The organism is Brevibacillus sp. RS1.1, assembly GCF_013284365.1.
Classification (GTDB): Bacteria; Bacillota; Bacilli; order Brevibacillales; family Brevibacillaceae; genus Brevibacillus; species Brevibacillus brevis_D.
Window position 1 is genome coordinate 865,073 of sequence record NZ_JABSVA010000002.1, and the last position, 57,525, is coordinate 922,597.

58 protein-coding genes and 1 riboswitch (2 of these 59 only partly in view) are annotated in these 57,525 nt (G+C 49.8%); of the genes, 12 read left to right on the top strand and 46 right to left on the bottom strand.

The features are described from left to right. The 6 genes from HP570_RS09555 to HP570_RS09580 all read right to left on the bottom strand — a co-directional run. Positions 1 to 2,175: the 5' portion of a late control protein gene (locus HP570_RS09555; protein ID WP_173625569.1), read on the bottom strand. It extends 972 nt beyond the left edge of the window; only the first 2,175 of its 3,147 coding nucleotides appear in the window; it begins with the start codon at positions 2,173 to 2,175; its stop codon lies beyond the left edge, outside the window. A 37-nt stretch (positions 2,176 to 2,212) separates the two neighbouring features. Further along, on the bottom strand, positions 2,213 to 2,587 hold the full coding sequence (locus HP570_RS09560; protein WP_173625570.1) for a DUF4280 domain-containing protein: 375 nt from the start codon (positions 2,585 to 2,587) through the stop codon (positions 2,213 to 2,215). A gap of 208 nt (positions 2,588 to 2,795) precedes the next feature. After that, entirely contained in the window at positions 2,796 to 3,725 is a 930-nt protein-coding gene (locus HP570_RS09565; protein ID WP_016741793.1) for a S66 peptidase family protein, read from the bottom strand. A gap of 50 nt (positions 3,726 to 3,775) precedes the next feature. Beyond that, positions 3,776 to 5,143: a sigma-54 interaction domain-containing protein gene (locus HP570_RS09570; protein WP_173625571.1), complete on the bottom strand. Its 1,368-nt coding sequence runs from the start codon at positions 5,141 to 5,143 to the stop codon at positions 3,776 to 3,778. After that, on the bottom strand, positions 5,130 to 5,891 hold the full coding sequence (locus HP570_RS09575; protein WP_173625572.1) for a response regulator: 762 nt from the start codon (positions 5,889 to 5,891) through the stop codon (positions 5,130 to 5,132). Before HP570_RS09575 ends, HP570_RS09570 begins: the two co-directional genes overlap by 14 nt. Beyond that, positions 5,878 to 7,449 (bottom strand): ATP-binding protein, encoded by a 1,572-nt coding sequence (locus HP570_RS09580; RefSeq protein ID WP_173625716.1) that lies wholly within the window; start codon positions 7,447 to 7,449, stop codon positions 5,878 to 5,880. The genes HP570_RS09575 and HP570_RS09580 overlap by 14 nt, the downstream gene beginning before the upstream one ends. A gap of 102 nt (positions 7,450 to 7,551) precedes the next feature. Between HP570_RS09580 and HP570_RS09585 the strand changes: the two genes are divergently transcribed. After that, complete coding sequence (locus HP570_RS09585) at positions 7,552 to 8,601, top strand: DctP family TRAP transporter solute-binding subunit (RefSeq protein ID WP_173625573.1); 1,050 nt, start codon at positions 7,552 to 7,554, stop codon at positions 8,599 to 8,601. A 5-nt stretch (positions 8,602 to 8,606) separates the two neighbouring features. Here HP570_RS09585 and HP570_RS09590 read toward each other — a convergent pair whose 3' ends face one another. The 3 genes from HP570_RS09590 to HP570_RS09600 form a co-directional block, all read right to left on the bottom strand. Continuing rightward, positions 8,607 to 10,061, bottom strand: coding sequence for a HAMP domain-containing sensor histidine kinase (locus tag HP570_RS09590; RefSeq protein ID WP_173625574.1), 1,455 nt, complete (start codon positions 10,059 to 10,061; stop codon positions 8,607 to 8,609). Beyond that, entirely contained in the window at positions 10,027 to 10,716 is a 690-nt protein-coding gene (locus HP570_RS09595; protein WP_012684996.1) for a response regulator transcription factor, read from the bottom strand. Before HP570_RS09595 ends, HP570_RS09590 begins: the two co-directional genes overlap by 35 nt. Before the next feature lie 212 nt (positions 10,717 to 10,928). Further along, the gene (locus HP570_RS09600) at positions 10,929 to 11,675 is read right to left on the bottom strand and encodes a stalk domain-containing protein (protein WP_012684994.1); all 747 of its coding nucleotides are present in this window, start codon (positions 11,673 to 11,675) and stop codon (positions 10,929 to 10,931) included. Between the two features lie 249 nt (positions 11,676 to 11,924). Between HP570_RS09600 and HP570_RS09605 the strand changes: the two genes are divergently transcribed. Next, complete coding sequence (locus HP570_RS09605) at positions 11,925 to 13,217, top strand: dicarboxylate/amino acid:cation symporter (RefSeq protein ID WP_173625575.1); 1,293 nt, start codon at positions 11,925 to 11,927, stop codon at positions 13,215 to 13,217. Positions 13,218 to 13,265: 48 nt separating this feature from the next. On the opposite strand, the gene HP570_RS09610 is transcribed toward HP570_RS09605, so the two are convergent. Next, the gene (locus tag HP570_RS09610; RefSeq protein ID WP_012684992.1) at positions 13,266 to 13,520 is read right to left on the bottom strand and encodes a hypothetical protein; all 255 of its coding nucleotides are present in this window, start codon (positions 13,518 to 13,520) and stop codon (positions 13,266 to 13,268) included. Positions 13,521 to 13,846: 326 nt separating this feature from the next. Between HP570_RS09610 and HP570_RS09615 the strand changes: the two genes are divergently transcribed. Beyond that, the gene (locus HP570_RS09615; protein ID WP_012684991.1) at positions 13,847 to 14,344 is read left to right on the top strand and encodes a cation:proton antiporter regulatory subunit; all 498 of its coding nucleotides are present in this window, start codon (positions 13,847 to 13,849) and stop codon (positions 14,342 to 14,344) included. A gap of 2 nt (positions 14,345 to 14,346) precedes the next feature. Further along, on the top strand, positions 14,347 to 15,579 hold the full coding sequence (locus tag HP570_RS09620) for a cation:proton antiporter (RefSeq protein WP_012684990.1): 1,233 nt from the start codon (positions 14,347 to 14,349) through the stop codon (positions 15,577 to 15,579). Positions 15,580 to 15,628: 49 nt separating this feature from the next. Here HP570_RS09620 and HP570_RS09625 read toward each other — a convergent pair whose 3' ends face one another. Both HP570_RS09625 and HP570_RS09630 read right to left on the bottom strand, forming a co-directional pair. Beyond that, complete coding sequence (locus HP570_RS09625; protein WP_173625576.1) at positions 15,629 to 16,189, bottom strand: peroxiredoxin family protein; 561 nt, start codon at positions 16,187 to 16,189, stop codon at positions 15,629 to 15,631. Next, positions 16,173 to 16,868 carry a hypothetical protein gene (locus HP570_RS09630; RefSeq protein WP_173625577.1) on the bottom strand — a complete coding sequence of 232 codons (696 nt, stop codon included), beginning with the start codon at positions 16,866 to 16,868 and terminating at the stop codon, positions 16,173 to 16,175. The genes HP570_RS09625 and HP570_RS09630 overlap by 17 nt, the downstream gene beginning before the upstream one ends. A gap of 90 nt (positions 16,869 to 16,958) precedes the next feature. On the opposite strand from HP570_RS09630, the gene HP570_RS09635 reads away from it, so the two are divergent. Next, entirely contained in the window at positions 16,959 to 17,738 is a 780-nt protein-coding gene (locus HP570_RS09635) for a GNAT family N-acetyltransferase (protein WP_173625578.1), read from the top strand. Positions 17,739 to 17,796: 58 nt separating this feature from the next. Here HP570_RS09635 and HP570_RS09640 read toward each other — a convergent pair whose 3' ends face one another. Genes HP570_RS09640 through HP570_RS09740 form a run of 21 tightly spaced genes read right to left on the bottom strand, consistent with a single transcriptional unit; the run spans position 17,797 to position 37,035 of the window. Then, the gene (locus tag HP570_RS09640) at positions 17,797 to 18,432 is read right to left on the bottom strand and encodes a precorrin-2 dehydrogenase/sirohydrochlorin ferrochelatase family protein (RefSeq protein WP_173625579.1); all 636 of its coding nucleotides are present in this window, start codon (positions 18,430 to 18,432) and stop codon (positions 17,797 to 17,799) included. Positions 18,433 to 18,455: 23 nt separating this feature from the next. Then, on the bottom strand, positions 18,456 to 19,241 hold the full coding sequence (gene cobA, locus HP570_RS09645; protein ID WP_016741777.1) for a uroporphyrinogen-III C-methyltransferase: 786 nt from the start codon (positions 19,239 to 19,241) through the stop codon (positions 18,456 to 18,458). Beyond that, entirely contained in the window at positions 19,238 to 20,278 is a 1,041-nt protein-coding gene (cobT, locus tag HP570_RS09650) for a nicotinate-nucleotide--dimethylbenzimidazole phosphoribosyltransferase (protein ID WP_173625580.1), read from the bottom strand. Before cobT ends, cobA begins: the two co-directional genes overlap by 4 nt. Further along, positions 20,253 to 21,794, bottom strand: coding sequence for a cobyric acid synthase (locus HP570_RS09655; RefSeq protein ID WP_173625581.1), 1,542 nt, complete (start codon positions 21,792 to 21,794; stop codon positions 20,253 to 20,255). The genes cobT and HP570_RS09655 overlap by 26 nt, the downstream gene beginning before the upstream one ends. Continuing rightward, positions 21,787 to 23,163, bottom strand: coding sequence for a cobyrinic acid a,c-diamide synthase CobB (locus HP570_RS09660; protein WP_173625582.1), 1,377 nt, complete (start codon positions 23,161 to 23,163; stop codon positions 21,787 to 21,789). Before HP570_RS09660 ends, HP570_RS09655 begins: the two co-directional genes overlap by 8 nt. Then, a complete protein-coding gene (locus HP570_RS09665; protein ID WP_173625583.1) occupies positions 23,160 to 24,305 on the bottom strand; it encodes a cobalt-precorrin 5A hydrolase in 1,146 nt (381 codons plus the stop codon). The genes HP570_RS09660 and HP570_RS09665 overlap by 4 nt, the downstream gene beginning before the upstream one ends. Beyond that, positions 24,305 to 25,084, bottom strand: coding sequence for a precorrin-4 C(11)-methyltransferase (cobM, locus tag HP570_RS09670; RefSeq protein WP_087344448.1), 780 nt, complete (start codon positions 25,082 to 25,084; stop codon positions 24,305 to 24,307). The genes HP570_RS09665 and cobM overlap by 1 nt, the downstream gene beginning before the upstream one ends. Further along, a complete protein-coding gene (gene cobI, locus HP570_RS09675; RefSeq protein ID WP_016741771.1) occupies positions 25,084 to 25,794 on the bottom strand; it encodes a precorrin-2 C(20)-methyltransferase in 711 nt (236 codons plus the stop codon). The genes cobM and cobI overlap by 1 nt, the downstream gene beginning before the upstream one ends. Beyond that, positions 25,791 to 27,020, bottom strand: coding sequence for a precorrin-6y C5,15-methyltransferase (decarboxylating) subunit CbiE (gene cbiE / locus HP570_RS09680; protein ID WP_173625584.1), 1,230 nt, complete (start codon positions 27,018 to 27,020; stop codon positions 25,791 to 25,793). The genes cobI and cbiE overlap by 4 nt, the downstream gene beginning before the upstream one ends. Then, positions 26,983 to 28,119 (bottom strand): cobalt-precorrin-5B (C(1))-methyltransferase, encoded by a 1,137-nt coding sequence (locus tag HP570_RS09685; RefSeq protein WP_173625717.1) that lies wholly within the window; start codon positions 28,117 to 28,119, stop codon positions 26,983 to 26,985. Before HP570_RS09685 ends, cbiE begins: the two co-directional genes overlap by 38 nt. Before the next feature lie 4 nt (positions 28,120 to 28,123). Beyond that, positions 28,124 to 28,774, bottom strand: a complete 651-nt coding sequence (locus HP570_RS09690; RefSeq protein ID WP_173625585.1) for a precorrin-8X methylmutase — start codon at positions 28,772 to 28,774, stop codon at positions 28,124 to 28,126. A 2-nt stretch (positions 28,775 to 28,776) separates the two neighbouring features. Continuing rightward, positions 28,777 to 29,550, bottom strand: a complete 774-nt coding sequence (gene cobK / locus HP570_RS09695; protein WP_012684975.1) for a precorrin-6A reductase — start codon at positions 29,548 to 29,550, stop codon at positions 28,777 to 28,779. A 12-nt stretch (positions 29,551 to 29,562) separates the two neighbouring features. Then, positions 29,563 to 30,501, bottom strand: coding sequence for a sirohydrochlorin chelatase (locus HP570_RS09700; RefSeq protein WP_173625586.1), 939 nt, complete (start codon positions 30,499 to 30,501; stop codon positions 29,563 to 29,565). A gap of 35 nt (positions 30,502 to 30,536) precedes the next feature. Next, positions 30,537 to 32,294 (bottom strand): precorrin-3B C(17)-methyltransferase, encoded by a 1,758-nt coding sequence (gene cobJ, locus HP570_RS09705; RefSeq protein WP_173625587.1) that lies wholly within the window; start codon positions 32,292 to 32,294, stop codon positions 30,537 to 30,539. A 27-nt stretch (positions 32,295 to 32,321) separates the two neighbouring features. Further along, on the bottom strand, positions 32,322 to 33,272 hold the full coding sequence (cbiB, locus tag HP570_RS09710; RefSeq protein WP_173625588.1) for an adenosylcobinamide-phosphate synthase CbiB: 951 nt from the start codon (positions 33,270 to 33,272) through the stop codon (positions 32,322 to 32,324). Then, on the bottom strand, positions 33,269 to 33,901 hold the full coding sequence (locus HP570_RS09715; RefSeq protein WP_173625589.1) for a histidine phosphatase family protein: 633 nt from the start codon (positions 33,899 to 33,901) through the stop codon (positions 33,269 to 33,271). Before HP570_RS09715 ends, cbiB begins: the two co-directional genes overlap by 4 nt. Next, positions 33,898 to 34,638: an adenosylcobinamide-GDP ribazoletransferase gene (cobS, locus tag HP570_RS09720; RefSeq protein WP_173625590.1), complete on the bottom strand. Its 741-nt coding sequence runs from the start codon at positions 34,636 to 34,638 to the stop codon at positions 33,898 to 33,900. Before cobS ends, HP570_RS09715 begins: the two co-directional genes overlap by 4 nt. Then, positions 34,635 to 35,174: a bifunctional adenosylcobinamide kinase/adenosylcobinamide-phosphate guanylyltransferase gene (gene cobU, locus HP570_RS09725; RefSeq protein ID WP_173625591.1), complete on the bottom strand. Its 540-nt coding sequence runs from the start codon at positions 35,172 to 35,174 to the stop codon at positions 34,635 to 34,637. Before cobU ends, cobS begins: the two co-directional genes overlap by 4 nt. Further along, positions 35,171 to 36,286, bottom strand: a complete 1,116-nt coding sequence (gene cobD, locus HP570_RS09730) for a threonine-phosphate decarboxylase CobD (RefSeq protein WP_173625592.1) — start codon at positions 36,284 to 36,286, stop codon at positions 35,171 to 35,173. The genes cobU and cobD overlap by 4 nt, the downstream gene beginning before the upstream one ends. Continuing rightward, positions 36,283 to 36,831 (bottom strand): cob(I)yrinic acid a,c-diamide adenosyltransferase, encoded by a 549-nt coding sequence (gene cobO / locus HP570_RS09735; protein ID WP_173606148.1) that lies wholly within the window; start codon positions 36,829 to 36,831, stop codon positions 36,283 to 36,285. The genes cobD and cobO overlap by 4 nt, the downstream gene beginning before the upstream one ends. A gap of 27 nt (positions 36,832 to 36,858) precedes the next feature. Then, on the bottom strand, positions 36,859 to 37,035 hold the full coding sequence (locus tag HP570_RS09740; protein ID WP_254495155.1) for a hypothetical protein: 177 nt from the start codon (positions 37,033 to 37,035) through the stop codon (positions 36,859 to 36,861). A 35-nt stretch (positions 37,036 to 37,070) separates the two neighbouring features. Then, positions 37,071 to 37,286: riboswitch (cobalamin riboswitch) on the bottom strand. A gap of 183 nt (positions 37,287 to 37,469) precedes the next feature. Here HP570_RS09740 and HP570_RS09745 point away from each other — a divergent pair. Beyond that, positions 37,470 to 38,162, top strand: coding sequence for a M15 family metallopeptidase (locus tag HP570_RS09745; RefSeq protein ID WP_173625594.1), 693 nt, complete (start codon positions 37,470 to 37,472; stop codon positions 38,160 to 38,162). Between the two features lie 100 nt (positions 38,163 to 38,262). Here HP570_RS09745 and HP570_RS09750 read toward each other — a convergent pair whose 3' ends face one another. From HP570_RS09750 to HP570_RS09775, 6 genes are all read right to left on the bottom strand, one after another. Further along, complete coding sequence (locus HP570_RS09750; protein ID WP_173625595.1) at positions 38,263 to 39,681, bottom strand: LeuA family protein; 1,419 nt, start codon at positions 39,679 to 39,681, stop codon at positions 38,263 to 38,265. A gap of 25 nt (positions 39,682 to 39,706) precedes the next feature. Continuing rightward, positions 39,707 to 40,798: an alpha/beta hydrolase gene (locus tag HP570_RS09755; protein WP_173625596.1), complete on the bottom strand. Its 1,092-nt coding sequence runs from the start codon at positions 40,796 to 40,798 to the stop codon at positions 39,707 to 39,709. A gap of 36 nt (positions 40,799 to 40,834) precedes the next feature. Continuing rightward, positions 40,835 to 41,284, bottom strand: a complete 450-nt coding sequence (locus HP570_RS09760) for a DUF441 domain-containing protein (RefSeq protein ID WP_173625597.1) — start codon at positions 41,282 to 41,284, stop codon at positions 40,835 to 40,837. A gap of 8 nt (positions 41,285 to 41,292) precedes the next feature. After that, positions 41,293 to 42,153, bottom strand: coding sequence for a HesA/MoeB/ThiF family protein (locus HP570_RS09765; protein ID WP_173606142.1), 861 nt, complete (start codon positions 42,151 to 42,153; stop codon positions 41,293 to 41,295). Positions 42,154 to 42,183: 30 nt separating this feature from the next. Then, positions 42,184 to 43,032 (bottom strand): HesA/MoeB/ThiF family protein, encoded by an 849-nt coding sequence (locus HP570_RS09770; protein ID WP_173625598.1) that lies wholly within the window; start codon positions 43,030 to 43,032, stop codon positions 42,184 to 42,186. Positions 43,033 to 43,246: 214 nt separating this feature from the next. Next, a complete protein-coding gene (locus tag HP570_RS09775) occupies positions 43,247 to 45,334 on the bottom strand; it encodes a TerD family protein (protein ID WP_173625599.1) in 2,088 nt (695 codons plus the stop codon). 255 nt (positions 45,335 to 45,589) lie between these two features. Here HP570_RS09775 and HP570_RS09780 point away from each other — a divergent pair, with 255 nt between their 5' ends. Next, entirely contained in the window at positions 45,590 to 46,474 is an 885-nt protein-coding gene (locus HP570_RS09780; protein WP_173625600.1) for a hypothetical protein, read from the top strand. A gap of 75 nt (positions 46,475 to 46,549) precedes the next feature. Further along, positions 46,550 to 47,080 (top strand): peroxiredoxin, encoded by a 531-nt coding sequence (locus tag HP570_RS09785; RefSeq protein WP_012684957.1) that lies wholly within the window; start codon positions 46,550 to 46,552, stop codon positions 47,078 to 47,080. A gap of 182 nt (positions 47,081 to 47,262) precedes the next feature. Here the strand turns inward: HP570_RS09785 and HP570_RS09790 are convergent, their stop codons facing one another. Continuing rightward, positions 47,263 to 48,837, bottom strand: a complete 1,575-nt coding sequence (locus HP570_RS09790) for an FMN-binding glutamate synthase family protein (protein WP_173625601.1) — start codon at positions 48,835 to 48,837, stop codon at positions 47,263 to 47,265. A gap of 73 nt (positions 48,838 to 48,910) precedes the next feature. Further along, a complete protein-coding gene (locus tag HP570_RS09795) occupies positions 48,911 to 49,222 on the bottom strand; it encodes a hypothetical protein (RefSeq protein WP_173625602.1) in 312 nt (103 codons plus the stop codon). A gap of 369 nt (positions 49,223 to 49,591) precedes the next feature. On the opposite strand from HP570_RS09795, the gene HP570_RS09800 reads away from it, so the two are divergent. From HP570_RS09800 to HP570_RS09815, 4 genes are read left to right on the top strand one after another with little or no spacing between them, the layout of a single operon-like run. Next, a complete protein-coding gene (locus tag HP570_RS09800; protein ID WP_173625603.1) occupies positions 49,592 to 50,884 on the top strand; it encodes a right-handed parallel beta-helix repeat-containing protein in 1,293 nt (430 codons plus the stop codon). After that, positions 50,881 to 51,462, top strand: a complete 582-nt coding sequence (locus HP570_RS09805) for a nitrous oxide reductase accessory protein NosL (RefSeq protein WP_173625604.1) — start codon at positions 50,881 to 50,883, stop codon at positions 51,460 to 51,462. The genes HP570_RS09800 and HP570_RS09805 overlap by 4 nt, the downstream gene beginning before the upstream one ends. 17 nt (positions 51,463 to 51,479) lie before the next feature. Continuing rightward, positions 51,480 to 52,286, top strand: a complete 807-nt coding sequence (locus HP570_RS09810; protein WP_173625605.1) for an ABC transporter permease — start codon at positions 51,480 to 51,482, stop codon at positions 52,284 to 52,286. 4 nt (positions 52,287 to 52,290) lie between these two features. Then, positions 52,291 to 53,016 (top strand): ABC transporter ATP-binding protein, encoded by a 726-nt coding sequence (locus HP570_RS09815; RefSeq protein ID WP_173606137.1) that lies wholly within the window; start codon positions 52,291 to 52,293, stop codon positions 53,014 to 53,016. A gap of 53 nt (positions 53,017 to 53,069) precedes the next feature. Here the strand turns inward: HP570_RS09815 and HP570_RS09820 are convergent, their stop codons facing one another. The 5 genes from HP570_RS09820 to HP570_RS09840 form a co-directional block, all read right to left on the bottom strand. Then, entirely contained in the window at positions 53,070 to 53,987 is a 918-nt protein-coding gene (locus tag HP570_RS09820) for a response regulator (RefSeq protein ID WP_173606136.1), read from the bottom strand. Between the two features lie 3 nt (positions 53,988 to 53,990). Then, positions 53,991 to 55,259: a sensor histidine kinase gene (locus tag HP570_RS09825; RefSeq protein WP_173625718.1), complete on the bottom strand. Its 1,269-nt coding sequence runs from the start codon at positions 55,257 to 55,259 to the stop codon at positions 53,991 to 53,993. A gap of 76 nt (positions 55,260 to 55,335) precedes the next feature. After that, complete coding sequence (locus tag HP570_RS09830; RefSeq protein ID WP_012684947.1) at positions 55,336 to 55,986, bottom strand: amino acid ABC transporter permease; 651 nt, start codon at positions 55,984 to 55,986, stop codon at positions 55,336 to 55,338. 15 nt (positions 55,987 to 56,001) lie between these two features. Next, positions 56,002 to 56,655: an amino acid ABC transporter permease gene (locus HP570_RS09835; RefSeq protein WP_012684946.1), complete on the bottom strand. Its 654-nt coding sequence runs from the start codon at positions 56,653 to 56,655 to the stop codon at positions 56,002 to 56,004. Between the two features lie 96 nt (positions 56,656 to 56,751). Next, positions 56,752 to 57,525 carry the 3' portion of a transporter substrate-binding domain-containing protein gene (locus HP570_RS09840; RefSeq protein ID WP_012684945.1) on the bottom strand. Its footprint extends 78 nt past the window's final position, so the window shows 774 of its 852 coding nt (coding positions 79–852); its start codon lies off the right edge, out of view; it ends in the stop codon at positions 56,752 to 56,754.

A 57,525-nucleotide genomic window follows, 5' to 3' on the forward strand; every position in this document is an offset into this window, starting at 1 on the left:
AGCCGCCGTCTTTAGCTTTCCATCCTTAAGAATGACGTGCATTAGTTCATCGATACTGGAATTAGGCAGAAGGACACCTTTCCCATTTCCCTCATGGTCACCAGACTTTTTCTTAACATCCGGCCCATCCAGCTTATCGGCCGTTTTCACCGTCCGCATGACGGCTGTACCTGTTCCGGCACTAAGAAAGTTTGCCGCTACCTCTGCTACCACCATGTCTTTCTTAAACGCATTCTGGCCCTTCGCATAGCTTTGTTCTTCTGATCTGGTCCACAGACCGCCGTTAAACAAGTTTTCTTGTTTGTATTGCTCTTCCTTCGCAAATGGATCGATATAGTCGTCGTAAAGCCCTTGTCCCAGCTTCCCCAAATCTGAAAAGATTTCTTCCGGTCCCTTCTTGCCCGTAACCGTATCTCCCACATAATTGAGCGTATCGTTTACGCCTTTCTCGATACCTTTCACAATGCCATTGCGTTCCCTCAGTGTGCCAACTTCTTCGCCGCTTACAAATTCATATAAATCTTGCGTGTTCTCTTCTCCCGCAAGTCCTGTCAGCAGCATGTCTCCGGCATCTACTGCCGTATTCCACAAACCTAACAAGGTATCTCCAAAGGCATCTATCTTCCCTTTCGCCTCAGCTACTTGGTTGTTGAAGGCTCTGCGGGCCATTACGGCAGCCAAACCGTTTTCCTGAACGTCCTTTTCAAACGCACTAAATAGCTGCTTATACTCCGTTCGCTTAGACGCCTCCAGCTTAATCTCCTCACTGCTGGATTTGTTTTCCTCCAACAGCTCTATCGTATCCGACGCCGTTTTCACGTTCAAGCTCTCAGTCCCGGACAAAGACACCGCTGCCCCTTTCAAGGTCAGGGCACCACTCGCACTGATATTCACATTCGAGGTACTTTTCAGACTGATGCCAACATCCTTGTTCATTGAGATGTAGAGCATCCCTTCCTGGGCCGTCATCGTCAGCTCTTTATCCCCGAGCGTAAACTCTTTCCCCTGCGGATTTCCAAACGTTTTCACACCGGGGTCCTGCATTTGCCGCTCCTGCTTCTCGGCAGCGGCTCCTTTGGGCGCATGGCGCACGGAGTTCATGACCATGCCGTCGTCTTCATCGGCGCTCGGGAAGTACAGCTTTACCTTTGAGCCGAGCTCGGGCATGAGGTACAAAATTTGGTTGCCTTCCGCTGCATACGGGAACCACTGGGCCTTGCTTGGCTCTTGTTTTTTGTCCATGTTCAGGTGGAGCTTGACCTGGTTGCGACCGATTTGAATCACTTTTCCGTCGATCGCCGCACCGATGATGGCCTTGTTGTACAGCTTCGTTTGCTTGACGGCTTCAGGCACGGCGCAGACGTAGCTCCACCTCAGGAGTCCCTGCTCCAGCTTCCCAGTCACTTTTGTAATGACAAACGTTTGCCCTTCCCGCCGCACCTCATCTCCGATTTGCAACAGGTCGTCGTAATCGAAGGCGTACGTCGTGTACTGGTACTCGCTGACGGACGAGGAGCCGTTTGCGGCTTTTTTCATGTACGGCGCGATGGCCCGATTGACCTCGTATGGCGATTCTTCTTCCAGCTTGATTTGCTTGCGTCCCTCGGGCATGCCGATCCACAAGCGTACCTTATGCGCACTCAAATCTGGGACGAGGACGGCTCCGACATGGGACGCGATTCGTTTTAAAAAGGTCCAGTCTGTCTCCTCGTACTGCATGATGTATTTGCCCTGCTGGCGGTCGTCGAAGGCTTGATCGATGACATCTCCACCTTGATAGATGGACATGATTTCGTCTACGACATCCCGGTACAACCGATTCACCTGTTGAAACGAACGTGTTTTCACGCTCAGATCCAACGCATATGTATGCGACACGGCCTTTATCGTGACGTAGTGAATATCTCGTACGACCTTGATCTCCACATGATCCAGCCGCCCCATGAAAATCGGCTGCTTTTCCCCGCCTTCCACCTTGTACAGCTCGATGGGATCGTGGGTGCCAGCACGATTGATGATCTCGTCCTCTTTGTCTTCCGGGACAATTCCTGTGATTGTGAGCTTGGCATGCGTGCCTGTTTGATGGACGAACTCTAACTGATCTAGCCGGATCGGTCCATATGGCCAGACGACTTTTATATCCTGATAGGTCATGACGCCACTTGTACGCTGCATGTTCTCTCCCCTCCTTCTCTAGCAAGCGCGATAAGCGTCAATCCTGACCGTCTTTTTCAATCGTGATGATGCCTGAACGATTGCAAACGAGCTGTGACCTGCTCAGCAAGGCATGCTCGTTGTCGATGAGCACATCGTGTTTTCCATCTGTCCATTTCGAGAACGTCTGTGGTACACACACATCTCCTCCTAGCGCTTTACAAAACCCAAAGCATCCGATATTCACGCCGGGGACGTGATCGGCGACATTCATGACAGGCTTGTTAAGGCTGTAAACGCCATGGCACCAAGGTAAATTCAAAATGCCGGGGTCGGTTCCCTGACTACACTTGAGGGTCGCTCCCCGCACGACATATGAGTACTCGGGGCTGAACAACCCCATTGTAAGTGCTTGAAGTAACGCTAGCATCATTAGACCTATCTCCCCTTCCAAAAAAATCCTCCGCAAGCAACTTCCATATTCCGTCTTATTTTTACATTCCATCTAATAATCGGGATATATTGGAAAATATTTTATGGGTCAAACGTCCTGTTTCCTTATTTTTCTAAGTAACCCAAAAAGGCTCCCTCCAACGCTACAAGAGTTGGGGGAAGCCTTCTTGAATTCAAACCTATTCACACTATATGGTTACGCTCTCCTCGATCACCAGCTCACCGTTTGTCGCATCGAGACTGGCCTCTACGCCCAGAGGGAGCGCGATGTTGCACGCGCCATGTCCGATCTGAATGTTCCAGATGGTTGGCTTTCCGTACGGTACGACGATATTTTGAAACACATCCCAGACAGAGAAGCCTTCGCGCTTTTTCGGCTCACAATCGGTCCATGTCCCGATGACGACGCCCGCACAATCATCAAACAAGCCACCCTGGGCAAGCTGTGTCAGCATGCGGTCAATCCGGTACGGCTCTTCGTCGATATCCTCCAGGAACAACAGCTTGCCTCTCGTATCGAGCTGGTAAGGCGTGCCCATCAACGCGGAGACGAGGGCGAGATTCCCGCCGACTACGGGTCCAGCTGCCTGACCTTCGACGAGACAAACGATTTCTTCCCCCGGCGGATTCATGATTGCTCCCAATGGCTCGGGGCGAGTCATGGCGCGCAGCAAATATTGCTTGGACCAGTCATCCAGTCCATGCGCGATGTCTGAGGTAGCCATCGGTCCGTGAAGGGTAGCCAGATTCGCACGCTGTCCGAAAACGGTATGCAACGCCGTAATGTCACTGTAGCCGATAAACAGCTTCGGGTTTTGAGCGATGAGGTCATAATCGAGCAAGGGTAGCATTTGCGGGGAACCGTAACCACCGCGCATGCACATGATCCCGTCCACTTCCTCGTCCACGAACATGGCATTCAGCTCCGCCGCCCGTTGCTCAGGAGTTCCCGCCAAATACCCACCGTACGATTCTCGGCATGTATCCGATATTTTCACCTTGTATCCCAGACCTTGCAGCTCTGCCATTGCTTTGTTCAGCACTTCTTCTGTAGCAGGGCTAGAGGTTGCCACTACTCCGATTGTATCTCCCGCTCGCAATGCTTTCCCTTTGTTCATCTGTCCAGTCTCCTCCTCCGGGGTTCTCTCCCCATTATCGTACATCTGTGTCAACTGGTGCATAACCATTTTCGCAGCTTGCGACTGGCAGACGGCTGGCTGATTCCGAGCGCTTCCGCTACCTTTGTCGTCGTTTTATGCTGCTCATACGCCCGTTGCACAAGCTGGCGCTCCACCTCGTCCATTGCTTCCTGCATCGCCATCACACGATCGACCTTGATCCCTTTGTGCTCTCTGTACTCTTGGTTATGTATGTAACGCGGAATTTGCGCGGGCGTAATGAGGACATCGTGAGACGTGACGACGAGCCGTTCCACTACATTTTCCAACTCCCGCACATTGCCAGGCCAATCGTATTCACTGAGGATGCGATAGCAAGTATCTGCGAGCTGTCTCTCCAAGCAGTACTTTTGCGAAAAGACATTAAGAAAATAATGGACGAGCACGGGTATTTCTTCCAGCCGTTCGCGCAGCGGCGGAATTTCCAATGGGACGACGTGAATGCGATAGTACAAATCCTCGCGAAACTTGCCTTCCTTGACCATTTGCCGCAGGTTTTTATTCGTAGCCGTGATCAGCTTTACATCTACTTTTCGCGAGACAGAGCTGCCTACAGGCGTAATCGTTTTTTCTTGCAGCACATTCAACAACTTTACTTGCAAGGAGAGTGACATCTCCCCGATCTCGTCCAAAAACAGCGTGCCTCCGTTTGCCTTCTCAATCAAACCTGCCTTGCCATCCTTGAATGCTCCTGTAAAAGCACCCTTTTCATAGCCAAACAGCTCTGACTCCAGCAATGTCTCGGGAATGGCTCCGCAGTTGATGTGCACGAATGGCTTGTCCACTCTCGGACTGCACTCGTGGATGTATTTTGCCAGCACGCCTTTTCCGACACCTGATTCTCCTAGCAGGATCATGGATGATTCTACCTGCGACAGTTTTTTGGCCAACATGGCGACCTGCTCCATGGACTGGCTGCGGTAGATCAAGCTAGTCTCTCCTTTTCGTCTGTTGTTCTCCTTGGTCATTTCACTTTGCAAGACCGTTCCGACGTACTTGACTTCATTTAATTCCTGCTGCAGTTGCTCCTGGCTCGTTATATCAATGAAAGTATGAACCACTCCGCTAAAATTCCCGTCCTGATCCCAAATCGGTGTGCCTTCCACAAAAAGCTTTTGATTTTTGCGGGTGGTTTGAATCGTGTGTACCTTTTTCTTGTCGCGAATGACCCGCATCGTGATCGTTGGCGCAAAATAGCCGAGGTGATAAAACTCCTCGATCGGTTTGCCTATCATCTCCCTGGGATCGATTCCGAAAAATTCCTCATATCGTCCTGAGCCATACAAGGTTCTGCCTTCTGCGTCTGTTACGTGCACAATATCAAACAGCGAACCTAATAACGATTCATAATCGACCATGGCGCTCTCTACCCCCCATGCCCCCCGCATCTTGTGGAGTGACACGTACATAGCGATTCGTCGGTCTGCCTACCCCACCATAACTGACATCCATTCTGACACTCCCGCTCTTCTCTAGATAGTCCAAATAGCGTCTGGCCGTCACTCTCGCGATCCCAACGCGTTCGGCCACATCATCTGCCGAGAGCGGCTGACTCTCTTTCTCGATCTGACGCATGATTTGCTCCATAGTGACAGCGTGCAGTCCCTTCGGCAGCATTGCCCTGGCTGGAGTGGTATCGGCTTGTTCCTTTTCCCGGCTTTTGCGGAATAACAGCTGGTCGACCTCATCCTGGGATGCGGTTCCCTCCCACTCAATCCGTCGGCGAAACTCTCGATAGTTTTCCAATGATTGCTTGATCCGTTCAAACTGAAACGGCTTGATTATATAGTCCATTGCCCCATTGCGCAGCATGGACTGGATCGTGGTTTTGTCCTTGGCAGCGGTTACGACGATGACGTCTACTGCATGTTTGGCGGCGCGCAGCTCCATCAGCGCCTTCACCCCGTCCTGGATCGGCATAAAAATATCAATGATCACCAAGTCAGGAGTGAGCTCTTTCACTAGCTTGAGTCCATCTGCCCCGTTGGCTGCAATTCCGACCACGACAAAGCCCGGGACGCGCTCAATGAACTGCTTGTTGATTTCCTGTACCATCGGATCGTCTTCCATAATCAGTACGCGAATGTGATCGTTACCCTTCTCCATGACTGTCCACCTCCCCCATCGGAAACGTTATGAGAAAGCTGGCCCCTTCTCCGCGTGCCGAATGGCAAACCAGCTCGCCTCCCCCTTTATTGACCAACTGATGCACCAGATGTAGACCAAGTCCACGGTGCGCACGCTCTTTCGTAGAAAATCCCCGTTCCAGCATATGTCGGCGCGTCTCTTCGTCCATGCCGATTCCATTGTCCTCCACCAAAATGGAGCAAATCTCTTCGTCTTGTTCGATACTGATCATGATCTCCTTCTCGTCACGTTCGATGCGCTCCAGTGAATCAAAGGCATTCTCGATCAGATTTCCCAATATGAGCACGAAATTATGATGATCCATGTACGGCGGAAAACGTTCCAGATGACTCCTGCGATCAATGACAACACGGATGCCCAGCTCTCTTCCGCGACTTACTTTGCCGATCAAAAGCCCAGATAAGTTCTCATCCATGATCCTTGTTGTTAAAAAGGAGGTGAGCTCCTCCTGCTGCTCGTTGACCTCGAACAAATACGTGAGTGCCTTTTCATGCTGATGGAGCTGAAGCAAGCCTGCGATGGTATGCAAATGATTCATGTGCTCGTGATTTTGTACCCGCAGTGCACCGACGAATTCTTTTACACCTGTCAGCTCCTCCGCCATTCTCGCCACTTCTGTTCTGTCCTGAAAAATCGCAATGGCGCCGACGATCTTTTCCTCGACTTTGATCAGAAAACGGTTGGACCAGAGCAATGTATTGCCGACGTGAATTTCCGTGTTGGTAAAATTCTGGCGAAGCTCCAACACTTCTGGTAATCTGGTGTCGTGCAGGACAGACCGTATGTGCTTGCCCAGCACTTCTCCTTCTATGCCAAAAATTTGCTTCGCCCTGTCGTTAAAGATTGTGATTCGCTCCCGATTATCGATAGCGATTACTCCCTCATGCATGGCATGGAAGGTTGCGGTTCTCTCTACCAGGATTCGCGCGATTTCGTCTGGCTCCAAGTCGAGCATCTGCTTTTTCATGTGACGGGCCAACTGATAGGAGCCCCACACCCCGAACAATAAGGAGAGGAAAAAGGTCAGCGCGATATTGTTTCGCTCGCTGTACAAGATCCCCCAGACATCAGGCATGACACGTCCGACCACGACAACACCCACCTGCTGATGCTGGTCATCCATGATTGGCACGTAGGCCCGCAGAGCCGTTCCCATCTCTCCTATGACTTTTTGAAAATAGGAGTGCTCCGCATAGGCCTCATCAACCGCAGGGTCCATAAACACCGTACCAATCCGCTCATCTAATGGGTCTGAATAACGAACACGCTCCTTATTCAGTACGACGATATACGTCACATCATTGACGACGCGCAGGTTGTTGGCTGTCGGTTGGATCACCTTCCACCCGTCTGGTTCCTGTATGCTTTTTTGTACATTTGGAATCGTCGCAACCGTGCGCGCTGTGGTCATCAGCCGTTGTCCCAGTTGGGTTTCCGTAATCCGAATAATCCCTCCGGCCATGATCAAGTTTCCGATGATCAAGGAAAAAAGAACGATTCCGACGGAGAGTAGCATAATCTTCCATTTAATTGTTAATCGTTCGAGCAGGTTCGTTCTTTCCTTTCCATTGGGTTTGTAACTCACTCACATTCATTCAACATAAGCAGGTGTTTAATAATGAAATCATTGGTAACCAGTACATTCATAGTCTTACTTGGACTTGTGAGCGCTGTCATTATCGGCTTCGGTCCAGATCTCCTGATGGACAACAGAGGATACGACGAAGAACAAGTAGGGCTGTCCAATCAAATTATCATCAAGTTCAGCCACGTGATCGCGGAAAACACACCGAAGGGTCTGACTATCGAACGTTTTTCCCAGCTCGTGAAGGAAAAGACAAACGGACGTGTAGAGGTGCAAGTCTTTCCCAACAGTATCCTTCACACAGAGAAAACCGAAATGACTGCTTTGCAAAACGGCGAAATCCAGATGATCGCCCCTGCATTCTCCTATGTGTCGAACACCATTCCCGAGTGGGCTGTCCTTGATCTGCCTTATCTGTTTCGATCGCAAGAGGACGTCGAAACTGTATTCAATGGGGAAATCGGCCAAATACTATTCGATAAGCTTGAAGATTCCGACATGAAAGGGCTGGCCTTCTGGGGAAGCGGCTTTAAGCAAGTAACAGCCAACCGCCCATTAATTATGCCTTCCGATTTTGTCGGCCAACGTTTGCGCATCATTCCAGGCAACGTGATCGAAGCTCAGTTTCGCACGCTCCACGCAATCCCTGTAGGCTCTTCCTTCAATGAATTATACAGCATGCTGGCTGCCGGAAAAGTAGACGGCGAAGAAAATACGATCTCCAATGTGTACACCAAACGGCTTTACCACGTTCAAAAGCACATGACGATCAGCAATCACAGTTATTTGGGCTACGCCGTCGTGATTAATAAAACGTTTTGGAACAATCTCCCCGCCGATATTCAGCAGGCGATATCAGAAGCGATGCAGGAAGCGACAGCTTACAATAATCAATTGGCTGTTTCGATGAATGACAAACAACTACGCTTGCTCCAAGAAAATGGGGGGATGAACATCCACGTACAGACAGCAGAAGAACGTGCGGCCTGGATCGAAGCATTGCAGCCAGTCTACGATCAATTCGCCCCGAGTATCGGAGAACCCTTGATGCAGAAAATCAGAGAGCTCCACCAACGCCGGTGAAGCTCTCAAGCAATCTCCTCGCTCTGCTCCTTGCGCATGGGCAAAATGAGCGTAAATACAGATCCCTCTGACGTGCTATTTGCAAGGAGGAGATCTCCACCAAGCGCCTTCGCCATCATGCGAGAATAGGACAGCCCCAAACCGAGTCCACGTACTTTGTCTTTTTTATTGCTTCCCCGGAAAAAGCGCTCAAACACAAGAGGCTGTTCCTTTGCGGGTATTCCTGGTCCATCGTCTTTGACGTCGATTCGTAAATCGGTGTCCGTTTCGTAGAGAGTGAGCGCTATGCTTCCCTTCCCACCAACAGCCTGTTTCGCGTTGTTCAAAAGGTTAATCAGGATTTGCTGGACACGCCCCGGATCGACATAGATCATCGTCTGCTTGTCCAGAACCCCAACGGTAAACGTAACGTGACCGAGGTCGTTAACAATCTGCCATTGTGAGGCGATCTCGCGGACCAGCTTGTTCACGTTTTGCTCTTCCTGACAAACGGTGATCGCTCCTACGGCAAATGAATTGAAGTCTAGCAAATCCTCTACCATTTTTTGCAGACGCTTGGTCTCCTTCAAGCAGATTTCCAAGAACTCCTTCTGCTCCTCACCGGAAACCACCTCGTCGTTAATTGCCTGGATCAATCCGCTAATCGACGTAACGGGGGTTTTCAACTCGTGTGTCACCCCAGCCAAAAGCTCTGTTCGCATGCTTTCCAACTGCCGAAGACGGTCGGCCATTTCTGCAAACGTATGAACCAGCTCGTGAATTTCCTTTTCCTTGATCGTTTTATTGAGCAAGACGTCGTAGTTTCCTTCTACGATCTGTCGTGCGGACATTACCACATTTTGAATCGGTTCAGACAGCTTCCGCGCATGAAAATAAATAACCGCCCAGCCAAGCACCCCCAAACTCCCCAGCATGATGACCAAATATTGGATTTCTTCTTTCCCTACCTTGATATCCGTTTCTGGAAAAAGCAAGATCACCTCGCCAATGATTCGGTCATTGAACTCCAAATTCTTCCTGATTACATACAGGGTCTCCCCTGACGGATGCCTCACTTTATCCCGCATATCTGCCTGCTTCAACAGCTCAGGTGCTGCCTGCTGCAAAGGAGGCGGAAGCTTGGTTGGACGACTGTATACGACCTTTCCTTTTACATCTTCAATGAACAAAATCAGGTTGCGATCCACACCCATAAACTTGCGCCGATTATCCAATACCTGATGAAGTTTTTCCCCCACCAAAATATTTCCAACATCATCGACGACTCGATCAGCTACTTCCTCCGCAAACAGTCGCGTGACCTCGATCTGCTTTTCAATCGCAGCGTACTTGATCCAATAGGCAGAAACAGCCCCAATGATGATTAATCCGATCACGAGGGTGAGTAGATAGCGTGTGGTCCAATAGCGCAGCAGCGATACGGGCTCATTGTTTTTTATAAACACAGAATTGATACCCAACCCCTCTTTGCGTCTTGATCTCGCCTTCCTGAACTGGCCAATTCTCCAGCGTCTTTCTGACCCGCTTGATCGCCAGGTCTACAGCACGGTCACTCCCACCATAGTCCATTCCCCATACTTGTTCGATCAATTGCTCCCGGGTAAAGGTCTGATTCGGATTTTGTGCCAGAAAAAGCAGCAAGGACAAATCGCGCGGGTGAAACGTCAGTTCGAGACCGTGCAGCGTCACGTGGTGGGACTGAAAGTTTATTTTTAAGCTTCCAAATAGTCGGGTTTCCTGATCTTTCACCAAAATAACGGAGCGGCGCAGCACCGCATTGACCCGTGCAACTACTTCATCCGCGACAAACGGCTTCGTTATGTAGTCATCTGCCCCTTGATTCAGTCCTTTGAGCTTTTGGTCTGTTTGACCGAGCGCCGTCATGATAATGACCGGACAGGAGCTCTTTTCGCGAATGTACTGGAGAATCTCCCAGCCGTTGCGCTCAGGGAGCATGACATCCAACAGAACCAGATCCGGCTTTTTTTCGTCAAAAAGCTCCATCGCCTCGAGTCCGTCGTTCGCTGACCAGACCTCATACCCTGCCTTTTGCAAGTAAGCCTTTATCACGCGCGCTATCACCAGTTCATCTTCTACCAATAATATGCTTTTCATATCTTCCCTACCTGATTTACAGACATATGATCATTCCTATTCGAGAATTCTCGCATGGTCTCTCTAATCGTCTACGTACTTCTATTCTATCAGTTTACAACCTTGTATTTAAATTTGGCTTTGATGTTTTTGGAAAATAGGAAAAAAGCCTTGCATCCTGTAAAAAGGAGCAAAGCTTTTTTTGTGAGGAACGTCCTCACTTTCCGTTAATTTTACACGTCAAAGTTGATGTCTTGATCGCTAGCATCGCCTTCGAACTCATAAATCGTATCGTCGGAGTCGCTGTCGATGATTTCACCTTTAATGTCGGCATCTTCGAAATCCTTGTCGTCCCAGATATCTTTGATAATATCTTCAACGAGAGCCTCTACATCGCCATCGTCATCCAGGTCATCGAATTCATCTTTGTATTTATCCAGATTGATCTCGATTTCTACATCGATATCATCCTCATCGCCCTTCAGGGAGATACTCCATTTGAGGTCTTTGTAGTCATCGTAATCAGAGTTCAGATCATCTTCCAGATCATCCAAGGCATCCTGAATATCATCATTTTTTTTGTTATTGTTGTTTTTCTTGCCGTTTTTCAAATCAGAGATCTCTTTGTTCAGGCTATCGATGGTGTTTTGCAGGCTTCTGATTTGAGCATCACGTGCAGCCAACTCGTTTGCGTGTTGGGAGTTAGGCAAGTCTTTTACCGTAATGGTGTACTTCGCGCCATCCCATGCTACATCCTTGCTGAATACGCCAGCCATCATGCGAAGTGGAATGTACGTGGTTCCGTTTACGATGAATGGTTCGATTGTTGTTGGAACAGCCGCACCGTTATAAATAACTTTAATGTTGTTGTACTTAGCTTGCAGATTCTTCGTTCCAGTCGCCGCTTGAGAGCTCGTCGGAATAAGTGTGGTAGTCAGAATCAACGCTGAGGCAATCGCCAGATATTGCTTCTTGAACATAGAAAATCCTCCATTCTCCCGGTTGTCTATTTCTTTCGTGTCACTATGTACCTCTCTTACTTTACCTATCGTTCGTGTCGAGAGTATGTCAATCATTGATTTTTTCCTTTCCAATTTGAGGGGATTTCTATGACCAAAATGACCAAAACAACCAATATGACCGCATCATTTTCAATTTTCCACACCATCTATACAATGCAAAAGAGAGGGAATAAAGCGCTTTCAATTCTTGGAGGAGGAATGGATTCGATGCGGATCAACTTTAAAAATCTGACCGTACAGGTCGTTATTGCCATCATTCTCGGTATCGTAGTTGGTCATTTTGCACCCAAATTCGGCGCAGAGCTGAAAGTGTTGGCCGATATTTTTGTCAAACTGATCAAAATGGTCATTCCACCGATTGTCTTCTTCACCGTAGTGAATGGAATCGCCAGTATGGGAGACATGAAAAAGGTCGGAAAGATCGGCGGCAAGGCGCTACTCTATTTTGAAATCGTTACCACAATCGCATTGGCGATCGGACTGTTGGTTGTCAACTTGATCAAGCCTGGAGCAGGCTTTGACAAAACAGGACTGACTAGTGGGGACGTCTCCAAGTATACGGAGGCTGCTGCTCAGAGTAACAACGGTTTTATTGATTTTATTACGGGGATTATCCCGGAAAACGTCGTCGGGGCTATGGCAAAAGGCGAGCTGTTACCCATTCTGTTCTTCGCTGTCCTGTTTGGTCTCTCACTCGCTGCCATGGGGCAAGCGTCCCAGCCTGTCATCAAGCTGTTTGACAAGCTGACACACGGATTTTTTGGTGTCGTTAACATGATCATGAAGGTTTCTCCAATCGCTGCATTTGGGGCGATGGCGTACACGATTGGCAAATTCGGCATCGGGTCGCTGACCAGACTGGGCCTTTTGATGACGGCAGTCTATATCACGATGTTTTTGTTCATTATTCTCGTATTGGGCGGGATCGCGCGCTACTACAAATTCAGCATCTTCTCGTTTATCAAATACATTCGGGAGGAAATCCTGCTCGTGCTCGGGACATCCTCCTCAGAATCCGCTCTTCCAAGAATGATGGACCGGCTGGAGAAGTACGGCTGCTCCAAATCCGTTGTCGGTCTGGTCGTACCGACAGGCTACTCGTTTAATCTGGATGGCACCTCCATCTATTTATCTATGGCTGCCATTTTTATCGCCCAGGCATATGGCATCGAGCTCAGCTTTTGGGAACAGATCACTCTTTTAGGAATCCTGATGATTACGTCAAAAGGGGCTGCCGGTGTCACTGGTTCTGGTTTCATTACACTCGCCGCTACCTTGGCAGCCTTCCCTGTCATTCCGGTCGAAGGCATTGCCCTCCTGCTCGGCGTTGATCGATTCATGTCAGAAGCTCGTGCCATCACGAATCTGATCGGGAATGGCGTAGCTGCCGTGGTTATAGCCAAGCATGAAAATGAGTTCCATCCGGGACGTGTCCAGCAAACAGATGAAACAACCATCGAGTCGGACAAGGAGTCAGAAGCAAAACCGATCATGGCCTAGTCCCTATAAAAAAGAGGTTCTCCGATTGAGAGAGAACCTCTTTTTGCTTTAGTCATTCGGCCATGTTTTGCGAAGCTCAACCTCAAATTGGCGCAGGTGATTAATTCGCTTCTGAGCTGCCTGATACTCCTCCTGCCAGCCGTCTTTCTCGCGCTCTCTGATCAGCTCCGCCTTTTTCTCCAGCTCCCTTACCTCATTGCGCAATGCGATCACGATGTCCAATAGCTCATCCATCTCCATGGATCGCATGTCTTGAATAAAGACCCATTCCGCTTCTGTTAATCGATACTGTTTGTTCGCCATGTTTTATCATCCTTAAAATAACCTCTATCGAAGTCCACTCATAGAGGAGCGACTGCGTTTTAGAGGATAGTTAATATTCGTGCTCATTTATAAGTGTGTCATTTTTAAATAAAAATGTTTCATTTTAAAGAAAAACGATGTCATTTCGTGTATAATAGTTGTTGTAGGTATGAATGTCGACAATAATCCGCACAACAGGGGGGATTATTACTAAAATATCATCGGGATGGATATAATTCCAAATAATTATTGACGACTTGTTGCTCACTGGGAAAAAGAGCAGCTATCTATGCCAATACAGTGTTTTGCGTGAAGGAGGATCATACATGTTCTCTATTAGAGAATCCGATTTGCCAGGAATCGGCAGGAAGTACCAGGTCGAGACCAGAAGTGGCGACAAGCTGGTTATCGTCATTCACGATGACGGCCGTCGGGAAATGTATCACTTTGACCGTGATGATATAGACGAAACGCTCTCCATGGTTACCCTTGACGATGATGAGGCGAGACAAATTGCTGCCATCGTAGGCGGCTTGACGTACAAACCATCTGCACTGGAAACAGTCGAGGTTGCGTTAGACAAACTCATGATCGAATGGTACAAGATTGAATCGAACGCTCCTGCCATTGGCAAGACGATTGGGGAACTCAACATTCGTCAAGAAACAGGCGCTACGATCATCGCCGTTATCGAAAAAGACCATAATCAAACGATTAATCCCGGCCCCGAGTATGTCCTTTGTACAGGATCTACTTTGGTCGTTGCAGGTGAACGGAAGCAGGTGAAGGCTCTCAAGACTATTCTCAGCAACGGAGGTGAGTGATATTGGAGCACATCGTTTTTGAAGTCGGTCTTGCCCTCGCACTCATAGCAATCGCGGGGTTCCTCTCCATGAAGTTAAAATTCTCCATCGTACCCTTCTACATTCTCGTCGGGATGATCGTGGGTCCACACGCTCCCGACATCGGTTTGTTTGATCTCCGCTTTATTTCAAGCGCCCCGCTCATCGAATTTATGGGCAGACTCGGCGTACTCTTCCTGTTGTTTTACCTCGGACTTGAATTTTCAGTAGGCCGCCTGATCAAGGCTGGTCGATCTATTGCCGTTGGCGGTACCATTTACATTGTCATCAACTTTACCCTCGGCCTCTTGTTTGGTTGGGCCGCTGGATTTCCACTTAAAGAAGTTTTGATTATCGCAGGTATTACCACTATTTCCTCCAGTGCCATTGTGGCAAAAGTACTGGTGGATCTCAAACGTACAGCAAATCGCGAAACAGAGATGATCTTGGGGATCATCATGTTCGAAGACATATTCTTGGCCGTCTATATCTCAATCGTGTCCGGCTTGGTGTTAAGCGGTGCAACTTCTCTTGCTGGCGTACTCTCATCCGCATTGATTGCACTCGGTTACATGCTCCTCCTCATTATCGTAGGCCGCAAGCTCGTTCCTTTCCTGAATCGGGCACTGAACATCAAATCAAACGAAGTGTTTATGATTACAGTGTTTGCCGCTTTGTTTCTGATTGCGGGTTTTTCCGAAACGATCCATGTTGCCGAAGCCATCGGAGCATTACTCGTGGGTCTCGTCTTGGCAGAAACACAACACATGAAGCGCATCGAGCACCTCATCCTGCCGTTTCGTGACTTCTTCGGGGCCATGTTCTTCTTCAGCTTCGGTTTGACAATTGATCCATTGTCATTAGGTGGAGCCGTATGGTTGTCCATTGGTGCAGTTGCCCTTACCCTTTTCGGTAACGTTGTCGCCGGACTTTTGGCTGGGCGAAGTGCCGGGTTGCCTCCGAAGGCTTCTACGAATATTGGACTGACCATCGTATCTCGCGGTGAGTTCTCCATCATCATGGCTAATCTCGGAAAAGCGGGCGCACTCATGGAAATTTTGCAACCATTTGCGGCTCTTTACGTTTTGATACTCGCCATTTTAGGTCCTTTGCTGACCAAGGAATCCAAGCATATTTACAAGCTGCTCAATGCTGTGTTTCGTCTGGATCGAAAGACACCCGTCAAAGAACCAGCAAACAAAGCAGACGCTGGATAATCAGAGAGACATGACTACCGACAGCAAAAATGCCTGCTGTCGGTTTTTTCTATTGGATCACAGACAGCATGTTCTCCATGATTTCTTCACTCATCGGGCCGATGTATTTATTCTGGACCACGCCGTTCGAATCAATGATGTAGCTGGTCGGAATCGAAATGGCTTTGGACACATTCGCTACTTTTTTATCGGGATCGAGCAAGATCGGGAAGCTGATGCCGTACAATTTCACGAAATCCGCCACTACTTCCGGGCTCGTCTCCGTATCGGTCAGATTGACCCCGAGAATCACTACACCTTTTTCCTTGTTCTCCTCGTAGTAACGCTGCATGTCCGGCATTTCTGCGCGGCAAGGAGGACACCACGTCGCCCACAGATTGAGAATGACTTTTTTCCCACGAAAATCGGACAGCTTGACCGTACCGCCACCTATTTGCTGCAATTCAAAATCCGGAGCGATATTTCCTTTTTCCATTCCAATCTGCCCGTTGCCTTGCTCGCCAGATGAAGCGCTGGGCTCCTGCTTGTTCAAGATTTCCGTATCGAAAATGCCCCATCCCAAAAGCCCCAAGAGTACGACAATCGCCCAAACATTATGATGCTTCTTCATCGGTCGCTCCCCCTATCGGCTTCACTCGTCTGGACAAAAAGAGCAGCAAGAGAGCGAATGCATAGTACATGAGCTGAGCGCTGGAAAGTCCTGCAAACACAGCTTCTCGATTCGGAACAAAAAAGTGCACATAGACTTGGCTAATGGCAAACCACATTACGGGTGCAAGCCAAGCCGCCAGATGAATGAGTCCTTCCTTTGCCCGATGCAGCCACCAAAGAAAGCAGGCGCATATGGCGAACTGCTGTACGTGATACCACATGCTGCTCTGTTCGAAGACGACCGTGAGCAGCTGGTAAACGCCCGTTGCAGCAAGAAAACCTGTCGCCATTGCCAAGGCGACCAAATGAACAGGAATCGCTTTTTTTCGTACTGTTTTGGTGAGGAAGACGACAACTACCACGACAGCCAACATGGTTCCGTTTTCTCCCCCAGAAAAATAAAGAATGGATGAGGGGTTCTCCAGCGCTTTGGAAAAATCAAACAGGATGTAGCTGAATTTCCAAATGAGAAATGCCAGCACCAGTGTATGACTCAACAGCTCAATCACCGCTGACTTCCATTCCCTACTATGTGTAAGCTGAGCGGATATAGCCACAAAGCCGAGCGAAAGCGAAACAACGACCGCCAGCATGCTCATTTTCAACAAAAAGGGGCCTATTTGAAAAGCATCCGACATTTTCGTTTCCTCCTTTAGGAAAATGGCTTACTCTAGGGAAGACAAGTATTCAAACAACTATCACCATATCAGGAAATGGGGAATAAAGGAATGCTCACGAATATTTTTACTTTGCAGGAGCGCTATGCCCTTGCTTATTCTACGCGAACCGAGCATCCACAAGTGCGCGTATACCGGGATGAATCGGTCCCGGACATGTATAGCCATAATTATACAGAAGTCATGTCGGTGCCCACGCAGGACTGGCTACAAGCTTACATCGAGCAAGAGCTTCAGCGTGCCAAAGAGCAGCAGCTCGGCCACTTGAAGCTGGAATTGCACCCGTCGCTACCTTTTTCAGAAGAGTTCGTGTCTTTTGCGAACCAGCTTGGGTTTGAAGTGAATACGATGCTGTACATGCTCGCTCCGCTGGAGGTTGCCGATAAACTGGCGCCGAATCCACAATGCTCCGTTTTACGAGGAGATTCAACTGACGTCATGGAAGCAGGCATACGCTGCCTTACTGCTTATGATTCGGTTATGATCAATCCTGATTTTGCTGTCCGTAAAGCGAACCGGAAAAGAGCGGTCTATGAAACCGGTGAGATCATCCCGTATGTGTGCTTTGTCGATCAGGAGCCCGTCGGCGCATGTGAATGGCATCTTTACAAGGAGCTCGTTCGCATGGAGGAATTTTTTATACTGGATGCCTGGCAGCGCAGGGGACTCGGTACGGAAATCATTCGGGTCATGATGCAGGACGCCAAAAAGCTCGGCGCTACCCATATGTACTTGACCACCTATGCAGATGATACGCCACAGGAAATGTACAGAAAGCTCGGCTTTCAAGAGGTCGGGAGGCATTTGGAAATGATGTGGCGAAAAAACTAGAAAAAAGCTCCCACCAAGTCGCTTACTTAGTGGGAGCTATCCAATTTTTGGCGTTAATCTACTCTTTTGTCATGGTAAGCAGCGCTTCTGCCTCCCGATCTCTTCGGTCGGTTTCGCCATTTTTGGTCCATTGTAAAAAGCGGTCGTCCAAAAGCTCTGCCAAGATTGCTCGTTTGTCCGCTTCGCTCACAGACAGCGAGAGTATTTGTCTTCTCATGCTGCCGAGAAAAAGCGTGTAGTCCTCGTATTCCGGTCCCACCCACTCTTCAAGCTGGCGGCGCATTTTCTTTGCCAGTCCCGGGTTATTTCCACCTGTAGAGATCGCAATCTGCAAGTCTCCACGTGCAACGACAGATGGAACGGTAAAGGAACAGAGGTCTGGGCGATCAACGATATTGATCCACTGATGCGGACGATACGCTTCGTATACCGCCAGATTGACCGCGGGATCACTCGTCGCTGCGAGGATGAGCACTGCCTCTTCGACGTCCTGTGGGGTAAAGGGGCGCAGTGCTACCGTCAGCTTTTTGGCGTGTGCCCATTCAAGAATAGTTGCCGTACAGGAGGGACTCACAACGGTGACATCCGCACCAGCAGCAAGCAGACTGCCGATTTTCCGCTCGGCTACCTGCCCGCCACCGACCACCAAGCAACGCTTGTTTTGTAGATTGACCATCATGGCATAGTGCGTCACCAGCGTTCCCTCCCCTCGGTTTCCTATTGTTGCACGTGCTCGATTCCAAGCGTAGCTTCAAACCAGTTGATTTTCTCACGCATCTTCACGACTTCACCGACCAGAATGATAGCTGGATTCGTGATGTGACTGTTTTGGGCCAAACGTTCCTCAATATCAGCCAAGGTACCCGTTACTACTGCTTGCTGCGGGAGTGTTCCCCACGAGATGACGGCTACTGGCGTATGTGGATCGCGTCCGTGCTTGATTAATTGGGTGCGGATCAACGGCAGGTTGGCGACTCCCATGTAAAAAGCAACCGTGTCGATGCCATTCGCGAGAGCACTCCATTTTTCTACTGCCAGCTCCGGTTTGTCTTCACGCAAATGTCCCGTCACGACAGCAAATGACGAGCCGTGATCGCGGTGTGTCACCGGAATACCTGCATACGCCGAGGCTGCAATTCCAGCCGTTACTCCCGGGACGATTTCAAAGGCAATTCCTCGCTCAGCCAAAAGCTGCGCTTCTTCTCCGGCACGACCAAACACACAAGGATCGCCGCCTTTTAGCCGTACAACGACTTTTCCTTCCAGCGCTTTTTCCGCTAACAGCTCGTTAATCGATTCTTGTCTCATCGTATGATGATCCGGCAGCTTGCCGCAGTAGATGCGTTCTGCCGTCTGTGGCGCGTACTCCAGCAAAGCTGGATTTGCCAGACGATCATACACAACCACCTCTGCCTTTTGCAGGCATTCCATTCCTTTTACGGTAATTAGCTTTGGATCGCCAGGGCCAGCTCCTACGAGATAGACTTTCCCCGCGCCGCTCATCGGTCACTTACTCCTGCTGATGCAAATGTCGCCATCTCACGAACCATCCGTGTCGCTGCTTCCACGATTGGAAACGCCAATGTTGCTCCGCTTCCTTCGCCCAGTCGCAATTTCAGGCTGAGTAGTGGCTCCTTGCCTAATTCTTGCAGGACAAAATCATGCCCTGGCTCCTCAGAACGGTGACCCGCGATCAAGTAATCTGCAACGAGTGGCTCCAATCGAACAGCAAGCAAAGCCGCTACCGTAGCGATAAAGCCGTCCAGCAGCACAGGGACACGGCGAGAGGCTGCTCCCATGATCGCTCCTGCCATTGCTCCGATTTCCAGTCCGCCGACTTTTGCCAAAACGTCCAACGGATTGGTTGCATCCGGGCGATGCAAGGCAAGTGCTTCGCGAACAACTGTCTTTTTACGCTGCCAGCCTGCGTCATCCAGCCCTGTTCCACGTCCGACGATTTGCTCAGGATCAGCTCCGGTTAAGGCTGACAGGATCGCACTGCTGGCTGTCGTGTTGCCAATGCCCACTTCACCGACAATCAGGACTTTGGCACCTTCCCCGATCATCGCTTCTGCCATCTCGAGGCCAACTGCAATGGAGCGCTGCGCTTCGTCTGCCGTCATCGCAGCTTCTTTCAGCATATTGCCCGAGCCTGCTCTGATTTTCTTATGATAAACACCTGGTGCTTCGATCTCGACCGCTACACCGACATCTACGATTTTTTGAATGGCTCCGATTTGTCTGGCGAAGACGTTGACTCCAGCTCCACCCTGAACCATATTCAGCACCATTTGCGCTGTCACTTCCTGCGGATAGGCAGAGACACCTTCCCGTGCCACACCGTGATCGGCCGCAAAAACAAGCACGCCCGGAGGTGTTACAACAGGCATTGTCTCACCTGTCATCCCAGCCAGTTCAATAGCCAATTGCTCCAGGCGACCAAGGCTGCCAAGCGGTTTGGTCAACTGATCCACATGCTGTCTCGTTTGCTCACTTGCTTCCTGATTTCGTGGCTCAATCGCCGGATAAATGACTGACATTATACTGCACCTCTTTTTCTTGAAAAACCTTCATGTACTCTTCGATCGTATCCAACTTCACATGGCGACGTACAGTATCCGCCAACAGATCGTACCCCTGCTCTCGTAGAGCGACAAAAGAGGGGCGATCCGTAATGGGTGAGAGTCCTTTTTGCTCACGGATGGCATTCAGCAACAGTGTGCGGAAGTGGTCATTGTGGAACAGGCCATGGAAATACGTGCCGATCAACTGCCGCTCCTCCTGACAATAGCCCTCCGTACGCCCCTCCATCTGGATAAAAGGAAAATCGTTGCCCGAATAAGTCGATTGCCCCATGTGAATTTCGTAGCCTTCCACCGTCAGCTTTTCCTTCGCAAATACTGCTTCTCCACGTGACAAAACAGTCGTTTTCTTCTGCTCCATCGTCGTAATCATCGGGATAAGACCCAGCCCATCAAGCTGCTGCAATGGAGACTCGACCCCAGTAGGATCATGAATGGCTTCTCCCAGCATTTGATAACCGCCGCACAAACCGACGATATACGTCTTCCCTTTATGATGAAGGTCTTTGACTGCCGCGGCAAGACCTGTCTCTCGTAAGAATTGCAAATCCTCGAGTGTATTCTTGCTGCCCGGCAAGACAATCAGGTCAGGTTCACCCAGCTCTTCCAAACGTGTCACAAAGCGCATCCGGCAATCCGGCTCTACAAAAAACGGGTCCACGTCGGTAAAGTTGGAAATTCGCGGATAGCGCAAAACCGCAATGTCAATCTCCCGCGGTGTCTCACGCTGCCCTTGATAACGGTGCAAAATCAACGAGTCCTCCGCATCGATCCACAAGTCTGGAATAAATGGCACGACACCAAGGACAGGCTTGCCCGTATATTCTTCGAACCAGTCGAGTCCCGGCTGCAAAAGTGTCAAATCACCGCGAAAACGATTGATGATGACGCCGATCACGCGATCCCGATCTTCGGGCTCGAGCAGTTGAAGGGTACCGACCAAGCTGGCAAACACTCCCCCTCGCTCGATATCTGCCACCAAAATGACGGGCGCATTCGTTAGACGAGCGACTCGCATATTGACGAGCTCACGGTCATTCAGATTAACCTCTGCCGGACTGCCAGCCCCTTCAATGACGATCCGCTCATAGGAGCTGGCGAGTCGTTGATACGCTTCCTCAATGATCCGCAAGCCCTTGTCATAAAACTCCGTCCGATAGGCAAAAGCCTTCATGTTGCCGTATGGCTCGCCGTTAACGACAATTTGCGATTCGGAATCTCGTGTCGGCTTGATCAAAATGGGGTTCATGTCAGTCGTCGCCAGAATTCCTGCCGCCTCTGCCTGAACGCCCTGTGCCCGCCCGATTTCTTTTCCATCCAGCGTCACGTAGGAATTCAGGGCCATATTTTGCGATTTGAACGGAGCTGTCTTGTAGCCATCTTGAGCAAAAATCCGGCAAAGCGCTGTTGCAATCGCACTTTTTCCTGCATCCGAGCTGGTACCTTGCACCATCAACGGGAGGGTTTTAGGCACGCTCGGCCACCTCCGCGCAACGGCTCAGCCAACGTTCGACCAGTTCAGGATTGGAGCCGAAATGCAAGTGAGTATAGCCTGCGACCAGATTTTCTTGGACATAGCCCTCCGGTTTCGTACCGCGGAGCCCTTTTGTCTCATATGCTGCTGGCAGCTCTTGATCCGAAGCATACGTAGAGTAATGGAATTCATGCCCTTTTGCCTGTTCCTCGGTGCCGAGCAAGAAATTGCCTTCCTTGCCACGCACTTCCCGATAGCCAAGCGCTGCGAGCTTTTTCTGCATGGTCACCTTGCCTGGGATGAGCCCCACCATTGGATAGCTGTCGCCATCAGTTGTGACGATCGCCTCTGTCAAAAACATGTAGCCGCCGCACTCAGCCAAGGTAGGCAAGCCTTTTGTAATCGCAGATCGGATCGATTGTTTCACCGCTTCATTTTGCGATAGCTCTGCTGCAAACTCCTCCGGGAAGCCTCCCCCGATGTACAAGCCATCTGCGTCCTCAGGCACTCCCTCACCGGCCAGTGGGGAAAAGAACGCGAGCTTCGCGCCATATGCTTCGAGTAGCTCCAAATTTTCCGGATAGTAAAAATGAAAAGCAGGGTCCTTCGCTACAGCAATGGTGACAGTAGCAGATGCTTTTCGCGGAGCAAACAGGGTAGGTTTTGCTTGCAGCGGCTCTGCCTTTGCCAGTTCCCAGATTTGCTCCAAATCGACTGTCTCTGCGATCAAGTCAGCCAGCTTTTCAAACAGCGGTGTCAACTCTCCACGCTCGACAGATGGCACCAACCCGAGATGACGTTCCGGTATTTCCAGCTCATTCTCCCGTTTTAGATAGCCTACGACCGGAATCCCGCATTCCTGCTCGATCGCTGCCTTCACGATTTTGTGATGCCCTTCACTCCCGACCTTGTTCGCGATGACACCGACGATTCTCGCCTGTGGATTGAGCAGTTGAAAGCCTTTGACAATCGCAGCTGCACTGCGCGCCATGCTCTGACAATTGACCACCAACAGAACCGGAGAGCCAGTCAGGATGCTGATTTCTGCCGTGCTGCCTTTATCGCTGGTCGCTTCCTTGCCATCGTACATGCCCATGACACCCTCGATAATCGAGATGTCAGCACCCTCGCTGCCGCGGACAAAAATCTCCTTCACGATCTCGTGCTCCAGCATGAAGCTGTCCAGATTGCGCGAGGCTCTGCCGGTCACAGCCGTATGATACGTAGGATCGATGTAATCAGGTCCGCACTTGAAGCCCTGTACGGTATGCCCTTTTCTTTTCAGAGCAGCCATCAGTCCGATGGTAACGGTTGTCTTACCCGCTCCGCTGCCCGTTCCTGCAATCACAATACGGCGGCTGTCCGTCATGCACGCTCCTCCTCATGATAGGGCATCAATCCGACCGAAATGGTGGTGTTGCCCGACTTCTTCTTGGTCAAAACGAGTTCGCCCGCGCCAGCGTACAGCTTCGCGGCAGGCTCGCTCACTCCGTACGCTCCCGTGAACTTGAAGACGGTATCAGACGGATCGCTGATTTCGACCTTGTTTAATTCTTCCGGCGAATACCAGGCGAACGGCCAGCCGTATTTTTCGCAAACGGCGATGAGACCCGCTTCATCCTTTTTCAGCTCGATGGTCGCCAGTGCTTTTACACTTTTGATCGAAAATTGCAGTTCATCCAGCGTTTCCTTGATAACAGCCTCGATCTCTTCTGCGGAGGTTCCCCGGTTGCAGCCCATCCCGAGCACGATTACCTTCGGACGATAAAGGACACCGTTGTCCAAGATCGATTGTTCCTCCGGTGTGAGCAGGCGATGAGAAACGACGAGAGCAGCTTGCGGCTGATCGGCTTGTGCCTCAGCGATTGTCGCGTATTCTTTGATAGATGGTGGCATCGGTGTGTCATGCATCCACCAGTCGCGTTCACCGGATTCATTGATGACAGCTACGCGCTCCTCGTTTACGACAGAAGCACTGACAGGGGTCAGCTTTTCAGCGGAATCCCACTCCCAGCCAAAACGTCTACCGAATAGATCGACGGGAATCGTCTTTTGTACGTCTGATGCTGTGGTGATAATCGGACGAGCACCCATGACTGCCGCTACCTCGCGAGCCAGCTCATTGGCACCGCCCAAATGGCCAGACAGCACACTGATGACATTCTCCCCACGGTCATCGACGACGACGACACCCGGGTCTTTCTTTTTGTCTTCGAGCAAAGGTGCGATCATCCGAATAACCGCACCCAGTGAAATAATGATGATTAAGCCTTTATAAGCAGGCCAGAGAGCGGGAAACAGCATCCGGACACTGTTGGAAAACAGCTGGATGCCGCGCGCTTCCTCATCTCCGCGCTCGAACTTGCTCATGTAGTACAGGTCTGTCCCAGGGAATTTCTGTGCCAGATCGCGCGCCATCTCTACTCCGTGCTTCGTGATCGCGACGATCGCATAGTCTCCGCGCTGCTCGATAACAGGGATTTCTCCCTCGATCAGTTCGATGATCTTCATTATTCCTTCACACCTTTTCTGAACCCGTGTGTAAAGGTTTTATCGTACAGCTTGGAACGGTATTGCTCGCTCTTGTCGTGGATGTTCGGGTCCAATGCCCAGCCAGCCAAAATCATCGCGTGCTTGCGAATACCGTTTTTGCCCATGTCTTCGTCCAAATTTTTCAGCGTAGTGCGAACGATCAATTGATCCGGCCAGCTTGCACGTTGTACGACTGCTACTGGTGTATCCTCGCTCCAGCCTGCATCGACCAGCTCACGGACTACTTTTTTCGTCAAAGTCGCGCTAAGGTACAGAGCCAACGTACAATGATGCTCAGCAAGCGCACGCAGCTTTTCTCTTTCAGGCACTGGTGTGCGACCTTCCGCGCGGGTGAGGATGATCGTCTGTGTCAGATCAGGAATCGTCAGCTCGGCTCCTACTGCTGCCGCTGCCGCAAATACTGAGCTCACACCTGGAACGATTTCTACCTCGATGCCTTTTTCTTTTAATAGGGCAATCTGTTCCATGATCGCGCCATAAATGGACGGATCACCTGTATGCAGACGTACGACTGTTTTTCCGCTATGAATACGGTCTACCAACAGCTCTACCATTTCTTCCAATGCCATACCCGAGCTTTGCAGTACCTCTGCATCGGGATTGCTCATTGCTACCAAGTCCTCGTTCACGAGGGAGTCGGTATACATAATAACGTCTGCCTTTTGCAGCAGCTTCAAGCCTTTTACCGTAATCAAATCAGGGTCGCCGGGACCCGCTCCCACTATGTACAGTTTCATTATTTTTTCACCACCATCAGTGTAAGATAGCTAAGCTCTGCCCGCTCCAGTTCACGCATATCGGTCCAAACCATTTCCTCGGAGGAAGTGACCTTGGTCGCTACCGCTGCCTTTTCAGCCAGCCCCATTTCTTTCAGCAAGCCAATGATCATTGGCAGTACCTTTGCTACCTTCAGGAACACGACGGTATCATGGTTCTCAAGCGCTTTGCGCATGGCTTCCTTGTCTTCTGTTGCCGGGATGATGCCGATCTGCTCGTCCCCGTCCGCCAGCGGCAGATTGAAGCGGGAAGCTGCTCCCAGAAACGAAGAGACGCCTGGTACGGTCACGATTGGTACTTCCGGGTGCTCCTCATGCATGACGCGCATCATGTGAATGAACGTACTGTAAAACATCGGATCGCCTTCCGTTACAAAAGCAACGTCCTTGCCTTCAGACAAACGCTCCCAAACGATCTCCACTGTGTTGTTCCACTCGCGCTCCAAAATTTCTTTGTCCCGCGTCATCGGGAATACGAGTCCAAGCATTTCCTTGTCTGGGGTCTGCACATACAGCTCTGCGATTTGATGCGCGTAGCTTTTGCTGCCCATCCGTTTTTTCGGATACGCAACCACTGGTGATTGCTGTAATAGACGAAATGCCTTAACGGTAATCAATTCAGGGTCGCCGGGACCTACTCCTAGTCCGTACAATGTTCCGATCTTAGTCACTTGCTGTCTCCTCCTTGTTCTTCTGCCTGCTTGGCCCAGGCCGTAATGATGTAGATCGGATTCAATGCTTCAAAGCGCGTCAGGGACAAAATCGGCTTGCTGCGCGATAGCTGCGCCAGTGTCACCGATGTCTCGAATCCTTCTTGCGCGAATGCTTGTGTCGCTTCGTACAATGTCTCAATGGTCGCTGCATTCACCACGATCCGGCCATTCGGGCGCAGTCGTGTGCAGCAGATGTTCAACAGCTCGCGCAATTCTCCACCACTGCCGCCAATAAATACGGCATCCGGGTCCGGGAACTCATCCAAGCCATGTGGGGCGCGTGCGTTAATCACTGTCAAATCCGTGCGAAACTTCGCCATGTTCTGGCGGCAGTTTTCCAGATCGTCCACGTTCTTCTCTACGCCGTACACTTCACCCTCACGCGCAATTCGTGCCGCTTCAATGGCGACAGAGCCAGTGCAGGTGCCGATGTCCCAGACGATGCTTTTCGCATGCAATTGCAGCTGCGCAATGCTTAAAATGCGGACTTCCTTTTTCGTAATAAGTCCCTTGTCCGGCTTGCGCTGGGAAAACTCCTCGTCTGCGATTCCAAACGGCCACACCGGGCTTGGACGACGTTTTTTCAAAACCACGACATTCAGATCAGAGAAGCTACCATCAGCCATTTCCTCAAGGGAATACCAGCCTGTCCGCTCTTCGGCACTGCCGAGGTTCTCCGCTACGAACGCATCATACTCAGTCATCTGAAACGAAAGAAGGTACTTGGCAATCGCTGATGGCGAGTTTTCCCGATCCGTCAAAAGAGCGACCTTATCCTTCCCGTCGATCCGTTGCGCCAGACCCTTGATACTGCGCCCGTGCACACTTGCCAATGTTGCATCCTGCCATGACTCGCCCATTTTGGCAAAAGCAAGCTGAATGGAGCTGAGGTGCGGGTAAATCTCCACGTTCAGCTTTTTGGAAAGTAAGCCGCCAATCCCGTAAAAGAGCGGATCGCCTGACGCCAGAATGACCGTCTTGCGTGTCTCTGTGCGTAGCTCTTCTACCATCGCGGTCAGCCCGCCCTTTAGTACACGCTTTTCCCCTGTATACTCCGGGAAAAAGCTGAGGTGCCGCTCTCCTCCAACTAACAGTTCACTTTCCTCTATCCAAGTCCGGTACAACGGCAGCAGGCTCTGCTGTCCATCATCCCCGATTCCAATTACTTTCATCGCCTGTGTCATTGATCATCACCCTTCCCAACAGGGACCCTTTCATTGTGATGATGATGGTTTCGACCTCGATGCCGCCGCCCACTTCCTTTAGTGCAGCGCGACAGCAGTTTTCGCACATGATCTCGAAAAAGGCTGGCGTGTCCACCATCATATCGCCTACCTGCGAAGCGGTGTTGGCTCCCAAAATTTCGTCAATACGCTCCTGTGAAGCTCCTGCATCTGCTGCCATTTGAGCGAGGAAGCCGAAATCGACGGGTGCGCTTTTGGAATGAACCATCATGACGCCCTGCGCTACCTTGGAAAACTTGCCCATCATCCCGACCAAGGTCACTTTGCGCATCTTTTTGTTCTTACACTGCTTGAGGGAAAAGCCGACGAAATCGCCCATCTCCACGAATGCTTCTTCCGACAGCTCTGGATAAGTAGCGACCCCGTAGGATTCACTCTTTCCGCCCGTCGACAACACAATATGATCGCAGCCGGCTTCCTTGGCGACATTGACCGCTTGTGCCACGCTTGCCTTGTAGGCAGAAGTGGAAAACGGCACCACGATTCCACGCGTCCCCAAAATGGAGATGCCGCCGAGTATGCCAAGTCGTCCATTCAAGGTTTTTTTGGCGATTTCCTCACCCGTAGGCACGGAGATGACGATTTTGACCCCGCGCTGTGTCCCGTACTCATCCAGAACAGCCTGCGCAGTTTCCCTGATCATTTTGCGCGGGACGGGATTGATCGCTGCCTCGCCAATCGGAACAGGCAACCCTGGCTTGGTCACCCGTCCCACACCGAGTCCGCCATCCAAAATAATGCCGGGCTCATTCGACCATTCCACCGTAGAAAGAATTAGGGCACCGTGTGTCGCGTCTGGGTCGTCTCCCCCATCCTTGATCGTGCCTGCTGTCGCCCTCTCCAATGAAAAATCACAGCTCTCCATCTGAAAGGTGACATCCTCGCCGATTGGCAGGCGAATCGTCGCTTGGCTTTGCTCTTCCTGAGTAATCAGCGCGATCAAAGCAGCCTTGGTTGTCGCCGTTGCACATGATCCAGTCGTATATCCGTGGCGGAGGGGTTTTGCCTCTTTCTCGTCCGTTGCTGCTTTGGCTGCCATCTGCTTAGCCCAACCGTTCCGCCATAATCGAAATGGCATTCAAAGCGGCTACCGTTACTGGGCTTCCGCCTTTACGTCCCATGTTTGTGATGAATGGGATATCGAGCTTCGCCAGCTCTTCCTTGGATTCTGCCGCGGATACGAAGCCAACTGGCATCCCGATCACCAGACCAGGCTTTGCTTCGCCTTCCTTCACCATACGGATCAGCTCCAGGAGTGCCGTAGGTGCGTTTCCGATGCAAAAGATCCCGCCATCCGCTTCCTTGATTGCTTTGCGCATGGAAATGATCGCACGTGTCGTATTCAGACGCTTCGCCTCTTCCATTACATCGCGATCAGAGATGTACACCTTTACTTCTCCGCCGAATTTTTCAATACGGTTTTTGCTGATGCCGACTTGCACCATCTGTACATCTGCTACGACGATTTTGCCGCTGCGGATCGCTTCGATTCCCGATTTTACTGCGTCCGGGTGGAAAACAAGGCTGCGTCCAAGATCGAAGTCTGCGGATGCGTGGATGACGCGTTGTACTACTGGATATTGTTCTTCTGTAAAGGGATGCTCGCCCAGCTCATCTGTAATGATTTGAAAGCTCAAGTCCTCAATCTCTTGCGGTTGTACGGTCATCGGTTTAAATTCCGTTTTGAAATCCATGGTTAGTTTCCTCCAGTCACTTGTTTGAGTTGAGTCAATACGCTTTCGAAATCCGAAAACTTCGTTCCATAATCGATCTTTGGACGACCGATGACGATTGTTTCAATGCCCATTTCCAGTGCCGCTTCCACCTTTTCATCAAAAGCGCCTACTTTGCCGCTCTCCTTGGTGATCATCAGCGTGACACCATAATGCTCGTAGAGCGCTTTATTCAGCTCCTTGGAAAAAGGGCCTTGCATCGCGACGATGTTTTTTTGCTCAACACCGAGCTCTTCGCACTTCTGCATATTGTCTAGACGTGGCAGCATGCGGGCTACCAGCGTCGTGTCCGGCAAGCCCAACAGCCGATCCGTGAACGTTTTCAGCGTCTTGCTGCCCGTCGTCAGCATGATGACGCCGCGCTTTTCAGCCGCCAGTTCAGCCGCTTGGACGTAGTCTTCTACTACAATCAGCTTTTCACTGCCCGGTGAGGAGAGGCTTTCCCGCTCGTAACGAATGTATGGGACTCCCGCGCCTTGCGCACCTGCCATGGCGTTCTTGGAGGCTTCCTCTGCGAAGGGGTGACTCGCGTCGACTACGCATTGGACGGCTCTGTCTTGGATCAGCTGCTGAATATCGTCAGCAGTCAGGCGTCCGACCTGAACAGGCACACCCGCTTCCTCCATACTTTTCGCAGCATTGTCGGTGACAACTGTCGTTAACAGATCGTAGCCCTTGTCCTTGATTTGCAAAGCCAACTCGCGCGCGTCGCTCGTTCCAGCCAGTACCAGAATCATGCTGTCTTCCTCCTACTTGGTAACGTGGTCGTGCTTGTGATCATGCTTGTGGTCGTGGTCATGATCGTGGTCATGGTCGTGATGATGATGGTGACCATGGTGGTGGTGATGTCCATGCTCGTCATCGTGGTGGTGATGGTGATGGTCGATGTGCTCCATCGCCGCCAGCCTGTACTGACAGGTATCACAGTTCAGCTTCACTTCACCGTGCAACGCTTCCACCACACGATCCTTGAGCACTTCTTTCAACAACGGATGGAAGCCAAAATACTCGGCCATTTCGAACTGGGCTTCTGGATATTGCTCACGGAACTTCTCCAGCTGGTCGCTCATCCGTTTGATCAACACACCCGTGAACAAGAAATACGGCAAGAGTACGATGCGCTTCGCACCCAGCTTCAAGCAACGCTCAACGCCCTCGTCGTACAAGGGATATGTCACGCCCATGAAGGCGGTCTCTACCCACTTGGCTTTGTAGCGCTCCCAGAACAGTCGGGACATTTTGTAAATATCGCTATTGGCATCTGCATCGCTGCTGCCGCGTCCGATTACAAGTACAGCCAGGTCATCGTTGTCTTCCCCGGAGGCAAAGCCTGCCTCTTCCATGCGAGCAGTCAAAATATTGATGACTTCGTCGTGAATACCGATCGGGCGTCCGTAGATGAACTGAACGTGTGGGTGCAGCTCCTTTGCCTCGTCGATGGCAGCCGGAATATGAATTTTCGCATGTCCGGCAGAGAACAGGATGATTGGAATCACCGCCACGCGGGTTGCCCCCCGAGCCACGCAGGTATTCAAGCCTTGCAGCATGTCAGGACGGGCAAACTCCAGAAAGCACGTCTCGATAATCGGTACATCCAAGTCCGGTGTTAGCGTCGCCACAAACTGGCGAATCTCTTCATTGCCTTCCGGGTCCTTGCTTCCATGACCTACAAATAATACTGCGTCCATTTTATGTCCCCCTCGTTTTTAGTGGTGTTCTTGCATTAATCTCCGCATGCAGCATTCTCGATTTCAGCTTTGGCTGGCTCGTACCATGCAAAGCCCTCCAGCTCACCTACACGTTGGAAAAACTTGTGGAACCTCTCGTTCGGAAATGCGTCTTTTTTGAATCGGTTCACGATTCGCTCCACGAGTGGAACAATCTCTTCTTTTTCGATGCCTTCTGCTACCGGAATACCGGAGTGTGCATTGCGTCCAACCGTTTTTGCTCCCAGGAATAAATCGAACTTTCCTTTGCGGAATACGATCCCAATATCCTCTTGAACCGCGCCATAGCACGCCATCCCGCAGCCGTTGAAGCCGATCTTCAGTTCTTTCGGCATTTCTTTTCCACCCAGCTTTTGGTGCAGCTCCTCGGCATAAGGGATGCTGTCTTTTTTCTCTCCGTCGCAGAAATCACACGCTTTTACCTGCAAAACGTCTCCGATCGGGCTGAGAATCAATCCAAGCTCTCGCAAGCGGCTAGTGATGCTTTCTGGGTTGGCAGTCGGCACGCGCAAAATCATTTGGTGGTGTGGGGTGTATTCGATCTCGCCTTTTTCTCCTGCCACCTCGGCAATCGCCATCATTTGCAGCGGCGTGATTTTTTTATTGGCAACACCCGGACTTACCGCGCATTCGAAAATCATCTCTGGCGTAAAGGTAGACACCGGACGATTGACTTGACCTACAGCTGGCTTGGTTTCAATGCCTTTCGCCGTATTGATAGCCGTCAATGCCTCCATGGCCCATGCGAAAGGAGCTTTCGGTGCGGCTTCTTCTGTTACAGACGGTGCTTCCAGTACTGCCGTGCTTGCTGCTACACGATTTGCTGGTTCTGTAGCAGGTACTCTGTCCTCGGTAACGGCTACTGGTCTTTCTGTGTTCGGTGTTGCTGGTATTGCCGGAGCTGACGCGAGGCTCTCCTCGGAGGCCTCGAGCGACCAAGGCTCATTTTCTACACGCAAACGCTGATGCGGCTTCAGTGGCTGCTCATCGGCAGACAGCGTGTATTTGCGCTGATAACCGCGCGGCGTAATCATTTTGCCGTCGTATACAAACGTCGATGTATTTCCAATAATCACAGTGGTCAACATGCCGATATCATGCTCCAGCATTTGGGCCAGGGTCGTCACGACAACCGTTTCGCGTTCGCGATAAGCACTTTTCACGATACCGACCGGCGTATCTGGTGAGCGGTACTGCAAAAGAATGCGTTGTGCTTCGACAATCTGGCGTGTGCGTCGTCCGCTGCGCGGGTTGTACAACGCGATCACAAAGTCAGCCATCCCTGCTGCGTCAATCCGTTTGGCAATGAGTTCCCACGGCGTCAAGTGATCGCTCAAACTGATTGTGCATGCGTCGTGCATGATAGGTGCACCGAGGATCGCCCCACAGGAATTGATCGCCGAAATGCCCGGTACGATTTCGATGGGTACGCCTGTTGCTTCTGTCCAGCCTTTTTCCACCAACACCTCGTATACGAGACCTGCCATCCCGTAAACCCCTGAGTCTCCACTGGAAATGACCGCTACCTTTTTGCCTTCCTCTTCCGCCTGACGTACAGCTTCCCGTGCACGCGCCACTTCTTCCGTCATCCCTGTGCTGACGATTTGCTGATTCGTCAAAAGTCCACGGATTAAATCTACGTAGGTGGAATAGCCGATAATGACATCGGACTCTTGCAGGGCTTCCCGCGCCCGCTTGGTGATATGCTCAAAACTCCCTGGACCAAACCCGATCACAAACAACTTGCCGCTCATAAGGCCCCTCCCCTTTTCGCTTCCTGTTTATAATAAAATCGATATCATCACACTAACGAGCAGACATAAGAGTGAAACGAGATACATTAAACGAATCGTCGCGACTATGTCACTTGCCTGCAATGGTCGTTTCGCATCTCCCATTTTTGCCCGGTTCGATGCAACGCCTTGGTAATAATTCAATCCCCCGAGCTGCACGCCTAATGCGCCAGCGACTCCGGCTTCCGGCAAACCGCTGTTTGGACTCGGATGCAAGTGCGCATCTCTTCTGATCATTGCCCAGCACTGCTTCCCATCTAATCGCTGCAGCCAGCTTGCCGCGACAAGCAACAAAGCCGTCAATCGGGCGGGTATGTAGTTCAGTACATCGTCAAAGCGGGCAGACGCCCAGCCGAGATTCAGATACTTCTCGTTTTTATAGCCAACCATGGAATCGAGGGTGTTGGCGGCACGGTACGCCATTGCCAACGGTGCTCCCCCAATCGCTGCGAAAATCAGCGGAGAGACGATCGCATCGACGATGTTTTCCGCCACGGTTTCTACCGCTCCCCGACATACTTCCGGTTCATCTAGTTGCTCCGTATCACGTCCGACTACCATGGACAAGGAGCGTCTCGCCGCTTCCATGTCCCCAGCCACAAGATGACGGGCAATCTCCATCCCGGCATCGGCCAAGCCTTTTGTCGCGATCGTCGTAGAAATCAACCAGGCACCCAAGATCCAGGAAAGCACCGGATGGATAAACGTCGCTCCCCACAGAATCAGCCAAACCACAGCATAGCTACCGCCAACGATCACGACCGGAAACAGGACTCCTGCCAGCTTCAAATGCGACTCCTCTTTGACGAGAGAACGTATGACCCGTTCCAATCGTGTAATCCACCAGCCCATGATGATCACTGGATGCGGCAAGCTCCGGGGGTCACCTACCACCCGATCAATCAAGTATGCCGCGCATAATATCCATACTTCTGTCATGTTGTCCCTCTCTTACTCTTCAGGGGTTGTGCCATCCAACTCTTCTCTTCCGCATCCAGGCATTCTGCTACCAGTGCCTCTCCATGCTTCATGCCCTCGACCTGCCAATATCGGTCAGGATTGTTTTCGAGCCAGGCGGCCTGGAACCAGCGGATCACGCCGCCATGTGTGACGATGACGACTGTATCGGATGTCTCCTCCTTGCCCGCTCTCTCCAACAAGGAACGTAGCCAACGATCCACGCGCATCCCTAGCTCTTCCAGACTCTCCCCTTGCGGAGGTCGATTTCGAAAAGGATCGTCGTACCACCTCGTGGCCAGCACAGGGTCCGACTGCATTAGCTCATCGTAGGTCATCAGCTCCCACTCGCCAAAAGACAGCTCTCTCAAAGCTGGCTCCGAAATAACCGATAGCCCCCAAGCAGCTGCGAGTGGTTCGGCAGTCTGCATGCATCTGAGCAGGTCACTCGAGTAAATCGCAGCGGGTCGCCCGATCAGCACTGGTAATTCCTTGGCCAAATCACTCGCGTGCAGATGCCCACGCTCATTCAAAGGAACGTCGCTATGCCCCAAATATCGATGCTCACGATTGCTGTCTGTCTCCCCGTGACGTATCCAAACCAGTTTCATAACCACCAGCTCCCGACTAACACGAGCAGAACGACCGCTTCACTGCTTTCGATAACAGCCCCGTAGCAGTCTCCGTTTAAACCGCCCAGTTTTTTTGCAACCGAGCGTGAAAATAATTGAGCGAACAACAGCGACAGGAAAATAGCTGTCATGACCTGCAAGCCCCCAAGATACCATCCTGCTGCAAACACGATGATGTAGCTCACGATGATAGAGGAAACGGAAAGCCCAGCACTGATGCCTTTTCCGATTCCTTTGTCCGCCGAAAGATACGGCCAGAGCTTGATCGACAAAAGCACATGCGTCCGCGCTGCCACTGGCGCTACGATCAAAAAGCTGCCCCAGCCCGGATGTGCGAGCTCTGCGACCGCCCCCGCCTTGATCAGCAACAGCATAATCGCAGCAAGTACGCCCATCGCACCTACGCGGCTGTCCTTCATAATCGCAAGGATTTGCTCTCGCGGCCTGCTGCTGCCAAGACCGTCCGCGAGGTCCATCCACCCATCCATATGAAGACCACCGGTTACGTAGACCCATGCGATCAGTGTCAAAATGGCGGCGATCCATGGACTAAACAACACCAGTCCTGCCTGATGCACACCCCATAGCAATAAACCGATGACCAAACCAACCGCGGGATACCAGTTGACGCTTTTTCTCCACGCCTCCTCAGAAGGACGAAGCCACGGGACCGGAATACGCGTAAAAAACGAGATTGCGTGTAAAAATGCATTCATCCTTTGATCCTCCACGGTATCCCCGACAAAACCGCGTAGACGGCGTCCGCTTGTCGCGCACTTCTCTGATTGACATCGCCCAGCACATCTGCGAACCATCTGCCCAAACGACTCAAGGCTACACCGCCCAATCCGACCTCGCTTGTGACAACAATGACTTTTTGCGGGGAATTCTGAACGAGGGTCAGCCACGCCTCTGCCTCCTGCAGCAGGGCTTGCGTGTGTGAAGCACTTCTCCATTCCGACTCATCCACGCTCATCAATCGATTACTCACCCAAGTGGACAGACAATCGATCAACACCACATCATACTGCTCACGAAATGCGTGGTAATCCGTTAATCGCTCTCCTATCTCCACACAGCCCCATTCCAGCGGACGACGTGCCTGATGCAGCTCGATTCTCTGCTTCATTTCATCATCCCAACCCTTGCCTGTCGCCACGTACAGGACTCGACTGCCCAACGTCATCGCGAGCTCTTCCGCGTAGCGGCTTTTTCCTGAACGGACACCGCCTGTTACCAGCACCAAGCTCATCGCTGTTCACTTCCTTCCGCATGGACCTCACGAAGCGCTGCCAAAAGTCGTTCATTTTCCTCTCGTCCACGCACGGCAACTCTCACATCATGGGCCGTCAAACCGGGATACATCGCACAGTTGCGGATCAGAACGCCTTTTTTGCCGAGTCGTGCCTGCAATTGCTCGGCTGGCAATCCTTCTGGCGAGCGCAGTAGCAAAAAGTTTGCCTCCGAAGGCCATACCTGCCAGCCCAACTCACTACGGATGGAATCAGTCAAATATGCACGTTCTGTTTTGATCAGCCTGCGCGTCTGTTCCTCGTATGCCTGCTCCTGCAAGCACAGTTCTCCTGCCAAAAGGGCTAGGGCATTCACACTCCAGCTCACTTGCTTTTGGCGCATTTTCGCAATGACATTCGGATGTGCAATCGCATAGCCCAAGCGCAATCCCGGGATCGCGTACATTTTCGTCATCGAACGCATCAAAATCACACGGGGAAAGTGCTCCAGCTGCATCGCCAAAGTATACTGCCGCTCTTCCTCCACAAAATCGAGAAAAGCCTCGTCCACGATGAGCCACGTATTGGTCTCTTGCGTCCATTCCGCCATTTGGCGCAGCTCTTCCGGTTGATACAGGATTCCGGTCGGATTATTAGGTGACCCGACAAATACGAGATCCGCCTGCGCAAAAAGTGTATACAGCTCTTCAGGATCGGGCTTGTACCCGTTCGCTTCCTTCCCGAAGCAGCCAATGACACGAGCTCCATACTGCTCGGAAAGTTGCGCGTATTCCGAAAAGCAAGGATACACCACACCAACTGTTTGCGGCGAAAGACCGAGGATGGCCAGCGCCATTGCCTCCGCGGCACCATTCGCAGGTAGCAGCCATTCCTCCGACATTTGCAGCCGTTTGGCCAGCGCACGACGAAACACACGATGTCCAGGGTCTGGGTAATGCGCTACAGCAGCCAACGAAGCCAGTAGCATCTCACGGACGCTTGCTGGCATCCCCAGCGGATTAATATTGGCACTGTAATCCAAAAACTGCCCGGGCTCTCGACCAAAGCGCTGCGCTGCGGTCAGCAGGTCTCCACCATGACCGTACGTCTCTATTACACCTGCGCTTGTCAAAACTCTACCCCCAGCACAGCTGGAATCCCTTCATCGTAGTAATGCTTGATTGGCTTCATCTCTGTCACCAAATCTGCGATGTCTAGGATCTCCTGCTTTGCTGCCCGTCCCGTAATCACGAGGTGGATATGACTTGGCCTGTTTTGAATCGCTTCCAACACAGCGGACAACGGCAACACATCGTCAATCGGGAAGCGGTCAATCGCCAATGCATTATTCAGCTCATCCAGAATGACGACATCGTACACTCCGGAAGAGAGCTTTTCACTAGCAAACGCCCAAGCTTCCTTCAATGCCTCACGATGCTCCTCCGGTGTCTTTGTCCAGGTGAAGCCGACGCCCATTTGCACGATTTCAATGCCCAATTTATCAAAAATAATCTTTTCTCCGTATGTTCGCTCCGGCGACTTGATGAATTGAACCATCAGCACCTTTTTCCCGCGCCCTGTCGCCCGTACAGCCAATCCGACTGCTGCTGTCGTTTTTCCTTTGCCGTCCCCTGTGTAAACGAGGGTCAAGCCCCGCTTCTTATCGTTTTTCTCCATCCTGACCACCTCAAAAAGTGACGTATTTTACTCTGCTGTTCTATCCATACTTTCCGAAGCAACAAAACGGTCATGACCGTTTTGTTGACCGCAAGCGGTCGCATCCACCTTTATGAAAAACGTCGAGACGTTTTTCACAGAAAAAAAGCGCTCTGTTTTCCCCAGTACGTAAGGAAAAACAAAGCGCGGATAGCTGAAAAGCAACAATCCTCACCTCTTCCTTTGACCCGAAGGAAATCAGTGTAAACGTAAAACAGGCAGGTCTCCTGGCTTGAGGATCATCGCTCTTCTTCTCCTTCCCGCTCCCGGATGGGCAGTGGATGGCATGATGCCTTGAAGAATAGCTACTCTCTTACAGTGGCGGGACCGCGTTGGCTTTTCACCAAACTTCCCTTTTAACCTTGCTCCTGCGAATCGGTTTCGCAAAAACAAGGACCTGTTTCTCTTCCATATGTAAATGTCATTCGTTTCGTTGACAAGCACTTGCTTTAATAATAGCAAAAGCTACCGAGGATTCAAGCAAAAGCTGCCGATTCCTCGCAGGTGTCTATTGGCAGAAAATTTAAGATAATGACCGTTTACTTACTTGACGTTTTTCGTTACCCTATTGGCAAAACAATCGAAAGTGGTGTGCAGTCATGCGATTTCCTCCGATTCCAAAAATACCAGACATGGTCCTGCCCAGCCCACTGCCGATCAAGGAATGCGGCGAACTGATGATCCCTCTCTCTTCCCTTTGTGAACAAATCACAGTCTATCCAGCCTACTACCACGAAGGCTATGCCGGAACACAGCCAGAAGCCTTTTTGCGAGAAGGGGCAGCACGCAAGCTCGCCACGGCTGCCGCCCAACTTCCTGTTGGCTACAAGCTCGTCGTGCTGGACGGCTGGCGCTCGTTCGAGGTACAGGCATCGTTGTATGAGCGTTTCCGTGAAGCTCTGCTTTTACAAGGTTGGCAGGAGGGACCCGCCCTCATGGAAGAATTGAGCAAATTCGTCGCATATCCAACAACAGACCTCTCCAAGCCGTCCCCGCACCTATCCGGTGGTGCAGTCGATCTGACTATCACAGGGCCTGATGGCTGGCTGGAGATGGGGACAGCCTTCGATGATTTCAGTGAAAGAGCTGATACTCGCCATTATGAAGAACTCGTACAGCCTACCCAAAAAGACATCGAGATTCGAGACAATCGCCGACTGCTCTATCATTTGATGACTACTGCCGGATTCGTCAACTATCCGCAGGAGTGGTGGCATTTTGAGTATGGTACGCGCACTTGGGGACAAAAAACGCAGCAGGAGCCGATCTATGGCGGGGTTTTGTCGATGTAACCACAAATACTCAAGTATTCAGCCGAAAAAGGCATGAGCCCGGTCTATACCGTACTCATGCCCAGATGGCCGCCCACTCCTCAATAAATTCCTGTACCTTTTAGCTCACTTGTATTTCAGAAGAAGCTGCTGAAACCAACAAGCTTTTGTTGTATTCAGGTGACAATACAATATTTGTATAAGTTCCGCGACCAGACACATAGTGATAGGAATGCTCGACCCCTGCTGGGATAAAAATAGCCGCTGGACTCTCAACAGTCTTCTCTTCTTCACCGAGTTGAACATGACACACCAGCCCAGTGCCATCAGGTGCATCTCCCCAAAAGAGGAAGGCACTGTCACAATGATGCGCATGTCTGTCTACATGCTTTTCAGGAATACCGGACAAATCGCATAGTCCAAATATCCTTTGGATCACATAGAATGAGGCTCGCTCATCAACACGCGAATCCATCATAACCCAGCGTATCCCTGGACCGTCACGATGATACTGTAGCTCTGAAGCACCTTTGGGAAACGGCTTTCCTACCTGTAAGGAAACAGGTAGCTTTGGACTTCCTATTGGAGGACGCTTTTCTTCGAGAAGCCGTGTTCTTCCAATTGTTTCGGGAGGTAATGGCTCATACGCTTTGGAATTTCTCTTTACGGCTTGGACATGGTAAGCCGATGTATGCGTAAAGGCATTTTGCCCGGTGATAGGGCGCAGTTCGTCCGGCCTATACCCTGTCGTCAGACGTATCGCTTGGACAAGCTCGGGAATTCTATCCAAAGAATATCGATGATCATTTCGCAGCTTTTGCAACGCAACAGTAAGCTGGATCAAGTCAGTAATGCCTGCTCTTTCACCGATCCCTAAAATTGTCGCATCAATGACAGAAGCGCCTGCATCAATAGCCGCCAGCGCATTCGCTTGAGCAAGACCGAAATCATTATGCAGATGAACTTCAATTTCGCATCCAAACTCCTCAATGGCACGAGTTACGATTTTTTTGCATGTATCAGGCTCCCAAATCCCGACAGTATCTGCCAAACTAATGCGATCTGCACCTGCCTGCAAAGCAGCATGACCTAAGCTGGATATCTTTTCCCACTCTGTCCGTGAAGCGTCTTCAATCGTGAATCTAACCTGTAATCCAAGCTTTTTTGCTTCGATAACTGCTTGTTGGACTTTCTCAAGTATATAGCTTTCCTCGTGATGTCTGAATTTGGTTTGGATAGACACATCATTAATGGAAGCCCATATCCCCACCCAGTCTGCTTTGGCGCGCTTTGCAGCATGTACTTCTTCAACAGTAGCTCTCGCATGCATTAGTATTTGCGCTCGTCTTGCCGATTGAGCCACTTTTCGGCAGATTTCTTCATCCAGAGCAGAAATTCCGGGATGGCCCACTTCTATGAGGTTTATTTGATAGCTTTCCAAGAGATGCAGTATGCGAATCTTGTCTTCGCATGTGAAGCGAACGCCTGCTTGCTGCTCTCCTTCTCGCAGTGTTGCATCCAAAATTTGAAATGGCTTCATTTCCAGCACATCCTTACGAGTTTACTTACTTTTTCAGGAATTCGTCTGTTTCACGCAAGAGCTGAGCACGATTTTTTTCATACAACACCCAATGTGTGGCATCTTTGATAACCACTTCTTGTTTTGCAGTTGAATTGGTCAGCTTATGGAAGAGGGACTTATCGGCAAAAAAGTCCAGATCTCCTCGAATGATCAACACTGGCGTCGTAATTTTCGCCGCATCAAAAATAGGTCTGTCCGTCCATATGTAATACAGATCTACCAAAGGTCCCATTGGACGGCGGATGGACTGTTCAGATTGCTTGCTGCTGTTAGGATCAGCGTTTACGAAGACCTTGGATACAGCATTCATTGCCTCACCAGAAACCAGATCACGTTTATCTAGCATCATGTGCCAATGGTGCATGGCCTTGTCAAACTGGACAACCTGATATGCTGGTAATTGGGGATTAATTTCACCTGGCTTCCCTTTTGCTTCAAACGGAGTTGCCATCAAAGGCAAAGAAAAACTATGCATAACACCATAAAGCACGAGTTTTTCAATATCATCGGAATGTTCAGTCGCGTACATCCCTGCAACAACTCCACCCCATGACCATCCTACGATACTGATTCTATCCACTTGTCGGGTTTTCTTTATGTGCTGGACGACAGCCTCCAGATCTTTTACCGCCTCAGTAGCACGGACGACAGGAGCATTCTTTACAGGTGGTTGATCCATCTCAACTGGTCGGGTAGAATGCCCGAACCCTCGGAAGTCCATCGCCCAAGTGTCGTAGCCTTGCTTTGCGTATTCCTCCATCCAGGAGAATCCCGGAACATCGAAAGCTTCGGCAGTAGGTACGCTAAACGGTTCAAGAAACAACACAACCTCTTTACTGGAAAACTTTTCCTTGTTTTTCGCACTCATATGCCTCACATACAAGGAGACGTCCTGATCGATGCTTGGCACTTTTAGTTCTTCCGTTACGATCTCACTGGTTGATTCCACTACTGATTGAGCTTGTGTTGTACTATTTTGATGGGGGGAATCTGGAGTTGAACACCCTTGAACAAGCAGGCCTAAAGATATGACTAGCATAAGAAAATGATTTTTCATTTGATGATTGAAATTCATAGTTTGGCACTTCTTTCAAATTAGATTTAGAGGGTCCTAGAAATTGAAGATTCTCGACAGCAACGCAATGCATCCAGCTGCAATGATTAAGCCTGCGGGCAGCCCATTTGACAGTAGCACGGCCAAAAGTGTTCCAATTGTTACGCCTATGAAAACAACCGGTTGATCTGGCAAAATACTTAAGCCTTTTCCCCCGACATAAGAGATGATAAAACCTGCTAAAATGGCTATCGTTGCTTTCCAACTGACCATTTCCTTACCAAGGGAGATGAAATCATATTTTCCTTTGGCAATCGGAATCAACAAGAATACCATTAGACAAAACAGACCCACATGGAACATTGGTTTTTGGATTGCATCCATGACAGGCACTGCTTTTAACAAAGATAATCCGAGCAGCAAGAGGGAAGCGTAGACGAGAACCAGATCCTTTGCCACTAATGACAAGATGGCGATTACCAGTAAGATAATGGTGGTATGCAACATAGGAGTCCTTATAGTAGCGTGTTATCCCAGCTTCCCTCTGCCGGGGCTTCCACCTGTACCATTTGGACGGAAGCTAAATTGACTTTGACTAGATTGGGAGCAACGGCTGGCAATAGGTTTGGTCTCTGAATGATTAGTTTGAATGCCTCAAAGCTAGCCAATACGCCGACGATATTCGCTACCGGAGCAAGCACTGCCCATGGAGCCTCTCCTTTTACATAGGCATCTGCCCATTCAGGCAAAGCGCCTTGCGATACGGAATACTTTGCACGCTCGTCTTTGATCTGACTAATTTTTTCACGCATCTCTGGTGTGAGAGGCTGTTTGTAAGAAGGGTGTCTCATGGCGACCTCATAGGGCAAGGAGTCCGGGGTCATGCACATGACTCCTCCACGGAAAGGTGGTGTTACCGCAATCCAGATGGAAGGAATCCCCATATCGGCTGCTGTTCTATGAATGATTACCCGTGCAACCAGATTATCCGTAGCATCTACAATCACATCTGTATCACCCAGCAGATCATGTGCATTTTCTTCGGTAACAAACTCCCTTGTTACCTTTACTTCCAGCTCTGGATTGATATCGTGAAGTATTTCCTTCGCTACTTCCGCCTTGGGAGAGTTGATTTTGCTGACAAAGCTGAGCATTTGGCGATTGAGATTACTTTCCTCAAACGAGTCTTGATCGATGACATGAAGCTTCCCTACACCCATCCGGGCGAGTTGAATCAATGTGATTCCACCCACACCGCCTGCACCTACCACCGTTACTCTTGCATTTCGCAGTTTGGCTTGCTCCTCACTCGTAATGATTCCGAAATTGCGGGTAAAACTATTGTTATATAATTGGCTATTTTCTATCAATGACACACGATCATCTCCTTTGTTCTTTCAAAATCGTTATAGTGTTGCATAGTTCCACGTTCCATCAGGGGGAGTTGTCACTTTTACCGGTGTGTCCGTATCTAGATTAATGAGAACTCCTTTGGGTGCACGTGCCAACGGTTCTCTGCCCGTCAAGATTTGCACGGCTTCATGAAAGCTGAAAAGCGATATGAGATGAGCGCGAACTGGTGTAATAATCCAGCCAGCCTTTCCCTCACAAAAATCCTCTGCCCATTCCTTTGGAGCTCCTTCTTTGACAGAGTGCCAGGCCCTGGCTTTTTTTATGTCAGCAATCTCTTGGCGTAACGCTTCATTGGTCAACTTTTCCCCTGCTCCTGGGATGTTCAATGCTGTTTCGTACGAAATGCCGTCTGGAAAAAAGGAAGAGACAAACCCTCGGGTTGGGGGGCTCCCTGACATGCCCACGCTTGGTATGCCCAGCTCACGCGCGGTCCGGTGGATGATAACACGGGAGGGTATATCGTCCACTGCTTCAATCACCAGATCATGCCCTTTCATCAGTTCAAGCACATTGTCTTCATCGACATTTGCCTGGACGCATCGAACAGATATGTATGGGTTTATGGATTGAAGAACTTCTTCAGCCGTCGCCGCTTTTGATTTACCCAATGAATGTACCGTAGCCAGCATCTGACGATTGATGTTAGAAACCTCGAATTCATCAGGATCTACTCCGGTGACATGCCCGATCCCCATGCGGGCGCAAAGAATCGCTTCCATTCCCCCGACCCCACCGAGTCCAAATATGATGACCTTTCCGTCCTTTAGGCGTTTTTGTTCCTCAGTGGTATACACGCCAATATTTTTCTTGACCATTTCCCAATAAAATGAATCCATTTCCAATTCTTTTTCCTCCTCTTTCCAAATTGAATTGTCCATTTACATTTGACATTATAGAGTTCCAGTTACTAGCAAAAAAATAGCTCGTTATGACTATTAATTGGGTTTTATTTGAAATTTCCATGAACATAGGAGAAAAATTTTCAGCTAGAATAGACAAAATAAAAAGGCTTGAGTCCGGTACAATACCGAATCCAAGCCTTACACTCCCCTAACCTTACTGCATAAAATCCGCCATGATGATCTCCGTATCAAACGGCGTAATCCCTTCCTCCAAGGAAAATACCGTATCCGCCTCTTCTGCTTCATCAGTCAACGTCCCTCTCGCCTGTGCATGAAGCATGAACAACTCATGCAGGGTAGGCTTCACCAACGAGGTGAGCGCTCTTCCCATCAGCTCCACCCCTCCAGCATTGGACTCCACATTGTTGGCAAAACGCGGATCAGAATTCAGGGCGATATCCGTCCAAATCACTTTTCTCTCCACGAGATCCAAAATGACCGGGATACAAATCTGCGTGTTTGCGGCGAGATCAATCTTGTCCTGTACCGTCTGCGGCTCGAAAATTTCTCCTGTCTGTGGCGCCGACCGAATCATCCAGCCTGCGTAGCATTCAGGCAAATCGCAATAAGGATGACTCGTATACGAATACAGGCTCATGACGACGTACCGACCACCATAGCGGATGACAGAATCAATGCCGATGTCGATGAATTCGCACGCACCTTTGGGAGCCTCCACGATATCCCCGCTATGGTACGCTTGATACTTGTCGGAACGCAGATTGGTATAAGAAATATGCTCCATGTACTTCCAGTCTTTGTTATAGAGTACGGCAGACAAATCGATATCGACTCTGCCTGTAGGGACATCGTTGACGATCCCTTCCCTCCACCACAGGAAAAAGCGAATCGTTTCTCCATCCGGGATCGCTAGTCGGGAGCCGCGTGCAATCGTGCGCAATGCCTTGCTGGCGGATCGCATCGAAAACGGAACGAGATGCTCCTGTAGCTGTGGATCGATATAGACGTTGCCCAGCGACGGCAATTGGGCAAAACGGTTCAACAACGCTGTCCGGCAAATATCCGCTGCCTTCTGTCTGATGTCCTCTTGCAAGCCTGGCACTCGGTTTTCGATTGCCTGTACTTTCGCCACTTGCCCTTTCGGAAAAAAGGTCCGCCATTCCCCGTAGCTGTCCCGTTTGTCGAAGTGATTCATGACTTGCAAAAGAACTGGAGTCGATACAATATCCGCAATTTTCTCGAAGGCAGTAAGGACTGGACTCCCCTGCTCCACCAAACGCAACAAATGATCCAGACGACGGGCAAATTCCCCTGGACGTTGTTCGAGCAGCTTGATCGCCGTATTCACATCCGCACGTACTAGCGCCTGCTCTACTTGGCTATTGAATGTCTCGATCTTGTGATTGTTGCGCAAAATATCGAATGCTTCTGCCGCTTTCGGATAGCGATCCTTATATTCAAACGGATGCAAGATTTCCCCGAGACGAATCCATCTGTTTTTGTAACGATTCATGTCTTCTACGATATTCGAGCTGGCTTCCAGCAGGCTAAGGAGCAGCCTTCTTTCCCCGCGTTTGAACTTGCGAAATTTTGCAGGCTCTGCCAAGCTCACATCTCCATCAGACAACGCCACCGCCAGACGCAATACATCTGTCGCGGTCTTGCAATAGTGGGCAAAAAAAGCAGCAGGAAGCTTGTCATATTTGAGCAGCAAGCTAGCAGCGATCGCCACGTTTTCCTTTTGAGGAATCTCTGTCGGCAGAGCTTCTGCGACTCCTTCATAGGCCTGAATCAAGCCCTCCAAGTCTTCCTTGTCAGTAGCAGACAGCGAGCTATTGGCGCGCAGCAAGTTCATTCCTATCTGAAGCAGCTCTTCGTCTGTGCCCAAATGAATCAGCTTCAGGCGAGATTCTCTTAGCAAAGGCAAACGTTTTTTCACTTCGTGCACAGGAAGGTCCAACGTCAAATAATGAATAATCGCATTTACAAAAAGCTCACTCTCGCTAGCCTCCATGACTTGCCTAGGAAAATTCGGATACATCGGCTTGTACTGGCGGGATGCCCCGATCTTTACTTTTAGCACAGCTACCACATCCGAATAGAGCGCAAAAAACTCTCCTTCCGACAGCGTCCGGATTCTTTCTAGCAATTCCAGTGAAAAGGTATAGCCCAAGCTCTCTATATTGCGCAAAGCCGCAGCTAAATAAGAGGTAGGCAGTTCATGCTGCCCCTGATGTACGATGATTTTATTTTTCCGGCGAAGGTAGATTTGATTTTTCATTGGCATCACGAAAAAAATCAGGAAACCTTTCGCTTAGAAGGAAGGTGTACAATAGCCTGATTTTTTATTCCTTTTTGTAATTTTTAACCATCTTACTTCAATTCTCCCTGATGGTAAAGCTCTCCTCAGGAACGAGACATAAATCCGTCCCCAGTCCTAATTCGATTTCATCCCGCTGCCCGTTATTCCGCATTCTTCATCCCTGTAAAGTGAGTAGCAGAGTACCAAAACTTTACTGGAGGGAGAACTCGATTCATGAAGCAATCTGTTAGGAAAAGTCATACAGCCCCCCCTTTCTTTCAAGGGGAGAAATGGTTAGTGTACACCGGCTTGCTCGGCTTCTTACTCGCTGCCATATGCGCGATCTGGATCATGCTTCACGGAGGACCCGTCGCTCCTAATGGCGATGTCTCGAAAGCGGTTTCCTTTAATGCCGCACTCGGAATATTTTTATTGACGACAGCCGCAATCATTCCGTTATCAGCCTTGGGTACACGAAGTAGAGCTTTCTTTCGCTGGTCTTATATCCCGCTTGCTCTCTATTCTTACGGAGCGGAAACCGTACAAAACTTCCGCGGTGTGGACCCGAGGTTCGTCAAAAATGGAACACCCTTCGACGTCGCCGTTGGTTCCATTTTTACTTTTGTGGCTCTTCTTCTGGTCCTCTTTTATGTATTCATTGCCATTCAGTTTTTCCGCAGAAAAGCTTATTCCCTACACCCAGAGCTAGCCATTGGCATCCGCTATGCCATGATTGCGATTATGCTCTCGTTTGCGGCAGGCCTCTGGATCTCATTCAACTATGGTCGAGTGGTCGGAGAGGAAGGGAATATCATTTGGCTCCATGGCATTGGTTTTCATGCTCTGCAAGCAGTACCTTTTGTCGCTTGGTTAGCGGAACGTAAAAAGCATGTGTCCACTGCTCGTACTGGACTCATCCATCTCACGGGCATCGCCTACTTGCTCGGTTTGGCTGCAATCGGCTGGCAAACCTATCTCGGTCGTGCTGTTTTGGAAATGTCCGTATTTCCGATTATCGCCGCCTGTTGTTTCTTGGTTTCCTTTATTCCAGCTGTTTTCTTCCTTCTCCAAAAGAACGATGCAAAAAAACTCCACTACACTTCTGATATTCCGAACTAATTGATTCTCCTTATCATTCGTGATACTTTGTTACCAGTACCTGACATACGGTATCAGAAACGAGGAGATCGGACTATGACAGCACGTATTGGACTTCCTGCACCTGATTTTACGATGGACACCGTGACATTTGACAACGGATTTCCCCTGCCAAAGAGCTTGGTAGACTATCGTGGAAAATGGCTTCTTTTGTTCTTTTATCCGTTTGACTTTTCGAAAGTATGCCCGACCGAAATTCTCAGCCTCAATCGCCGGATCAAGGAGTTCACGGATTTAAATGTCGAGGTGCTTGGCATTAGCGGCGACAGCATACATACACACAAAGCATGGATGAGAGCGAGTGAAGGCATCGGTCCACTCTCCTTCCCTCTCGCTTCTGACTACAGCAAAGAAGCGACCATGGCATACGGTGTGCTGGACGAAGCAACCAAAGCTCCGCTGCGCGGCAGCTTCATCATCGATCCAGAAGGCATCCTGCAATACGCAGTCATCTCCAACTCCAAGGTTGGCAGAAGCGTAGACGAGACGCTCCGTGTGATCGAAGCTCTGCAATCAGGCGGATTGTGCCCAATGGACTGGAAGCCTGGGCAAAACACGATTTCCTAATCGGTAGACATAAACAAAGGCCGCATGATCGCTTGCACAGGATCATACGGCCTTTTTCATTTTTTAATAGGCATAAAAAAAAATCAGGAAAGCAGTACCCCTAATATCGGATTGGGTTAGAAGGAAGGTGTACTATAGCCTGATTCTTTCACCATACCATTATTTATCTTCTCTGTAAATACTTATCTAGACGCGACCGGATACGGAAACAAGTCAACCACACGCACAGTCTCCCCGCTTTCGTTGGTAAACACGACATGCTCTCTCCGAAGCTCGGTCGGACTCTCCAAACCACATGCTGCCGCCAGCGAGAACAAGCCTTCCCTCAACTGCAAAATATAGTTCATGACACGCCACTGCTTTTCTGCTGGCACCAGTGCCTCCTGGTATTTGGAATCCGTCGTAGTGACTCCTGTCGGACATTTGCCTGTATGGCATTGCATCGCCATGATGCAGCCAGTTGCAATCATGAAGCCTCTCGCGGAGTTGACGCAATCCGCTCCCAATGCCATGGCGATCGCTACTTTGTCAGGGGTAACGAGCTTGCCGGAAGCAAAAATCCTGATGCGGTCCCGGACACCGAATTTCCGCATCGTATCATCGAGTATGATGAGCGCGGCGAACAGTGGCAAGCCCATGCCATCTGCCATTGCCTTGAACATTGCGCCTGAACCGCCCTCTGAGCCGTCAACCGTAATGAAATCCGGGTAAATGGACAGCTCCAGCATTTTCTCAAAAAAATGCTCCAACCGCTTTGGATCGCCGACGACGATTTTCACCCCCACCGGCTTGCCTCCCGCCTCCTGCAAACTACCGATGAAACGCAAGGCTTCATCCGGATTGGTGAGGAACTCGAAGCGGTTCGGTGAATTGACGGTTTGTCCCACAGGCACCAGCCTCGCTGCCGCTACTTTTTCCGTGACCTTGGCGCCCTCGAGATGCCCTCCGCGTATTTTGGCCCCTTGATGAAATTTCAGTTCGAACGCTTTGATGTTCGGGATGCTTGCCTTTTTCTTGAATTCTTCGATGGAAAACTTGCCCTTGTCATCACGGAAGCCAAACATCCCCGGCCCGATTTGCGAAATAATATCTACACCTGTAGAGAGGTGAACTTCTGCAACGCCACCCTCTCCTGTATTGATCCAAGAACCGCCTGCCATACGTGCCCCATACCCAGCGGACATGATATAGTTTTCTCCCACTGCTCCAAAGGAGGTAGCTGAAGCACCGAACATCCCTTTTATCCGCCAGGGCTGCCTTCTGTTTTCGCCAACGACAATGACATCCTCGTCATGCAGCATCCACGGCTTAACCTCTAGTTCCTCGATAAGCTTTTCTCTTCTTGTAAACAGACCCTCATGGGTAATCTCATACTTTTTGCCAGGGACGACTTTCTCATTATCTACCCGCAGCTCACTCGTCAGCCTCGGGAACATCGCATTGGACAAATAGAAGCCAGGCTTCTCGTAATCGCGTTTTCCACCAAACGAGATCAGGTCGGTCCTATATTTGGCCGCATAAACCATACCGACAAAGTCAGAACGGGAGAACGGCTTCCCTTCTGTATCCGATTCAAACCAATACTGGCGAAACTCAGGCCCGAGCTTTTCCAGCAAATAACGCATCCACCCCAAAAAAGGATGGGAACGAATAATGGAGTGCTTCGGCTGTTTAGACAGGGCGTACATATAACCGAAAAATACAATGGGTGGCAGAAGAAGGATGATGATAATGACGCATAACAGAGTAGGTACCACTTGTGTTTACCCTCCCCAAACACAATATTCTAGTAAATCATGTCAAGGATAGGATGCAACAAGTTCTCTGTTTTTAATCGTATTTCTCATCATCCTCCCGAATTTGCCCATCTACGATCAATTCTAGCTCCGTCTCAAAATTCAGCATGATTTCTACAGGCAGCTGCTCTGCAACCTCTGCCATGTCCGGAAGAAGCAATGCATCCTCTACCGTATCAGGCTTCGTCTCCAACTGATCGTACCACTCGCGAATGTGATCCATCATGCGGTAAAACGAAGCCTCAAACTGATTCGCATCGTCCTCCGCGTCGTCCTCGTGGCTCTTTTTCATCCGATCCCAAAATTCCAGCGTCGTACGCAGTGCTTTTTCTATGTTTGTATCCATTTATCGTCTCTCCTTTTCGTCTCTTCCTTCTCTCTCATTTAGTATGACCGCTTCGATTGTACAATGCCACCTCAGGTGTAAACCTCTCGATCCTTCCATTTTTTCATAATCGTTGCGTTTTTTGACACGTTTTATAGCCCGGTTGAGTCATACGAAAATGAAAAGAGGCTGTTATCCTAAATGTAGCTAGCAGCCGATGATCCGGCAATAAACAAGAGAGCTCTCTAGTGGAATAGGGGAGGATGCACCCTGTCATTACGATGGAACAATCGAAAATTATCTCTCCCGCTACTTTTCGTCTCCGTCATTTGTATCGTTGCTCTACAGCTGCCTATCGCAGCAAAGGCGACGCCTGCGGATACTGACTCCTTGCAGGCGATGATTGATCAAGCACGCCCTAACGATACCGTTACCATCCCGTATGGTTTGTACAAAGGTCCGATCCGCATTACCAAGCCAATTCAATTGGTAGCCAATGATCCAGTGAAGATCATCAATCCGACCGAAGAAGAGGCAACGCTCACGATTGAAAGCGACAATGTAAGCGTACAAGGAATCCATATCGTGGACAAGCGAATCAACAGTGACGTAGCCGCTCTTGTCATCCGTGGCGATCAAAACTTCCTGGAAAATGTCATCGTTGAAACGAAAGGGATCGGTATTCAATTACGGCAAGCAGACTACAACACGCTGCACAACGTTCAAGTCATCGGAAAAATCAAAGGTGATGGCAGCCCAACGACCAGTTCTGGACATAATCACGGAGCACAGCCTGAAGTAAAGCCAAAGCAAACGGAAAAAGCGAGACGAGGAAACGGAATTGACGTGCGTGAATCGGATCATAACCGTTTCATTAAAAATCAGGTGACGAATGTCGAAGATGGCTTTTATGTCGAAAATAGCGATCGAAACCATTTGGAACAAAATCTGGTGACGAGCTCGCGGTACGGCTATCATTTCATGGGCACCTCTGATACGACCGTCATCAACAACATTGGAATGGAAAATGTGACAGGCTCCCAGCTTATGGAGTCGCGCAAATTGACGGTTACCGGGAATCAATTTTTGAAACAGCAAAAAAATCCTGGTTCGCAAGGAATTCTTCTTATTACCGTACAGGATACGCTGATTGCAAACAACACGATTGAGGGGAACCGCGTTGGACTGTATTTAGAGCAATCATCCGGTATTACGGTTAAAAACAATTTACTCAGTCTCAACTTTATCGGCATGCAGTTTTTGTCCTCTTCTGACAACGTATTAACCGATAATCAATTTGTCTCCAACGTCATCCAAGCGCAAGCCCAGGATAGTCAGAACAACAACTTAAACAAAAACTACTGGGACAATCTGCAAGGACTCGATGTAAACGGGGATTCTCGCAGTGATTTGCCGTACGAGATGAATCCTTTTTACCTAGGTTTGACCGATGCGGTTCCTGCCTACCAGTTGTTTTTCCAAGCCCCTGGATTCGTGTTTCTGGAAGGCTTGTTTACAAGTGGGGCCGGTTCAGCAATCAAGGACGCATCTCCTTTAATGCAACCCTCGGACACCGTGCTCATTGAATCCGGGCAAACGAGCAGTTGGGGTGCAGGCATTCTTGGACTTATCTTGTTAGTAGGAAGCTGTTCGATCATTTATATAGGAGTGAGAAAATCATGAACAAAATGAAAAAATGGGGTACAACAATCGGAGCAATTCTCGGCATTAGCCTGCTTATGGTCGGCTGCGGAAGCGAAGAGCCGAAACCTGTGGATATCGCGGAAGGCGTAGACAAATGCGACCTTTGCAAAATGCATGTCCCTAACGATCACAATGCTACTGAAATCGTCTTAAAAGACGGAAAAGCACTGAAGTTCGATGATCTCGGCTGCATGAACAACTGGACGAAAGAGAATGGAACCGATAACGTGGCTGTACAATTTGTCCGCGATTACTACACAGCAGAATGGACAAAAGCAGAGAAAGCTACCTACGCTTACGACAAAGACTTCAAAACGCCAATGACATATGGCATCTATTCTTTCAAAGAGAAGTCTGCTGCAGACAGCTTCGTTCAGGAACAAAAGAAAGGTATTGTCATGAGTGCGGATGAGTTGAAAAATCATAGCTGGGAAAATGGCATGAGCAAGCACATGAACAAAGACGGTCAGTCTTCCGAAGGCCAACATCATGGCGGTCACGAAAGCAAGCCTGCCGATCACGGCAGCAATAGTACTACCCCAACCACACATAACTAACAGAGGGAGTGGAGTCTTTGCACATCAATCTGATTGCCAAACGAGAAGTGAAGGTAGGCTTTCGCAATCCATGGTCCTACTCGTTTATGGCTCTGTTCTCCCTGTTTAGTTTGGGGCTCTTGATTATCCAATCGCAGTCCTACATGAAGGGTTATACGTATACGACAGGTACCATGCTGAATCTGATTTTGTATTTGCTGCCACTGATGACGATGCTTCTCTCCTCTTTTTCCTTGACGGCGGAAAAAGAAGAGGGAGGCTGGCAGCTCCTCTCTACCTACTCCATGACGACCTTTTCGTTTTTGGTGGGGAAATATTTGGGACAAGCACTCGTGTTAGTTGCGATCGTCAGCTTCGGGTATGGGTTGTCTGGTGTAGCTGGTATGCTGTTAGGAAAAAGCTTTGCATTCTCAACACTTTTGTTTTTGCTTGCCTTTTCCATCTGTCTCATTCTTTTATTTTTGGGAATTGCCATGCTGATTGGAGCCATTAGTAAAAACCGTTGGCAGGCTTTGACGATGGGAGTCAGCATCTGGTTCTTCTATATTCTGGCATGGCCTACTCTTCTCATCTCTGTGCTCAGCTTCGTCCCTTATACATGGATCAAGCCTCTGCTTCAGCTCGCAACGTTTCTCAACCCAGCGGAGTTTGTACGAATCTTTTCCGTTGCCAGATTAGGCGGTGGCTCGATCTTTGGACCTGAATACTACAAATGGGTGTACTGGGCTGATTCTCCGCTTGGTGATCTCATCTTTGTCACACTCAGTCTGCTCTGGATCAGTGCGACCTTGTTCATAGCCATCCGGGTATGGGAAAGAAGGTAATGCAATGAATACGTTAGGACTTACCATCGACCAGGTCGCTAAGGAAATCAATGGGAAAACAATCGTCCACCCATTCAGTATGAACATTCCACCCGGCCAAGTCGTCGCCCTATGCGGCGGGAACGGCGCAGGGAAAAGTACGATTCTGCGGATGCTGGTCGGTATTCTCCCGCCTTCTTCGGGAACCATTCAGCTCAACGGGTTAAACTGGAACGATAATCGCGTAGAGTATCTTCAAGAAATCGGTTATATGCCGGATCACTTTACGTTTTCTGCCGGACTTACCGCGAAAGAAACGCTCGAGTTTTACGCTTCCCTGCGCAATCGCACCGCCGAAGAGGCGGATCGGCTGCTGAAAATGGTGGGACTGCATGAAGTGAGAAACAAACGAGTGTCTCAGTTCTCCAAAGGCATGCAGCAGCGTCTCTTGTTTGCCCAAGCGATATTGGCAAAGCCTGCACTCGTCGTTCTCGATGAACCGACCAACGGACTCGATCCGTATTGGATGGATGCATTTGTCGATCTCGTGCGGGAAGTAAAGCTAGCGGGTCAATCCGTTCTCTTTACGACACACCAGTTGCAGGTGGCAGATGCGGTAGCGGATCGGGCAATTTTCTTGATGAATGGGAAAATCGTGCGTGATGGGTCGATAAAGGAGTACCAGCAGCAGTATGGGGCAATTGGTTTGTATGGTGCTTTTTCCGAGCTTGTGAATCAGGCAAAGGCATGAATAAAAAACGCGGGAGATTTGATCGTTTAGATCGACTCCCGCGTTTTTGCTATTTATAGCGCCTTCGCTTCCATATAAAAGACCGATAAAAACTTTTTCACACTAATCCGGCACTTCGTCGTTTTTTCGCCCGCCTCCAGCTCTTGCATCCGTTGGCGAATTTCTTGAAAGTCAAACAATCGTGGTGCAAAGTGTTCAAAGGTCGGGTTGGCATAGTCGGTCAACCCCAATGAGGAAAGATGCGTAAAGGCTTGCAGGACCATCCGGCGAATCCGTTGTTCCATGGCACGCACCTCTTTGGTAATTCCATGCTCATTCAGGCTGGCATGCACCTTCAGCAGAATTTGTGTGTACAGTTCCTTGAGCTGCAATTCGTGCAGCTTGTCTCCTTGCCGCTCATCCTGTACGAGCCATTCCATGATCAATAGCAGATCGGGAGCCCCGGCTTCACCTGCGATCCCTAGCTGCAACAGCAGCTTTCTCGCTTTTTGTGCCAGAATATCCTGATCGGATGACTGACTTTTCAAGCCGCTGGTATGTGGTTCTTTTGCTTTGACATCCAGGATTTGCAAGGATTTGCGGATGGTTTGCAGAGAGGCTTCCAGCGTCAAGTAATCCGATACCCGCTTTAGCACAGCCATGACTTCAAGGCGGTTGATCGGCTTTTGAATAAAGGTATCAATTCCTTGCAAATAAGCCTCCCCGATCATTTCCTTGTTCTCCACCTGTGACACCATAATGAAGCGGCCCGCGAAGCCATCTGCCTGCAACTTTTTGATTGTTTGGATGCCATCGAGTCCCGGCATCAACAAGTCGATCAAAATGACATCGACCCCATACAGTAGATCAATCGATACGTGACTGCCGTCGCTGGCTTGTCCTACAATTTCACCCAACCCGCTGTCTTGAATAATCCGTTCGAGCATGCGGCGCACTACGGCATCATCTTCAATTAAAAAGAAACGTATCATTGCTTACACTCCCTCCTTTCCGAGCAATTGGTCAGTCGGAATTTGCACTTCCAAGTGTGTCATTTGCTTCTGATCAGGTAAAATACGCAGGCTTCCTTGTAGGCTTTGGACAATTCCTCGGGCATGCGTCAGTCCAATTCCGGTAGATGCATTTCCCTTTTCATCATATTTCGTCGTATACCCGGGCTGAAACACCCATTCCTGCTCTTCCAGCGGGATTCCCGGACCACTGTCAAGTACACTGAACACCAGATGACGATGAATCAGCTTCACATTCAGCTCAATCCGTCCCGACATGGGAATCGCCTCTACTGCATTGGCTACCAGGTTGTTTAGCACGGAGAGCAGCGCATAGATTTGGCTGGTAGACAGGTTGATGTGACAGCTCCACTCGATTTGAATTTCCTTTCCCAACATCTCGGCGTACTTCTGATTCGCCCGAGCAACCAACTCACACAGCTCTTTGATCGGTAGTTGTGGTGCTAGTCCCTCCTGATTGATTAGCTTGGAAATCCCCGCCAGCATCCGCTGCGAATCTTTTTTTACTTCATGTACATTCTCGGCAATCGCCAAGGCCGTCGGGGATTCCGCATGCTCCGAGGTGAGCAGACGTCTGTAGAGCTGATAGCTCTCACGCGTGATTTCCTCCAAATGCGTCATTGATTTGCGCAAGTAAAAGGCTTCCTCATACAGCTCCGTATTGATCATCCGCAGACGCTCCAACTCTTGCTGACGCACCTCTCCCACTGCCCGCAACTGCCTGATCGAAAAGCTGTTGTACAAACCAACAGCAAAAAAGCTGCGCAAGACCCCAAAGAAGAGAAGCATCAAAAAGCTCTGCCAAGTGATCGGCGGAAAATCAGTGAAATACTGTCGTACTTGGATCTCTACCACATTGGAGATGAAATCAATAGATGCACCTATCAGCCCTAACCATAGAGGAAACTCGCGATACCTTCGCGCACGGAGCAAATAAAACAGAACCGTAAAGCTGAAATAGTAAAAGGCGGAGGGAAGATGAGCAGCCACACTCTCCATGTATGGACGGTACGCAAAAAAGACATCCATACCGACGCGAAATCCGAAGATAAACGTCCCTGTAAAAAAACCCGTCAGCAATACAGGTACGGACGAAAACCACAGCAATCCGAAAAAGAAAGCAGCGATGCCCAAGGAAAAACGAAAAGACCCTCCTACGGGGTTTACCTTCATCTCTCCAAAAAAAGCAGTTGCCAGCATGATAATAAACAGGATCAAAAGGCGTTCTCGCATAGCTGCTCCTTTCACACGGAAAAAGATCTCCTATTCTTATTTTACTAAGAATCGGAGATCTGCAAAGATAAAACGCTTACGCGTGCTTATTTTCCAGTCGCTTGGAGACGACTGACAGCGCGTAGTTGACGACAAAGTACATCACTGCCACCATCAGGAAGGTCGGGATAACGTAGTTAACATTGCGTCCGTTGATGATTTGCGCATGGTTCATCAGCTCTGGCAAAGCGATTACGACAGCCAGCGATGTATCCTTCAAGAGCGAAATGAATTGGCTCACAATCGGCGGAACCATCCTTCTGAGAGCCTGTGGAAGGACAACATGCCACAGTGTCTGGACATAATTCAGACCTGAGGAACGTGCAGCTTCAATCTGTCCTTTTTCGACCGAAGTTAAACCGCTTCGCACAATTTCCGATAACATCGCTGCTTCGAAAATAACCAACGCCAAAACAGCAGCCCAAAACTTGTCCAGCTTGATTCCCACTTCCGGGAGAGCAAAATACGTAAAGAAAATAATCAACAAGAGCGGCAAATTACGAATCAGCTCTACGATTGTCCCGAGAACTTGTGAGACTCCGGGAATTTTTGCGTAACGCAAAACCCCTACGATAATCGCAATCGTAAAACTGAAGACAATTGACAAGAAAGCGACCTGCAAAGTGACCAAAAAGCCTTCGAGCAGGAAGGTCAAATGACTGGGCGCATATGCTCCGGTAAAGTCCATGATGTCCCCTCCTCCTTAGCGGCTTCCAGCCAAGCGTCGCTCCAAATAACTGACGAACGCGCTCAACGGAAGGGTCAGAATCAGATAGAAAACAGCTACAAAGATGTACACATCAAAGGTAACAAACGTATCAGCGGAAATCAGATCTCCATAGTACATCAGGTCAAGACCTGCAATCACACCTAATACCGAGGAGTTTTTTACGAGATTGATAAACTGGTTGCCCATCGGCGGGATCACGACCTTGATCGCTTGTGGCAAAATGATATAGCGCATCGTTTGTCCGTACGTCAATCCCGAGGAACGAGCGGCTTCTGTCTGTCCTTTTGGAATCGCCTGAATGCCTGCGCGGATCGTCTCTGCGATAAATGCTGCGGTATACACTGTCAAGCCAAGCGTACCTGCAATAAAAGGCTCCAGTATGATACCAATGGCCGGCAAGCCCACAAAAAAGAGGAAAACGACGAGAATCAACGGGATATTACGCACAAACTCGATGTATGCCGTAGCGATCCACTTGAGTGGTCGAATCGGAGAAATCCGAAAGATCGCAAAGAGCGTCCCCAGTACAAAGCTCCCAACGAGAGCAAGCAGGCTCGCCTGCAAGGTGTTCCAAAAGCCTTTGAGATACATATCCATGTGATCAAACAAGATAGAAAAATCGATCATCTCTTATGCGATCCTCCTTGTGTGCAAAATTCTGTTAGGAATATAAGGGAATGAGCGGCAGAGTAAACCGCTCATTCTTTATGGAGTCGAACCGCATTATTTTTTAGGTTTTGTTCCGATCCATTTTTCGTAAATCTTGTCGTATTCACCGTTTTCTTTCATTTCTTTCAGCAGATCGTTCACGGTTTTCACGAATTCAGCGTCACCCTTGCTGATTGCAATACCGTATGGCTCTTCCGTGAAGGTCTCTTCTGTTACACGGTAGTTCGGATCTTGCTTCGCCATGCCGTACAGGAGAGCGTTATCAGTTGTCAGCGCGTCACCTTGACCAGCTTTGAGTGCTGTGAAGGCTTCCGCGTAGTTTTCGAATTCCAGTACTTCTACGTCAGGAGCACTCGCTCTGATGTTTTTCGCAGAAGTAGAACCTTTTGCGGTCACGATTTTCATGCCTTTTTGCATGTCTTTCAGACCGTTGATTGGGCTGTCCTTTTTCACCAAGAAAGATTGACCTGCCAGGAAGTACACATCAGAAAAGTCTACTTCTTTTTTACGGTCTTCTGTAATGGTCATCGTTGCGATGATCGCGTCAATTTCTCCGTTTTTCAGCATCGGAATACGCGTTTTGGAGGTTACTTCCTTCAGCTCAATTTTGTTTTCGTCCCCGAGTACTTTCTTTGCGATCGCTTTCGCAATATCGATATCGAAGCCTTCTACATTTCCGGTTGCCGGGTCTTTCAAGCCGAACAAATTCAGGTCGTACTTCACTCCGACTACGAATTTGTCTCTTTCTTTGATTTTTGCCAATGTGCCTGTACCTGCTGCAGCTGGTGTACCTTTTGCGCCGCCTTCTGTTGTACTACCTCCACCACA

What these genes read in the sequence shown, in the direction of transcription:
- HP570_RS09560 (WP_173625570.1), bottom strand. Translation starts at nt 2,587, where the DNA reads ATGATGCTAGCGTTACTTCAAGCACTTACAATGGGGTTGTTCAGCCCC.
- HP570_RS09565 (WP_016741793.1), bottom strand. Translation starts at nt 3,725, where the DNA reads ATGAACAAAGGGAAAGCATTGCGAGCGGGAGATACAATCGGAGTAGTG.
- HP570_RS09570 (WP_173625571.1), bottom strand. Translation starts at nt 5,143, where the DNA reads ATGGTCGATTATGAATCGTTATTAGGTTCGCTGTTTGATATTGTGCAC.
- HP570_RS09575 (WP_173625572.1), bottom strand. Translation starts at nt 5,891, where the DNA reads ATGGAGAAGGGTAACGATCACATTCGCGTACTGATTATGGAAGACGAT.
- HP570_RS09580 (WP_173625716.1), bottom strand. Translation starts at nt 7,449, where the DNA reads ATGCTACTCTCCGTCGGAATCGTTCTTTTTTCCTTGATCATCGGAAAC.
- HP570_RS09585 (WP_173625573.1), top strand. Translation starts at nt 7,552, where the DNA reads ATGAAATCATTGGTAACCAGTACATTCATAGTCTTACTTGGACTTGTG.
- HP570_RS09595 (WP_012684996.1), bottom strand. Translation starts at nt 10,716, where the DNA reads ATGAAAAGCATATTATTGGTAGAAGATGAACTGGTGATAGCGCGCGTG.
- HP570_RS09600 (WP_012684994.1), bottom strand. Translation starts at nt 11,675, where the DNA reads ATGTTCAAGAAGCAATATCTGGCGATTGCCTCAGCGTTGATTCTGACT.
- HP570_RS09605 (WP_173625575.1), top strand. Translation starts at nt 11,925, where the DNA reads ATGCGGATCAACTTTAAAAATCTGACCGTACAGGTCGTTATTGCCATC.
- HP570_RS09610 (WP_012684992.1), bottom strand. Translation starts at nt 13,520, where the DNA reads ATGGCGAACAAACAGTATCGATTAACAGAAGCGGAATGGGTCTTTATT.
- HP570_RS09615 (WP_012684991.1), top strand. Translation starts at nt 13,847, where the DNA reads ATGTTCTCTATTAGAGAATCCGATTTGCCAGGAATCGGCAGGAAGTAC.
- HP570_RS09625 (WP_173625576.1), bottom strand. Translation starts at nt 16,189, where the DNA reads ATGAAGAAGCATCATAATGTTTGGGCGATTGTCGTACTCTTGGGGCTT.
- HP570_RS09630 (WP_173625577.1), bottom strand. Translation starts at nt 16,868, where the DNA reads ATGTCGGATGCTTTTCAAATAGGCCCCTTTTTGTTGAAAATGAGCATG.
- HP570_RS09635 (WP_173625578.1), top strand. Translation starts at nt 16,959, where the DNA reads ATGCTCACGAATATTTTTACTTTGCAGGAGCGCTATGCCCTTGCTTAT.
- cobA (WP_016741777.1), bottom strand. Translation starts at nt 19,241, where the DNA reads ATGAGCGGCGCGGGGAAAGTCTATCTCGTAGGAGCTGGCCCTGGCGAT.
- cobT (WP_173625580.1), bottom strand. Translation starts at nt 20,278, where the DNA reads ATGTCAGTCATTTATCCGGCGATTGAGCCACGAAATCAGGAAGCAAGT.
- HP570_RS09660 (WP_173625582.1), bottom strand. Translation starts at nt 23,163, where the DNA reads ATGACGGACAGCCGCCGTATTGTGATTGCAGGAACGGGCAGCGGAGCG.
- HP570_RS09665 (WP_173625583.1), bottom strand. Translation starts at nt 24,305, where the DNA reads ATGAAGATCATCGAACTGATCGAGGGAGAAATCCCTGTTATCGAGCAG.
- cobM (WP_087344448.1), bottom strand. Translation starts at nt 25,084, where the DNA reads ATGAAACTGTACATAGTGGGAGCGGGTCCCGGCGACCCTGATTTGATT.
- cbiE (WP_173625584.1), bottom strand. Translation starts at nt 27,020, where the DNA reads ATGACACAGGCGATGAAAGTAATTGGAATCGGGGATGATGGACAGCAG.
- HP570_RS09685 (WP_173625717.1), bottom strand. Translation starts at nt 28,119, where the DNA reads ATGGCAGCCAAAGCAGCAACGGACGAGAAAGAGGCAAAACCCCTCCGC.
- HP570_RS09690 (WP_173625585.1), bottom strand. Translation starts at nt 28,774, where the DNA reads ATGGATTTCAAAACGGAATTTAAACCGATGACCGTACAACCGCAAGAG.
- cobK (WP_012684975.1), bottom strand. Translation starts at nt 29,550, where the DNA reads ATGATTCTGGTACTGGCTGGAACGAGCGACGCGCGCGAGTTGGCTTTG.
- HP570_RS09700 (WP_173625586.1), bottom strand. Translation starts at nt 30,501, where the DNA reads ATGGACGCAGTATTATTTGTAGGTCATGGAAGCAAGGACCCGGAAGGC.
- cobJ (WP_173625587.1), bottom strand. Translation starts at nt 32,294, where the DNA reads ATGAGCGGCAAGTTGTTTGTGATCGGGTTTGGTCCAGGGAGTTTTGAG.
- cbiB (WP_173625588.1), bottom strand. Translation starts at nt 33,272, where the DNA reads ATGACAGAAGTATGGATATTATGCGCGGCATACTTGATTGATCGGGTG.
- HP570_RS09715 (WP_173625589.1), bottom strand. Translation starts at nt 33,901, where the DNA reads ATGAAACTGGTTTGGATACGTCACGGGGAGACAGACAGCAATCGTGAG.
- cobS (WP_173625590.1), bottom strand. Translation starts at nt 34,638, where the DNA reads ATGAATGCATTTTTACACGCAATCTCGTTTTTTACGCGTATTCCGGTC.
- cobU (WP_173625591.1), bottom strand. Translation starts at nt 35,174, where the DNA reads ATGAGCTTGGTGCTGGTAACAGGCGGTGTCCGTTCAGGAAAAAGCCGC.
- cobO (WP_173606148.1), bottom strand. Translation starts at nt 36,831, where the DNA reads ATGGAGAAAAACGATAAGAAGCGGGGCTTGACCCTCGTTTACACAGGG.
- HP570_RS09745 (WP_173625594.1), top strand. Translation starts at nt 37,470, where the DNA reads ATGCGATTTCCTCCGATTCCAAAAATACCAGACATGGTCCTGCCCAGC.
- HP570_RS09750 (WP_173625595.1), bottom strand. Translation starts at nt 39,681, where the DNA reads ATGAAGCCATTTCAAATTTTGGATGCAACACTGCGAGAAGGAGAGCAG.
- HP570_RS09755 (WP_173625596.1), bottom strand. Translation starts at nt 40,798, where the DNA reads ATGAATTTCAATCATCAAATGAAAAATCATTTTCTTATGCTAGTCATA.
- HP570_RS09760 (WP_173625597.1), bottom strand. Translation starts at nt 41,284, where the DNA reads ATGTTGCATACCACCATTATCTTACTGGTAATCGCCATCTTGTCATTA.
- HP570_RS09775 (WP_173625599.1), bottom strand. Translation starts at nt 45,334, where the DNA reads ATGAAAAATCAAATCTACCTTCGCCGGAAAAATAAAATCATCGTACAT.
- HP570_RS09780 (WP_173625600.1), top strand. Translation starts at nt 45,590, where the DNA reads ATGAAGCAATCTGTTAGGAAAAGTCATACAGCCCCCCCTTTCTTTCAA.
- HP570_RS09785 (WP_012684957.1), top strand. Translation starts at nt 46,550, where the DNA reads ATGACAGCACGTATTGGACTTCCTGCACCTGATTTTACGATGGACACC.
- HP570_RS09795 (WP_173625602.1), bottom strand. Translation starts at nt 49,222, where the DNA reads ATGGATACAAACATAGAAAAAGCACTGCGTACGACGCTGGAATTTTGG.
- HP570_RS09805 (WP_173625604.1), top strand. Translation starts at nt 50,881, where the DNA reads ATGAACAAAATGAAAAAATGGGGTACAACAATCGGAGCAATTCTCGGC.
- HP570_RS09815 (WP_173606137.1), top strand. Translation starts at nt 52,291, where the DNA reads ATGAATACGTTAGGACTTACCATCGACCAGGTCGCTAAGGAAATCAAT.
- HP570_RS09820 (WP_173606136.1), bottom strand. Translation starts at nt 53,987, where the DNA reads ATGATACGTTTCTTTTTAATTGAAGATGATGCCGTAGTGCGCCGCATG.
- HP570_RS09825 (WP_173625718.1), bottom strand. Translation starts at nt 55,259, where the DNA reads ATGCGAGAACGCCTTTTGATCCTGTTTATTATCATGCTGGCAACTGCT.
- HP570_RS09830 (WP_012684947.1), bottom strand. Translation starts at nt 55,986, where the DNA reads ATGGACTTTACCGGAGCATATGCGCCCAGTCATTTGACCTTCCTGCTC.
- HP570_RS09835 (WP_012684946.1), bottom strand. Translation starts at nt 56,655, where the DNA reads ATGATCGATTTTTCTATCTTGTTTGATCACATGGATATGTATCTCAAA.